General features: G+C 41.6%; 50 protein-coding genes and 1 pseudogene (1 of these 51 running past the window's edge). 9 read left to right on the top strand and 42 right to left on the bottom strand.

The window, feature by feature from the left end:
• The 3 genes from rplC to G399_RS0100245 form a co-directional block, all read right to left on the bottom strand.
• Positions 1-525 carry the 5' portion of a 50S ribosomal protein L3 gene (gene rplC, locus G399_RS0100255; RefSeq protein WP_006012790.1) on the bottom strand. Its footprint begins 114 nt before the window's first position, so only the first 525 of its 639 coding nucleotides appear in the window; its start codon is at positions 523-525; its stop codon lies beyond the left edge, outside the window.
• Positions 526-543: 18 nt separating this feature from the next.
• A complete protein-coding gene (gene rpsJ, locus G399_RS0100250) occupies positions 544-855 on the bottom strand; it encodes a 30S ribosomal protein S10 (RefSeq protein ID WP_006012796.1) in 312 nt (103 codons plus the stop codon).
• A gap of 381 nt (positions 856-1,236) precedes the next feature.
• Positions 1,237-1,887, bottom strand: a complete 651-nt coding sequence (locus G399_RS0100245; protein ID WP_006012797.1) for a glutathione S-transferase — start codon at positions 1,885-1,887, stop codon at positions 1,237-1,239.
• 157 nt (positions 1,888-2,044) lie between these two features.
• Here G399_RS0100245 and G399_RS0100240 point away from each other — a divergent pair, with 157 nt between their 5' ends.
• Positions 2,045-4,327, top strand: coding sequence for a peptidase U32 family protein (locus G399_RS0100240; RefSeq protein ID WP_006012798.1), 2,283 nt, complete (start codon positions 2,045-2,047; stop codon positions 4,325-4,327).
• Between the two features lie 274 nt (positions 4,328-4,601).
• Positions 4,602-6,833 carry a GspE/PulE family protein gene (locus G399_RS0100235; RefSeq protein WP_006012799.1) on the top strand — a complete coding sequence of 744 codons (2,232 nt, stop codon included), beginning with the start codon at positions 4,602-4,604 and terminating at the stop codon, positions 6,831-6,833.
• A gap of 13 nt (positions 6,834-6,846) precedes the next feature.
• Here the strand turns inward: G399_RS0100235 and G399_RS0100230 are convergent, their stop codons facing one another.
• Together G399_RS0100230 and G399_RS19865 are read right to left on the bottom strand one after the other, a co-directional pair.
• Positions 6,847-8,574: a helix-turn-helix domain-containing protein gene (locus G399_RS0100230; RefSeq protein WP_006012800.1), complete on the bottom strand. Its 1,728-nt coding sequence runs from the start codon at positions 8,572-8,574 to the stop codon at positions 6,847-6,849.
• Between the two features lie 120 nt (positions 8,575-8,694).
• Positions 8,695-9,267 carry an HAD family hydrolase gene (locus G399_RS19865; protein WP_034895647.1) on the bottom strand — a complete coding sequence of 191 codons (573 nt, stop codon included), beginning with the start codon at positions 9,265-9,267 and terminating at the stop codon, positions 8,695-8,697.
• Positions 9,268-9,591: 324 nt separating this feature from the next.
• On the opposite strand from G399_RS19865, the gene G399_RS0100220 reads away from it, so the two are divergent.
• Both G399_RS0100220 and G399_RS0100215 read left to right on the top strand, forming a co-directional pair.
• Complete coding sequence (locus tag G399_RS0100220; protein ID WP_006012802.1) at positions 9,592-9,888, top strand: YebG family protein; 297 nt, start codon at positions 9,592-9,594, stop codon at positions 9,886-9,888.
• 118 nt (positions 9,889-10,006) lie between these two features.
• Positions 10,007-10,759 (top strand): MBL fold metallo-hydrolase, encoded by a 753-nt coding sequence (locus G399_RS0100215; protein ID WP_006012803.1) that lies wholly within the window; start codon positions 10,007-10,009, stop codon positions 10,757-10,759.
• Between the two features lie 43 nt (positions 10,760-10,802).
• Here G399_RS0100215 and tldD read toward each other — a convergent pair whose 3' ends face one another.
• The 25 genes from tldD to G399_RS0100085 all read right to left on the bottom strand — a co-directional run bounded on the left by tldD (position 10,803) and on the right by G399_RS0100085 (position 40,465).
• On the bottom strand, positions 10,803-12,248 hold the full coding sequence (gene tldD / locus G399_RS0100210; RefSeq protein ID WP_006012804.1) for a metalloprotease TldD: 1,446 nt from the start codon (positions 12,246-12,248) through the stop codon (positions 10,803-10,805).
• Positions 12,245-13,078 carry a carbon-nitrogen hydrolase family protein gene (locus tag G399_RS0100205; RefSeq protein WP_006012805.1) on the bottom strand — a complete coding sequence of 278 codons (834 nt, stop codon included), beginning with the start codon at positions 13,076-13,078 and terminating at the stop codon, positions 12,245-12,247. The genes tldD and G399_RS0100205 overlap by 4 nt, the downstream gene beginning before the upstream one ends.
• Positions 13,078-16,935 carry a YhdP family protein gene (locus tag G399_RS0100200; RefSeq protein WP_006012807.1) on the bottom strand — a complete coding sequence of 1,286 codons (3,858 nt, stop codon included), beginning with the start codon at positions 16,933-16,935 and terminating at the stop codon, positions 13,078-13,080. The genes G399_RS0100205 and G399_RS0100200 overlap by 1 nt, the downstream gene beginning before the upstream one ends.
• The gene (rng, locus tag G399_RS0100195; protein WP_006012808.1) at positions 16,932-18,398 is read right to left on the bottom strand and encodes a ribonuclease G; all 1,467 of its coding nucleotides are present in this window, start codon (positions 18,396-18,398) and stop codon (positions 16,932-16,934) included. Before rng ends, G399_RS0100200 begins: the two co-directional genes overlap by 4 nt.
• The gene (locus tag G399_RS0100190; protein WP_006012809.1) at positions 18,395-18,979 is read right to left on the bottom strand and encodes a Maf family protein; all 585 of its coding nucleotides are present in this window, start codon (positions 18,977-18,979) and stop codon (positions 18,395-18,397) included. The genes rng and G399_RS0100190 overlap by 4 nt, the downstream gene beginning before the upstream one ends.
• A 1-nt stretch (position 18,980) precedes the next feature.
• On the bottom strand, positions 18,981-19,457 hold the full coding sequence (mreD, locus tag G399_RS0100185) for a rod shape-determining protein MreD (RefSeq protein ID WP_006012810.1): 477 nt from the start codon (positions 19,455-19,457) through the stop codon (positions 18,981-18,983).
• Entirely contained in the window at positions 19,454-20,353 is a 900-nt protein-coding gene (mreC, locus tag G399_RS0100180; protein WP_006012811.1) for a rod shape-determining protein MreC, read from the bottom strand. Before mreC ends, mreD begins: the two co-directional genes overlap by 4 nt.
• A gap of 27 nt (positions 20,354-20,380) precedes the next feature.
• Positions 20,381-21,424 carry a rod shape-determining protein gene (locus G399_RS0100175; protein ID WP_006012812.1) on the bottom strand — a complete coding sequence of 348 codons (1,044 nt, stop codon included), beginning with the start codon at positions 21,422-21,424 and terminating at the stop codon, positions 20,381-20,383.
• A 198-nt stretch (positions 21,425-21,622) separates the two neighbouring features.
• Positions 21,623-26,434 (bottom strand): DUF6701 domain-containing protein, encoded by a 4,812-nt coding sequence (locus tag G399_RS22420; RefSeq protein WP_006012814.1) that lies wholly within the window; start codon positions 26,432-26,434, stop codon positions 21,623-21,625.
• A gap of 194 nt (positions 26,435-26,628) precedes the next feature.
• The gene (locus G399_RS19855; protein ID WP_006012817.1) at positions 26,629-27,129 is read right to left on the bottom strand and encodes a hypothetical protein; all 501 of its coding nucleotides are present in this window, start codon (positions 27,127-27,129) and stop codon (positions 26,629-26,631) included.
• Positions 27,110-27,982, bottom strand: coding sequence for a prepilin-type N-terminal cleavage/methylation domain-containing protein (locus tag G399_RS0100155; RefSeq protein WP_006012818.1), 873 nt, complete (start codon positions 27,980-27,982; stop codon positions 27,110-27,112). The genes G399_RS19855 and G399_RS0100155 overlap by 20 nt, the downstream gene beginning before the upstream one ends.
• On the bottom strand, positions 27,982-28,623 hold the full coding sequence (locus G399_RS0100150; protein WP_006012819.1) for a type IV pilus modification PilV family protein: 642 nt from the start codon (positions 28,621-28,623) through the stop codon (positions 27,982-27,984). Before G399_RS0100150 ends, G399_RS0100155 begins: the two co-directional genes overlap by 1 nt.
• Positions 28,613-29,170 carry a pilus assembly FimT family protein gene (locus G399_RS0100145; RefSeq protein WP_006012820.1) on the bottom strand — a complete coding sequence of 186 codons (558 nt, stop codon included), beginning with the start codon at positions 29,168-29,170 and terminating at the stop codon, positions 28,613-28,615. Before G399_RS0100145 ends, G399_RS0100150 begins: the two co-directional genes overlap by 11 nt.
• Positions 29,171-29,194: 24 nt before the next feature.
• Positions 29,195-29,707, bottom strand: a complete 513-nt coding sequence (locus G399_RS22710) for a prepilin-type N-terminal cleavage/methylation domain-containing protein (RefSeq protein ID WP_006012822.1) — start codon at positions 29,705-29,707, stop codon at positions 29,195-29,197.
• A gap of 79 nt (positions 29,708-29,786) precedes the next feature.
• Positions 29,787-30,392: a pilus assembly FimT family protein gene (locus tag G399_RS0100135; protein ID WP_006012824.1), complete on the bottom strand. Its 606-nt coding sequence runs from the start codon at positions 30,390-30,392 to the stop codon at positions 29,787-29,789.
• Positions 30,393-30,423: 31 nt separating this feature from the next.
• The gene (locus G399_RS0100130) at positions 30,424-30,921 is read right to left on the bottom strand and encodes a hypothetical protein (RefSeq protein ID WP_006012826.1); all 498 of its coding nucleotides are present in this window, start codon (positions 30,919-30,921) and stop codon (positions 30,424-30,426) included.
• Entirely contained in the window at positions 30,921-32,147 is a 1,227-nt protein-coding gene (locus G399_RS0100125) for a type II secretion system F family protein (RefSeq protein ID WP_006012828.1), read from the bottom strand. The genes G399_RS0100130 and G399_RS0100125 overlap by 1 nt, the downstream gene beginning before the upstream one ends.
• Positions 32,147-33,979 (bottom strand): GspE/PulE family protein, encoded by a 1,833-nt coding sequence (locus tag G399_RS0100120; RefSeq protein ID WP_006012829.1) that lies wholly within the window; start codon positions 33,977-33,979, stop codon positions 32,147-32,149. Before G399_RS0100120 ends, G399_RS0100125 begins: the two co-directional genes overlap by 1 nt.
• Positions 33,980-33,982: 3 nt before the next feature.
• Positions 33,983-35,197: a tetratricopeptide repeat protein gene (locus G399_RS0100115; protein ID WP_006012830.1), complete on the bottom strand. Its 1,215-nt coding sequence runs from the start codon at positions 35,195-35,197 to the stop codon at positions 33,983-33,985.
• A complete protein-coding gene (locus G399_RS0100110; RefSeq protein ID WP_006012831.1) occupies positions 35,194-36,138 on the bottom strand; it encodes an ExeA family protein in 945 nt (314 codons plus the stop codon). Before G399_RS0100110 ends, G399_RS0100115 begins: the two co-directional genes overlap by 4 nt.
• Before the next feature lie 2 nt (positions 36,139-36,140).
• Positions 36,141-37,811, bottom strand: coding sequence for a pilus (MSHA type) biogenesis protein MshL (gene mshL, locus G399_RS0100105; RefSeq protein ID WP_006012832.1), 1,671 nt, complete (start codon positions 37,809-37,811; stop codon positions 36,141-36,143).
• Positions 37,804-38,196: a hypothetical protein gene (locus G399_RS0100100; RefSeq protein ID WP_006012834.1), complete on the bottom strand. Its 393-nt coding sequence runs from the start codon at positions 38,194-38,196 to the stop codon at positions 37,804-37,806. Before G399_RS0100100 ends, mshL begins: the two co-directional genes overlap by 8 nt.
• Positions 38,186-38,869, bottom strand: a complete 684-nt coding sequence (locus G399_RS0100095) for a hypothetical protein (protein ID WP_006012836.1) — start codon at positions 38,867-38,869, stop codon at positions 38,186-38,188. The genes G399_RS0100100 and G399_RS0100095 overlap by 11 nt, the downstream gene beginning before the upstream one ends.
• A complete protein-coding gene (locus tag G399_RS0100090) occupies positions 38,862-39,476 on the bottom strand; it encodes a PilN domain-containing protein (RefSeq protein WP_006012838.1) in 615 nt (204 codons plus the stop codon). The genes G399_RS0100095 and G399_RS0100090 overlap by 8 nt, the downstream gene beginning before the upstream one ends.
• The gene (locus G399_RS0100085; RefSeq protein WP_006012839.1) at positions 39,473-40,465 is read right to left on the bottom strand and encodes a hypothetical protein; all 993 of its coding nucleotides are present in this window, start codon (positions 40,463-40,465) and stop codon (positions 39,473-39,475) included. The genes G399_RS0100090 and G399_RS0100085 overlap by 4 nt, the downstream gene beginning before the upstream one ends.
• 450 nt (positions 40,466-40,915) lie before the next feature.
• On the opposite strand from G399_RS0100085, the gene G399_RS21865 reads away from it, so the two are divergent.
• Positions 40,916-41,074 carry a hypothetical protein gene (locus G399_RS21865; protein WP_006012841.1) on the top strand — a complete coding sequence of 53 codons (159 nt, stop codon included), beginning with the start codon at positions 40,916-40,918 and terminating at the stop codon, positions 41,072-41,074.
• Between the two features lie 253 nt (positions 41,075-41,327).
• On the opposite strand, the gene G399_RS0100075 is transcribed toward G399_RS21865, so the two are convergent.
• The 7 genes from G399_RS0100075 to G399_RS0100045 form a co-directional block, all read right to left on the bottom strand.
• Complete coding sequence (locus G399_RS0100075) at positions 41,328-42,116, bottom strand: aspartate racemase/maleate isomerase family protein (protein ID WP_006012842.1); 789 nt, start codon at positions 42,114-42,116, stop codon at positions 41,328-41,330.
• Positions 42,117-42,204: 88 nt separating this feature from the next.
• Positions 42,205-43,710: a BCCT family transporter gene (locus G399_RS0100070; protein ID WP_006012844.1), complete on the bottom strand. Its 1,506-nt coding sequence runs from the start codon at positions 43,708-43,710 to the stop codon at positions 42,205-42,207.
• An 18-nt stretch (positions 43,711-43,728) separates the two neighbouring features.
• Positions 43,729-45,342, bottom strand: a complete 1,614-nt coding sequence (locus G399_RS0100065) for a carboxylesterase/lipase family protein (protein ID WP_006012846.1) — start codon at positions 45,340-45,342, stop codon at positions 43,729-43,731.
• 28 nt (positions 45,343-45,370) lie between these two features.
• The gene (locus G399_RS0100060; RefSeq protein WP_006012848.1) at positions 45,371-46,360 is read right to left on the bottom strand and encodes an NADPH:quinone reductase; all 990 of its coding nucleotides are present in this window, start codon (positions 46,358-46,360) and stop codon (positions 45,371-45,373) included.
• A 91-nt stretch (positions 46,361-46,451) separates the two neighbouring features.
• Positions 46,452-47,249, bottom strand: a complete 798-nt coding sequence (locus G399_RS0100055) for an SDR family oxidoreductase (protein ID WP_006012850.1) — start codon at positions 47,247-47,249, stop codon at positions 46,452-46,454.
• A 102-nt stretch (positions 47,250-47,351) separates the two neighbouring features.
• On the bottom strand, positions 47,352-49,787 hold the full coding sequence (locus G399_RS0100050; RefSeq protein WP_006012851.1) for a TonB-dependent receptor: 2,436 nt from the start codon (positions 49,785-49,787) through the stop codon (positions 47,352-47,354).
• A 414-nt stretch (positions 49,788-50,201) separates the two neighbouring features.
• Positions 50,202-52,205 carry a tetratricopeptide repeat-containing sulfotransferase family protein gene (locus tag G399_RS0100045; RefSeq protein ID WP_006012852.1) on the bottom strand — a complete coding sequence of 668 codons (2,004 nt, stop codon included), beginning with the start codon at positions 52,203-52,205 and terminating at the stop codon, positions 50,202-50,204.
• Positions 52,206-52,328: 123 nt separating this feature from the next.
• Between G399_RS0100045 and gcvA the strand changes: the two genes are divergently transcribed.
• The 3 genes from gcvA (at position 52,329) to G399_RS0100030 (ending at position 54,934) form a co-directional block, all read left to right on the top strand.
• Complete coding sequence (gcvA, locus tag G399_RS0100040) at positions 52,329-53,270, top strand: transcriptional regulator GcvA (RefSeq protein WP_006012853.1); 942 nt, start codon at positions 52,329-52,331, stop codon at positions 53,268-53,270.
• A gap of 304 nt (positions 53,271-53,574) precedes the next feature.
• Positions 53,575-54,492 (top strand): beta-keto acid cleavage family enzyme, encoded by a 918-nt coding sequence (locus G399_RS0100035; protein WP_006012854.1) that lies wholly within the window; start codon positions 53,575-53,577, stop codon positions 54,490-54,492.
• Positions 54,493-54,511: 19 nt separating this feature from the next.
• Positions 54,512-54,934: an acyl-CoA thioesterase gene (locus tag G399_RS0100030; protein ID WP_006012855.1), complete on the top strand. Its 423-nt coding sequence runs from the start codon at positions 54,512-54,514 to the stop codon at positions 54,932-54,934.
• Between the two features lie 90 nt (positions 54,935-55,024).
• Here the strand turns inward: G399_RS0100030 and G399_RS0100025 are convergent, their stop codons facing one another.
• On the bottom strand, positions 55,025-55,570 hold the full coding sequence (locus tag G399_RS0100025) for a glycine-rich domain-containing protein (RefSeq protein ID WP_006012857.1): 546 nt from the start codon (positions 55,568-55,570) through the stop codon (positions 55,025-55,027).
• 91 nt (positions 55,571-55,661) lie between these two features.
• Complete coding sequence (locus G399_RS0100020; protein ID WP_006012859.1) at positions 55,662-55,856, bottom strand: hypothetical protein; 195 nt, start codon at positions 55,854-55,856, stop codon at positions 55,662-55,664.
• Positions 55,857-56,146: 290 nt separating this feature from the next.
• Between G399_RS0100020 and G399_RS21860 the strand changes: the two genes are divergently transcribed.
• The gene (locus G399_RS21860; RefSeq protein ID WP_006012861.1) at positions 56,147-56,290 is read left to right on the top strand and encodes a hypothetical protein; all 144 of its coding nucleotides are present in this window, start codon (positions 56,147-56,149) and stop codon (positions 56,288-56,290) included.
• A gap of 106 nt (positions 56,291-56,396) precedes the next feature.
• Here the strand turns inward: G399_RS21860 and G399_RS21425 are convergent.
• From G399_RS21425 to G399_RS0100005, 3 genes and pseudogenes are all read right to left on the bottom strand, one after another.
• Positions 56,397-56,594, bottom strand: a pseudogene (locus tag G399_RS21425) (ABC transporter substrate-binding protein); the annotation flags it as partial.
• Positions 56,595-56,766: 172 nt separating this feature from the next.
• Positions 56,767-56,904 (bottom strand): acyloxyacyl hydrolase, encoded by a 138-nt coding sequence (locus tag G399_RS22880; RefSeq protein WP_244877382.1) that lies wholly within the window; start codon positions 56,902-56,904, stop codon positions 56,767-56,769.
• 288 nt (positions 56,905-57,192) lie between these two features.
• Positions 57,193-57,671 (bottom strand): sensor histidine kinase (locus tag G399_RS0100005; protein WP_026843311.1); only part of this gene is annotated, 479 nt, incomplete at its 5' end.

Here is a 57,671-nt window from a genome sequence, read left to right as displayed (position 1 = left end):
AGTGGTGATGCGCTTGTTACCAAGCTGACCTGCCATCTTCTTGCCTTTAAATACTTTACCAGGTGATTGGTTCTGACCAATTGACCCTGGAGCACGGTGAGATAGTGAGTTACCGTGTGTCATGCGTTGATGACTAAAATTCCAACGCTTAATTACACCGGCAAAACCTTTACCTTTAGATGTACCTGCTACATCGACTTTCTTCGTGTCATTGAAGATCTCAACAGTGATTTCACTGCCTACTTCAATATCACCACCTTCACTTTCGTTTAGGCGGAATTCCCACAAGCCGCGGCCTGCTTCCACGCCAGCTTTTGCAAAATGTCCTGCAGAAGCTTTATTGACGCGGTTGGCTTTTTTAGTGCCAGCGGTAACTTGTAGTGCACGATAACCGTCAGTTTCCTCAGTACGTAACTGAGTAACACGGTTAGGGGTCGCTTCAATAACAGTTACAGGGATAGATACGCCATCTTCTGTGAAGATACGAGTCATGCCCACTTTACGACCGATAAGACCAATCGACATTGTTATTACCCTCTCTTGTTAGCCCAGGCTGATTTGAACATCAACGCCGGCAGCCAAGTCCAATCTCATCAATGCATCAACTGTTTTATCAGTCGGTTCAATGATATCTACTAAACGTTTGTGTGTGCGGATTTCGTACTGATCTCGTGCGTCTTTATTAACGTGCGGAGAAGTTAGAACCGTGTAGCGCTCTTTGCGTGTTGGTAAAGGAATAGGACCCGATACTTGTGCGCCAGTGCGTTTCGCGGTTTCTACAATCTCTGCTGTAGACTGATCGATCAACTTGTGATCAAACGCTTTTAAGCGAATACGAATTCTTTGATTTGGCATCGATAAAGCTCCAATCGAAAGAACAAAATAAATCACCTTTTCACTCCTACTGCCTTCTTAAAAAGCGCGGATGAAAAGATGTGCGTAAACCATTGACCTCCAATTGAGGTCCTGTTCATATGTTAGCGTGTTGCTTGCTGTTAGTTTACCCGAGTAAATTAATACTAGTGTAATCAGTTTGCTTGCTACGTGGCGTATAACTAAAGAAGCATAAGCTTATAGACCTAGTTATTCGACCCGCTAAACAATGTCTTTTATAAGGAACTTTAAAAGCGCCTGTGGAGACAGTGGGCGCAAATCATACAGAAATTGAGCAGGAAGGCAAGAACTTAATGTGAATAATGTAATACATAACAACTTTACCCTCACATTAAGCAATAACTACTCGCCACAAAATACAACTATCTCATTACCCTCTTGCCATATCGGGTATGGCGTCATCACTTTATTGAACATGCCACTTTGCAAATACCTATTTAGCCAACGTTTAAGGTTTAGATAAGAAGACTGCACATACCATTGGCGCTCAACTTTGGCAAATTGACGGATAAATGGGAATATTGCGATGTCAGCTATACTTTCATGTTCACCAAAAATATAATCATGTTCGGATAAGCGTTGTTCTAAGTCTTGAATATACGCTTCACAGGCTTGTCTGCATTCTACTAAATTGGGTTCATGATAACGCTTGGCCGCTTTGTAGCGCTCTATGCAAGGCTTAAATTCACGGTCATACACCGCTATAAAGGCTAACAGGTCAGGCAGCTTGCCTGCACTTTCAAGCAATAAATTCGCTGGGTCGCTCTTACCCAGACTCCACAGCATAACGTCTAGGCTTTCATCTATGACTTGTTTGCGCGATACCACTAAAATAGGAACAGTTCCCTTTGCAGAGGCTATAAGCATAGCGGCTGGTTTATTTGTCAATTTAACATCACGCAACTCAACCGCTTGTTGCGACTTAAAGATCGCCAGTCTTGCCCGCATTGCGAACGGACAGTGTCTGAGGGAATACAGAATTGGTAAGGTCATTCAAATAGTCACCCTATATGGTTGGTTTTTTGTACATATAGCGAGTTAAAAGCTAGATTCTTATTATCTGTACACTTTATCGGTATAAAGACGGTAAATATACAGGTAAGATCCTATTAAAGTTAATTCAGCGTAATAGTAGTTATAAGTAATGAAGATGAGTTCAAACATTGAGTTGTTAGCACCGGGTGGCGATATTGAAGCAATTAAAGCGGCCATTATAGCAGGTGCTGATGCGGTCTATTGTGGTTTAGATAGCTTTAATGCACGCAACCGTGCATCAAATATCTCATTTGATGAGCTCGTGGGTGTTATTCGTTTAGCTCATCAGTATGACTGTGAAATATTTTTGACCTTAAATATTGTTATTTTGGAGCGCGAATTCAAAACAATGGCTAAGTTGCTAAGTAAATTGGCTAACACCACTTTAGATGCTGTAATTGTCCAAGATATTGGCATGTTTTATCTCATTAGAAAATATTTTCCAACGCTTAATATTCATGCCTCAACACAAATGACCACACACAATATCGGTCAAATTCCTTTTCTAAAAAAATTAGGCGCAACTCGGGTTAATTTATCCAGAGAATTAAACTTGCGTGAAATAACTGAAATGGCGGCGTCAGGGTCGCAGCACGATATATTAACTGAGGTGTTTGTTCACGGTTCTCTGTGCGTCGCATTCTCGGGTCTATGTTATTCAAGTTCAGCAAGTGTAGGCAATTCAGGAAATCGTGGGCGTTGCAGTCAAGCATGTCGAGAAGAATATGAAACCACAGCAACTGGCAATAATTTTCCACTAAACATTAAAGACAATTCAGCCTTTTTTGACCTACCCGCATTAATTGATGCAGGTGTTCATTCATTTAAGATTGAAGGGCGAATAAAGGGCGCAAGTTATGTACATACGGTGGTGGATAGTTTCCGTAAACAAATCGATGGTTATTTGCAGACCGGCGAGTTAACCCAAGATGGTGAACGACTGTATAAAGTATTTAACCGGGATTTGACCAATGCTTTCTTGCGCGGCGACTTAAATCAATCGATGTTTATTGAAAACCCTCGAGATAACTCAAGCAATCACATAATTGCGGCTAAAAATGCGATTTCGGTTGTACAAATTTACGATGCAAAACAAGAACTGCAACATGAAAAAGATGAAATTAACGCAACCGTTTTTGACAAGATAAAACATTTGAGCGTCGAAAAAGCATCCTTGAATTTGCATTTTAGTGGCGAAGTTGGAAGCCCATTAAGTATAACAGCGACGATTGAAGAAGATGGGTTATTGCCTGGTTCACCAAGTAAGACAAGAACTATAACAGTGTTGTCAAACCAACCCTTAATTAATAGTAAAGAGCCTAACATCGACATGGTCACGCTGAATAAGCGTTTCAAAAGTTTTAACAACGCAAGTTACAAGCTAACGACAATTGATGCAGGCGCCGTTAAGCCAAACCTGAGTTTAGTGTTTAGTTCACTTACGGCACTTAAAAACGAATTAGCCCTTATATTAAATGACAGCAAAGAAGTGCTACCAGAAGTAACTCTACCAAGGCTTGAGAAAAACCCAAAAGCAGACATCGATACGTCGCCTAAACTGTCTTTATTGATTTGTGATAAAAGCGACGTGCATTTAGCCGATAGTACCGACGCTGACATTTATTTTAAATTACCTGATGCGTATAAACGCGGCTGCACCGAATATATTGATTTTTTGCAAAAGAATCCGCGTTTAATTCCATGGTTTCCACCGGTCTTAATTGGCAAAGACTACGATGTCGCCCTTACTATTTTAGAGCAAGTAAAACCCGAGCTCATTGTGACTAATAATACCGGCATTGCATACCGCGCTTTTGAACTCGGTATCGAGTGGATTGCCGGCCCATTTTTAAATACAACAAACTCCTATGCATTATTAGCTATGCAAGAAACCTTTAATTGCAGTGGTGCGTTCATTTCTAACGAAATTAACAGACAACAAATTCAAACCATCGCACGCCCTAAAAATTTCAAAATGATGTATAGCATTTATCATCCCATTTTATTGATGACCAGCCGCCAATGTTTTTTCCAACAAAGTGTGGGGTGTGAAAAGCCGCGTATTGATAATGGTTGTATGCTGTCTTGTGACAAATCGACTAGCATAACTAACCTTAAAGGCGACTCATTTTCCATCGATAAACAAAAAGCAGGTTATCCGAGTATCTATAATCAAGATCAGTTTATGAATATGGAAATTATTAACGATTTAGGCTACCTGTTTGATAGTTTTATGATTGATTTAACCAATATAGGCGCCGGTGACAAAATGTCTCCCGACAAGGAGCAGCTGATTGCTCAGTTCGAACAGCTGCTTAACGGCAACACAACAGTAGAAGCGAACTTAAACACGCTGGTGCCACAATCAACCAATGTGCAATATCACAATGGCTTATAGGGCACAGTGATTTAACATCATGTATGCCGGAATCCCGCCTCCTGACCTGACATAAGTAAACTGTCCGACTAGTCGTCTACAATTCATACATTATATTAATTATAGTAAGAGTTAATTGCTCAAAAGTGCAGCTAATTTGCTGCAAATTAAGAAAAAATCACGATTTTTTGCAACGTTGCCGATAGCTTAGCTATACGTATGTATTCAAATTTAGTCTGGGTCTACAGGCGGTATCACTCTATTATAATCGCATATCGAGGAAAAAAGATTTTATATGATTGAAAGTACGGCGCATCAACCAGCCATAGATAACCTGCAAGCTCAGTTGGACGCGCATCCAACACTGATGGCTGCTTACGCACAAGTTGAGCCTATTATATTGCAGATTTTTGGCGCGCAACGGATGAGTTTGTTTCAACGCAGACGGCAACATCAAGATCTGGTAGCTCGATTTAAAACCGGAAAAGAAACCAAACAAATTAAAGTACCGATAAGCCCACTCTCCATTGCCGGTTATGTCGCATTGGCGCAACGCCCACTGGTGATAGACGATCCTTATAACGCTGAGCAGCTGGCTTCAGTGCATCCAAGACTTAGGTTTGCAGGACAATTCGACAAATCAGGTACTTTCAAAACCCGTAATATATTGTGTGTCCCCGTTATTAATGCCGATGTATTGATGGGTGTCATGCAAATTATTAACAAAAATGATTCACCATTCAACGATAAAGACGTGGAAATTGCGGTTAAGGTTGCACAAATACTCGGTGATAAATTCCGATACGAATTAGGTGGCACTAAACATCAATTCGAATATTTAATACATAGAGGACTCACGTCGCAAAAAATTATCGACGAACTATCAGAGAATCAAGCCACCACTAAACAAGTTATTCAACGCCTTATATCAGAACAGCGCATCGCTGAAGATGAGATTGGCAACGCTATATCGGTGCATTATCAAGTCCCTTTTATCGGGTATATGCCTGATAAGTATCATTTGTATCAGAGCGATAGCAGACTCAATCTATCTTATTTGAAGCGCAACCATGTAGCCGTTGTATCGGATGCTAATGACAGTCCTATTGTGTTGATGGCTGAGCCTAATAACGCCACGCTTTTAATGGAAATAGAAAGCGCGTTAGGCATTGATAGTTATGAAATTGCGGTTGGCCTTCCAACTCATATTTTGCAGTACCTAGGCGCTAATATAGGCGGGTCTGGACCCGGTGAACTAGACGAAATTCTGGATGAAATTGGTACAAGCGGTGAAGAAATTGAAGATCTGGGAGATGATCTTGCTGATGACGCCCCCGCCGTTGTTCGATTGGTTAGTCGTGTATTACATGATGCCAAAAGATTGAACGCGTCTGATATTCATGTTGATCCTGAGAAAGGTGCACCTACTCGCGTAAGAATGCGTGTTGATGGTGTCATACGTGATATCAATCAAGTTCCTGCTTCTCACCATAACGCGGTAATTGCGCGGATAAAAATCATGGCGAGTATGAATATCGCAGAAAAGCGCGTGCCACAAGATGGTAAGTTAACCTTTAAGATGTCTGGTCAGCCTGTCGAGGTGCGTGTTGCCACAATCCCCACCATTGCTGGTGAAGGTGTCGTTATGCGTATATTGGCGACAGGCGGTGCAATGCCTATTGGCAAGATGAATTTGTCGCCGCGCAATATGGACATGTTAGAAGTCATGATTAAAAATCCACACGGCATCCTTCTTGTGGTGGGACCCACAGGCTCTGGAAAAACCACCACGTTGCACGCTGTGTTGGGTTATCTGAATACACCTGATAAAAAGATTTGGACTGCTGAAGATCCAGTGGAAATTACTCAGCCTGGATTACAGCAAGTGCAAGTAGCACCCAAAATTGGCTTTACCTTTGCAAATGCGTTGAGAGCATTCTTGCGTGCCGACCCAGACATAATACTGATTGGTGAGATGCGAGATAAAGAGACTGCGCATGCTGGTATTGAAGCGTCATTAACGGGTCACTTAGTATTATCAACTCTGCATACTAACTCCGCACCTGAAACTATTACGCGTTTACTCGATTTAGGCTTGGATCCAGTTAATTTTGCTGACGCTTGTGTCGGTATATTAGCGCAGCGTTTAATTAGAACAATATGCCCTGATTGTAAAGAAACGTATACCGCCAGTGATGATGACAAAGCATTTATTCGACGCCAATATGGTGAAAGCTATTTAGATGAATTAGAAATAGATTTTGATGCTGACATCGAGCTCACTCGTGGAGCAGGTTGTGATACTTGTGGCGGCACGGGTTATAAAGGCAGAACGGGGGTTCACGAATTACTTGGCATGTCGAATGAACTAAGAGGGATGGTTTACAAAGAAGCGTCAGTTCCGGAAATGAAAGCACAAGCAGCAAAGGATGGCATGAGAACGCTAATCCAAGATGCCATTCTTAAACTATTGAAAGGCGATACTGATATTGCCCAAGTGCAAATATTAGGCGGCGGTGTTCATTAATGTAAACCGTCACTTATGCAAATTGCGCCACCAGTCTTGATGGCGCAAAACCATATTCTGCTTTAAAACAAGTACTAAAGTAAGAGGCTGAACTAAAACCCACCTCAAACGAAGCTTCATTGATTGTATAGCCTTTATTTAGTAGATTTTTCGCTTTCTCTAATCGATATTTTTTTAAATGCTCTTTAAAGTTATGTGAGTAATATTCACTTAACCTTCTATTCAAAGTCCGTAAACATACATTCATATGGTGGGCCGCAATTTCACGCGTAAACTGATCATTAGCAAAATTGTCGGCCATCATTTCATTGAAACGAATAATGAAACTTCTATCTTTGTCGTTATCAAAAGCAGCTGCTTGAGGTACATCAAGTTGCTGACGATGATATTCAGATAGCTTTTCTCCTACTTTTTCTGCAACTCGCTGCTGCTGCTCGATTAAACCAGCAACCGTTAATTGCAATTCCGTTGGCCTTAATGGTTTTTCTATAACACAACTAGCGCCAAGCCTCAGGGCCGACAATCTGAAGCTTTGAGCCGCAATACCGCAACTAATGACTATGGGTATATTTTCGGATTTTGGATTTTTTCGAATGAGTTTAATCAGTTCTAACGAGTCCATATCAGGTAAAATTTGATCCAGTAAAATAACTGACGGCTGCAAGTTGTGTATTAGTTGCATCGACTCCAAAGGTGTTATGCAGGCAAAACAGTGATAGTTTGATTGTAATGCTCGGTGCATTACCATCTGACTGGTGTCATTTTGATCGATAATCAGCACTTTTGGCTTGCCACGCTCGACAGGCTCTAGACCGGCTATTTGATGAGACTCTTGAACCACTGCAAACTCTCGTTCATCTGATGCTATAGCACTGGATGTTGCTGGTAAAGAGATATAAATCACAGTTGTATAATTGAGCGCACTGACCAGTTTTACTGAACCGCCAAGCTGGGTAACGAGTCGGTAAATACTGGCTAAATTTAAGTCGCCTTCATTATCTTCAGCTCGTTTAGCATTATGGAAACGCGGATTAGTGCGCACAGACAAATGAATATTATGAATTTCTTGGCTACTTATTCCCTCGCCCCAAGCCGTCACGCTAAAATTGAAACTAGTAACACACGCATCACAACGGAGGCTCAATGTGGTGTTTGGATATGCCGCTTTTGAGGCGTGTAGTATCAAACCTCTGACTATTTTATCGAGCGTGCCTTTGGGTATATTGAGCATACTATGGCCCTGTTGTAAAAGGTCCAACTGCTGACCTTTCGCAGCAAGGATCGCATTCAGCATCATTTCGTTGTCTGCAAATACCAATTTAGTACTAACCGCACTATCAATGCCGTCTCTTTTCTGATTTCGTAACGTAAAGTAGGCGAGTCGCTCAGCTAATTCTGATACTTTGCGCCAGTTGTGTTTCTTAGATCCTCTTCGTTCACTGTCTTCGTTCGCGTAAAACAGTGCGCTGTTTTGTTGTTCAAACTCTTCTGTAATGACCGACTGAATAGTTGCACCAATATTAGTCACGCTAATTTGCTGAAAATTAAGCGTCTCCAATATTTCTTTCTTTCGAATGTTAAGCGTGTTGAATTCTAGGACTAGGTGTTGGTATTTTGAAAACAGCTTTTTATAGAAAAGGTAGAAAATAATAACCAATAACAAAAGAATAAGGCAACATATAATAAAGCCAAGAATTAAGTAGCTATACCCATTTGAGGAATTAATTTGTTCATTAAGCATACGGCCTTTCCTGTACTAAATAAGCGCTTGTTCCTTAATACATATTGCTAACTTAGCACGCTATAAACAACTGATCAAAAGAAGAGTATATCTGAAAGCAGCTCTCAGGAACCTGAAACGTTAGGCCTTAGGTTTTTCGATATAGGACAAACACGTTTTGTAGTCACTAATACCTGCTTGGTATTTGTATAACCAAGCCTGCATATCTGCATTATGAGCGGCTTGAATGTCATAGATGTAATCACCCAAATAAGCAATTTCATGGGTTTCTATTTGCCAACGATCAGCAATGCTAAGTAACGCCGTCGGGTCTGGTTTAGCGGGAGCGTCTTCGCGAGTAAACACAATGTCGATGCCGATATTATTCCTATTCAGTTTGAGCTCAGTTGCTTGTCTGCAATTACGAGTCACAATTGCCAGAGGCAAAGCATGTAATCTTGCGACCTCAACAAAAGCCTCAGCGCCAGGTAACCAAACTGAGGTCTGTGCGTCATGTAACTCATGGTCAAGAACAACTCTATTTGCTTCGCTTTGTTGTTTAGAACAAGACAAATTGCTAATAAAAGTAAGAATATCGTCTTTTATAGGACAGCCTATATCACGCTTAATTGCAGCAAAATCCAAGCTTGTTTGCACTAGAGTATCGTCCAAATCAAAAATAATGCCTTTAACCTGAGTAAACTGAAATTTGATATGCGACTCCTATCGCTATTTTTAAAAAAGCATAGATTTATTTGCTAGACTAGGCTGTATAATCTCGTATGCAGAAAAACCATTACGAATAAGTTAACGTTATTAATAGTATAAGCACATAATAAATACACGTCACAAATAAACATGATCAGCACTTGTTCTGTATAAACCGCGTAAAAGTTCAAATGTATTAACATCTATTTATATAAGGCATGGCTCACCTATATCGAGGCTAGTAATGCACTCAATAAACTGTTTATTTATACAGTGATTATATGTATAGTGAACACTTAGTTTTATTTATTAAAAATCATGGAGGCCATTATGGCAGTTATCACTCAGTATGTGGTTCAGCATAAAGGAGTTGAGAAATTGGTGACAACAGACAAGAAAGAGGCTGATAAGTACGACAAAATGTTAGAGGTCGCCGACAACCTTAGTGCTTATTTGGCAGCTAAAGGCATTGTTCTGGATGAAGCAATTTCTGAAGAATTAGGCATCTTGTTATCTAAAAATAAAGAGTCGGTCATGAAGATAATGAAAGGGGGTGAAGTTGATGGTATTCTGGAAGTCGAATCAGCCGAAGTAGTGGAATTATCTTCAGCAAAGAAAAAGAAATAGCGTAGTCATAAAACACTGCCTGCACTAATAAGTCACCATCACCAAAAAAAATTAGTGAGTCGATATCTAAAAGAGTAACGTGACGCTGGTCTGAGCAGTTTGTCGAGTGTTGGTTTTAATGAAAATTCATGTGTTAAAAGGGTTTATACAAAACATCTTTTTAGTTGAGTATCCGGATAAGTGCATGTTGCTGGACGGTTGCTCTAAAGCGGATTTTACTACATTACAGACGTTTTTCACGCAAGTCCTGAAACGTCCACTGACTGACCTAAAAGTTGTCATTGTTACTCACATGCACCCTGATCATGCTGGCTGCGCGCATTATTTGAGAAAAATAACGGGTTGCAAGATTGTCAGCTGTCAGTGCGAGAAACAATGGTATCGAGGTGTTAAAGGCCGATTTGCTCATGCTATCGATATTATGCTCGCACTTTGGGTAGCAGGTAAAATGAAAAGACCAAGAAAAAATATTTGGTATCCTGCACATTTACATCCAGACGTAACATTGGGTGATAGCCAAACAGTTCCGGGCTTTGATGATTGGCAAGTGTTCGAAACGCCGGGGCACACAGATAGAGATCTATCGATTATGCATACACCAAGCAAGCGTATTTATGTCGCCGACCTCATTGTTAAAGTCAAAAATAAGCTCTCCCCTCCTTTTCCAGTTTACATACCCGCGCTTTATAAACAGTCGCTATTGAAGCTACAAGCATTACAGCCAAATTCAGTTATGATGGCGCATGTAGGCGAATTGACGCTTACCGAACATGATTATGCAGATTTACTTAATAAGGCACCAACACATCCAGAGACAAATAAAGTGGCAATAATCAGAATAATTAAGGGAAAGTTACTGGGAAAGAAATAGGGACTAAGGAGTAAATCCTAGCCCCTGTTACGAAATGAGTGCCTTAGACTGTTCCACCTACGGTAAGTTTATCCACTTTCAGAGTCGGTTGACCAACACCAACAGGCAGTGATTGACCATCTTTACCACAAACACCAATACCCATATCCAATGATAAATCATTTCCTATCATGGAAATTTGCTGCATGACTTCAGGTCCATTACCAATCAACGTAGCGCCTTTTATTGGTGTAGTTACCTTCCCATTTTCAATTAGGTAAGCTTCAGAAGTAGAGAACACGAATTTTCCAGAGGTAATATCGACCTGACCACCACCAAAGTTAGGAGCATAAATACCCCTCTCAACTGAAGCAATAATATCTTCAGGACTATGCTGCCCAGCGAGCATATAAGTATTTGTCATACGTGGCATTGGCAAATGTGCATAGCTTTCACGCCGTCCATTGCCAGTGGGACTTAACCCCATTAAGGACGCGTTATGCTTGTCTTGCATGTAGCCCTTTAACACGCCATCCTCAATAAGCACATTGCGCTGAGTCGGTACGCCTTCATCATCAACTGATAATGATCCGCGACGGTCTACCATTGTGCCATCATCAACTACAGTGACGCCTTTAGCGGCCACCTGCTGTCCAATACGACCACTAAATGTTGACGCACCTTTACGATTAAAATCCCCTTCAAGTCCATGACCAACTGCTTCATGTAAAAGCACACCCGGCCAACCACTGCCGAGAACAACCGGCATTTGTCCTGCGGGTGCTGGAACAGCAGCTAAGTTGACTTCAGCCATATGTATTGCTTCATCAGCAAGCTGTTCATATAACGGTTTATTGTCCTTAACGATACTTTCAAAGTAATCATAGGTGCGACGTCCGCCCGCACCTGCACTTCCACGCTCTCGTTTACCCTCTTTTTCAAGTAACACAGAGCAGTTTAAGCGAATAAGTGGGCGAATATCAGTTGCAAAAGTACCATCCGTAGCTGCAACTAATACTTCTTCATAGACACCGCTTAAACTGACAACCACTTGAGTTGCATGCGGAGCGGTTTTTCTAATGTAGCGATCTACGGTTTGTAAAAGCGTAATTTTGGCACTGTCTTGCATGCTCAAAATTGGATTTTTTTCAGTGTATAATGCCTTATGGCCCACGGCACTAAATCCATCGACCTTGTGTATACCGCCAGCAGGCGCTATTCCTCTGGCAGCCTTGCAAGCATCGGCTAAAGCACGACTTGAAATTTCATCAGAGTAAGCAAATCCAGTTTTTTCACCCGATATTACACGAACGCCAACGCCTCTCTCTATATTGTAACTGCCGTCTTTAACAATCCCATCTTCCAAGACCCAGCTTTCATGCTGGCTTGACTGAAAGTATAAATCAGCAAAGTTGGTTTGATGAGAAAACACGTCTTCTAATAAAGAAGAGAGCCTATTTTTGTCAATCCCTGAGGCCGTAAGAAGATTATGTTCTACAGATTGGCTCAAAATTGTTTCCTATTATGTTTATGTTGTTGTATCGGCATTTCTTTGCGAATGTTAGCCAATAATGCATTGTCATATTTAGCTGCAATCCAGCCTTCACCAGCAGGTAGATTAGCAAGTAATTCTCCCCATGGAGAATAAAGACAACTATTTCCATAGGTTTCGCGTCCATTATTATGAACGCCAGTTTGAGCAGATGCTACTACATAACACTGATTTTCGATACTCCTCGCTTGCAGCAAAGCGTGCCAGTGAGCCTCACCGGTGCGGCGCGTAAATGCACTGGGAACGACTAATATGTCAAGCTGCGGCATCTTTTGAATTAGCTCGGGGAAGCGCAAATCATAACAAACTATCTGCCCTACAGTGCCCCAAGGGCTATCGAAGGTAATGATGTTTTCACCAGGTAAAGTCGTTGCAGACTCCTTGTAGTAAGCTATATTGTCATTAACAATGACATCAAATAAATGAATCTTGTCATAACGGCTAACTACCACGCCTTCATTGTTATAAACCAAACTCGCCGCATAGAATTTCTCGGCCTCAGCGCTCACAACGTGATTTTTTAAAGGTTTTATTGGCAAGGTACCGGCTACAATCCACTTATTATAGCGCTTTGCTAACGTCGACACCGCAGACTGTATTGGCCCATCATCAAAAGTTTCGGCAATATCAATTTGTTTCTTATCGTGCGCCCCGAAGAAGGCAAAACACTCGGGTAAAACGACCAACTGTTGCTTGTCGTGTAGCTGTACTAATTGTCGTTCGATCGATTCTAAATTATGTTCGATACTCGGAGTCGAGGTTATTTGAATGGCAACAAGGTCAGTCATCACTCAGCACCATCTTTTACTTCCATCATTAGTGTATCTTCCTTGGTTGGAGGAATAAAATTATTATCCAGTTCAGGCAACGGGTCTCTTCTTGCTGGTAGCGCAACCTCAGTACTTTCTCGTCCAGTTTCGATTAGTACGGGAGCTTCTAAAGTGCCGGTAATACTATAATTGATGTTGGAAATCACTTTAGCCGATGTCAACACTTGATCGAGCGCCAACGCAGCCAGTGCGGTAGGTGGATTGACCATAAAATAGACCAACACTGGCAGGTTACCGGTTACATTTGGAGTAAAACTCACATTGTAATTAAGCTCCTTAGCGACTAAATCCGTGTAGCCATAAATTTCCATCTCACCGGCTCCACCATCTATCTTGGTATCTCGAGTGTCCGCTTTACCCTCTGTAATTTGCACGCTGCCTTGCATATCATCGTAGAAAAAACCTTTGGCAAACACATCTCTGAAATCTAAACTTAATTTTCGAACAAGTGAATCTAAACTCAGTAGTGTGAATATGCGTGAACCTTTGTCACTAACTTCGGTTATATAACCATCTGATAGCTGCCATTGCATTTCACCATCTAAATGGTCAAATGCAAAGTCGAATGGGGACGCTTTCCACGTAAACGCAAAATCCATTGCTGCTTCACTGTCCTTGATCCCAGAGTCAAATTGGAAATCTTTCAAAAACGCACCAAAATCTCCGCTTTTTAAATCACCATTAATGAAGGTGTAGTGATCATCGTTACGCTTGTACCACTGACCGTTTGCACGAATATTGCCGTTCTTGCCATTGATTTGAATATCTTCTATTCTCAAACCATCATTGTTAGGGAAACTTTCAAACTTAATTTCGCCTAAATGATTACCAAATACTTGGCATTCGTTGCAATTGATTCTAATGCGGGGCAATGATTGCGGCTCTATATCTGGGCGAGGCTGATTGTCCTGCTCCACCCATGTATCAAACCGAACGAAGTCAGCATCTATTTCAATTCCTTCCTCTATCCAACGATTATGAAATGTTATTTGTGCTTTGGCTTCATCGGACAAAACATCAAGTATCCAGTCGTTGTTCGTAGTTTTTACTGCCACGTTGACATCGGTAAGCGCTTGACCTGCGAAAATCAAATTTTCGGTTTCAATAAAAATACGTTGCGGTGCGGCCAATATTGGTTTTCGGGCTGATGAATTATCATCAGAAACACCGGCGAGTAGAGCTGAAATACTTTGATACCATGTAGCCAAGTATATTTTTGGTAACTTTGCACTAACACTAAAACCGACACCTCTACCAACAAAATCAGTTTCACCAATAGCTAAATGCGCTCGACTAAACTGCATTTCTTTATGCGGTAGAATACCGTCAAAGCGGATCTGTTCACCAAAGGCAAGTTTTATGGTTGAGGCTTGTGGATTGCCGTTAGCTTCAAGCTTAATTGTTTTGTTATCTCCTTGTTTTTTGTCAAAGGGCCCTGGCAAGATAGAGCTGACTTCATCTAATTTAGTAAACAATGTGGCCATATAAGAAAAGTCTTCTTTTCCTATGGCAACATTAATTGACGAGCTCCATGTCGAACTTCCTTTCACATAGTCGCCCAATTCGTTACTTACAAACGGGAGTAGCGGTTTCAGGTCCCAATTTCCATCAACCGATACATCAAAACGATATTCGTTATTGCTATTAGCACCGTTGAAATCAGCAATAATGGCTTGCCCAAGCAAATTCGCCTCTAGACCAGAAAAAAGCACGTTATCATTGTCAAATGTTATGCGCCCATCGACATTCTCTAAGTCTAATAACAAACTTGGAATTTGCACAAAATTGTTAGGCAAGGTCACAATACCGCTGGCTGATGTCTGCTGCGGAGCATCAAGAGGAATGTATAACGATAGTTTTGTGGTTAAATCGTTACTTACGATAATATCCGTACTTAATATTTTCCCTAGGCCCTCCGACAAGCTGCTCTTTGCTAGTAATCGCGAGACATCATCGCCGGAGCCAGTCGCCGTCGCTTCAATAATAAGATCAGCGCCAGCGACAAATAATGGAATGTAGCCTTTCAACTCTGTTACTTCCAAGCTTGCAATAGTCGCCGCCGTACTTTGCATTGATAAACCCAAGTTTTCAAAAGCTAAATCAATATCTAAGCCATCGACGCTAGGCCAACTACTGCTAAACGAAAAGTCTGCATCTTGTATCGCTACATTCGCTTGAAAGATACCTTGATTTTGCTTAAACGGAAATTGACTAAACTTGCCATGCCAAAGTAGTTGGGCACCTACTATTTTGCCCTGAGCATAGAAGGCCTCATTGAGATACCGACTAACACCTTCACCAAGATAGGGTTCTAATGGCAAAAATCGACGAATATGTGATACATCTAATTCACCAATATCCGTAGCCAGAGATAAAAAACCATTATTAACTTGGTATTCAAAAGTAGGCTTAATAGAAGTTTCAGGCAGCACAATGGCACCCGATGTTGAAGAGACAATCCAAGTATCATCGGTTTGATAAAATTGAATTGGCAAATCAATACTCTGAATATTTAAGGTTTGCGTAAAAATTTTGTCAGCCTTAATCTCAATGTTGTTACCCAACACGTGAATAGCGCCAATATTTTTTTGCCATGAAAATTCAGCATCTAGACTTGAAAGTCCCGGCACTTGTTGACTAGAACCCCACTGAATGTCGTTCATATTAAAATGTGCAGAAACACCAGTAGGTCTTTTTTGAATAGCTAAGTCTGAAATTGTACTTGTTGGTTTAAGCTCTTTTAACTGCTGGAGTAAGTTGCTATTAAACAAGCCAACGATTGGTAGTAGCGGGGTTATGGCGAAGCTATCTGTAGCTTGAACTTGCAGTTCGCCCTGTTTGGAAATAGACCCTTTCCAATTCGTCATTATGGTTTTGTCATACACGGAGACAGTGAGATCATTGACGTTAAATAGCCATTTATTATCCACAGGCTGAGCGACAAATACGCCGGATTCTATGCCGCTAGTTAGGTCTACTTCATCTTGCTTCCAAATAAATCTAGTTGGTTTTATATTGCCGTACACTTTCGTAATTGTTTTACGATTGATATCAGCCCAAAACTCAAAGTTGGCTCTGCCTTCAAGCAACTCACTCTCTAGAGCAGAAAACTCGTTGATCCAAGGAGATACATCTAATTCATCTGCTTTCGCATAAATAGTACCATCGAAGTTATCGGCTCGACCTTTTAGATCAATCACAAAAACCGCGGAATTAGTTGCAATCTCAGACACCGTAATAAGTCCAGAACCTTGGTGGCGTTCTCCTTTATTTATCCAAGACAAATTTGCGATATTAAAGGATTGGCGGTTATTTTCCCCGCTAATTGTTACCTCACTATTGACCAAGGAGAAGGTTTGTAACTGCTCAAGAAAAAGCCCCTCCAAAGCATCAAGAATTGGAAAGTCGTTGCCTGAGGTCTGAATTTGTTGTAAATCAATATCTAATGACAAACCATCTAAACTGAAGCTTTTTGACGAGACTTGACGCGTTAGCAGCGAATCCCAAAAATCGATTTCGACATAAATATCTCGGATATTCAATTGAATGGGTGAATTTTCACTCTGTTCGAGGGTAACACCTTCGAGCACAAGCGCAGGACCCACACCCTGCCATGAAGCTGAAATTGATTCAATTTGCAGACCTACGCCATATTCTGTTTGTGCGTAATCCTCAAAAATTTGTTTTTTGTCGTTTAGTAACGGCAAAGAATAGCGCAGCAGACTCATCAAAAGGGCGAATAAAACTAGCGTAATCGCGATGAGTGTCCATATTTTTCGGACAATATAAGTTGCTATACTTGACAGTTTATTCACATCATTACCACATCAAATTTGTCTTGATGATACAACAACTCCGTTTGTATTTTAATTTGCTTGCACACGAACACTTCCAATTCAGCCAACATATGGGATTCCTCACCTAAAAGTGCGTCAGCAACAATGGATGATGCATAAACGACGAATTTATCGGCTTCATAAGCGCGATTCACTCTGACAATTTCACGCATAATTTCAAAACAAATGGTTTCAACCGTTTTGATGCTGCCGCGGCCTTTGCAGGCAGGACATTCGCCACACAAGATATGTTCAAGGCTTTCTCGGGTGCGCTTGCGAGTCATTTCGATTAAACCCAAGGCAGTGAAGCCATGAATATTCGACTTTGCTCGGTCTTTACTCATTGCACCCTCTAGACTGTGTAGGACACGTCTTTTGTGATCTTGTTCCATCATGTCGATAAAGTCGATGAGTATCATGCCACCTAAGTTGCGCAAACGCAGTTGCCTAGCAATGGATAATGTGGCTTCGATATTGGTGTTAAAGATGGTTTCTTCTAAATTACGATGACCAACAAAAGCGCCCGTGTTGATATCTATGGTTGTCATAGCTTCGGTTTGATCGATAATAAGATAACCGCCTGATTTAAGATCAACTCTCCGTTCCAGTATACGTTGAGCCTCATTTTCAACATCATATAAATCGAAAATGGGACGCTCACCTGTATAGTATTCAAGCTTATTACTGAGTTCTGGAACATAGTCTTTGGTGAACTGCTGTAATTCGGTAAAAGATAACTTTGAATCAATTCGGATGCGATCTAATTCTGTACCAACAAAATCTCTTAATACACGTCGTGCCAATGGTAAATCTTCATACAACACGTGAGTTTTTTTAAGTTTAAGACGTGATTGAATTTTTGCCCATAAACGACGTAAAAAATCGGCATCTTGATGCAGTTCATTTTCAGAAACACCTTCCGCTGCCGTACGTAAAATAAAGCCGCCATTTTCATCACACAATGATTCAACTAAGCTCTTTAAGCGCTCACGTTCTGACGCATCCTCGATACGTTGTGAAATTCCTACATGCGTCACATTAGGCATGAATACCAAATAGCGTGAAGGTAATGTAATGTCTGTTGTTAAGCGTGCACCTTTGGTGCCAAGAGGATCTTTGACAACCTGAACAACAATGTCTTGGCCATCTCTGACTAATTCTCTTATGTCTTTCTTTTCTATCACAGTTTCAGATACTTCAACCGCAATTTCATCATGTACTGCAATGTCCGAGGCATGTAAAAATGCAGCTTTATCCAAGCCAATATCAACAAAAGCGGCTTGCATCCCAGGCAAAACTCGACTGACTTTGCCGCGATAAATATTCCCTACTAAGCCTCTTTTCGTGTGCCTTTCGATGTGAATTTCTTGCAGAATACCATTCTCGATTAAAGCCACTCTGGATTCTGATGGCGTCACATTAATTAACAGTTCTGCGCTCATTCATGTATTCCCATTTGTGCTAACATTGATTCTGTTTCAACTAGAGGTAGCCCAACAACGTTGCTGTAGCTGCCATTAATTTGTTTGACGAATTTTCCGCCTATACCCTGAATAGCGTAACTACCAGCCTTGTCGTGGGGTTCACCCGTTCGCCAATAGGCGCTTATTTGCTTATCAGATAGACTAGTAAATTCGACTTCAGTTCTCACCACTGTCGATATTTTTTTGTTTGCGCCAAACATCGCAACACCGGTCATAACAATATGGCGCTGCTCAGATAACTTTTTCAAGATTGTCATACTATCATTTTGGCTTAGCGGTTTACCAAAAATTTCAGCGCCAAACGTAACAATAGTATCAGCCCCGATAACTATAGAATCTGGATTTTTAAGCCATATTGCATGCGCTTTTGAATTAGCGAGTCGGCTAACAAGGGCCTCTGGCATCTCGCCTGAATGCGGCGTTTCATCGATGTCAGCCACTTGGATTTCAAAATCACTAAGGAGATATGATAGAAGCTCATGGCGACGGCTTGAAGCCGACGCTAGGATGACTTTAGGTAAGTTATGCAATTTAGGCATATTAGGTGACTCGGAATAATCTGCGGTAACGTCTTAAAAACCAAAACAACCAAGGCCATAAAAATACAGATGTGATAACCGGCCACAAAAACTCGAATCTAAACTGCACGCCAGTTAACCAATATTGTAGCCAGTAAACAAGCATATGATAGAGCATCGACAAGATAAAAATCATGATGGCCTGTTGCACCACACTGTAGTTTCTAAAACGTTGATAGTTGGCAGCAACTAAATACACTGGAATGACCATTGCAAAACTATGCACGCCCAAAGAAGTGCCGTAAAGCACATCCAAAACCACCCCACAAATAGCGGTTGCGCCGACACCAACTCTGTTGGGTAATGCCATCGTCCAATAACATAAAAGTAATAACAACCAATCCGGACGATAAACGTCAATAGACGCAGGCATGGGCATAATTTGCAGAATAAACGCCACAATAATGCTTGCTGGGATCAGAGTCTGATTTAACTTCACTGCTTTTCCTCTAAGTCTTCAGGTGGTATCGCATCAGTTAATATCGTATTTGGCGCAATCGCGCCTGCTGGAGCAGTTTCTTGAGGCCAAAGAAGCAACAGGTATTTTATACGGTCTAATTTTGCAAATGGTGTTGCCGTGACTTCTGCAAAAGGTCTACTTTCATTGCGTATAATTTTAGTTATTGTGCCAACCGGATAACCTTCAGGGAAAACCTCTCCGAGTCCAGATGAGACGAGTATATCGCCTTCTTCAATATCTGCGCTATGAGGCACGTGCTGCAGCTGCAGAGAATCTAGGCTACCATCACCTACGGCAATGAATCGCACATTGTTACGCTCAATTCTAACGGGAATAGCGTGCGTAACGTCAGATATTAATAACACCCTGCTATTAGTAGTACCAACTTCAGATATTTGACCAACAATACCGCTATCATCTAATACTGACTGGCTTAAGAAAACACCATCTAAGGCCCCTTTATTTATCACAATTTGATGACTGTAGGGGCTGGTATCGACGGCCATAAGTTCAGTGATCATTTTGTGCATGCTGTCGCGCACTGGCGCATCGAGCAGTTTACGCAAGTTTTTATTTTCTTGTTCTAATATGCGAAAGCGCTGAAGTTGCTCGCTCATCAAGGTAACTTGGTTGGTTAGTTTTTCATTATTTTTTAACAGTGTTTGGCGCGAACTAAAACGATCTGCGCTCCAGCTCAGCATTGCACCTGGCAAGTTCGCAATGTATTGCAGCGGACTTACCATTGAATTCAGATAAGTCCTTGCAGTGGCAAAGTTAGCCACTTTGGTATCTACAATCATAGCGCCAAGAGATAGCACTAAAATAATAGCTAAGCGAACAAATAAACTTGGGCCACGAGCAAAAACTTCATTCATATTAAAATAAAAGGCTAACGCCAGCCCTTATTCATAACTAAATAAGTCGCCACCATGTAAATCAATCATGTCGAATGCTTTACCACCACCACGAGCAACACATGTAAGAGGGTCATCAGCAATAACGACGGGGATACCCGTTTCTTCCATTAATAAACGATCGAGGTCTTTTAACAATGCACCACCACCTGTGAGGACCATGCCTCGTTCGGAAATATCCGATGCCAGTTCAGGTGGAGACTGCTCTAAGGCAACCATGACTGCACTGACTATGCCTGACAATGGTTCTTGAAGGGCTTCTAAAATTTCGTTGCTGTTAAGAATAAAGCCACGAGGAACACCTTCTGCAAGATTACGACCGCGAACTTCAATCTCTCTTACTTCTTCGCCAGGATAGGCAGTACCAATCTCGTGCTTAATTCGCTCTGCGGTAGCTTCGCCAATGAGCGAGCCAAAATTTCTGCGGATGTAGTTAATGATAGCTTCGTCAAATTTATCACCACCAATTCTGACTGATGAAGAATACACCACACCATTCAAAGAAATGATAGCCACTTCGGTTGTACCACCGCCAATATCAACGACCATTGAACCGGTTGCTTCAGATACAGGTAAACCAGCACCAATAGCCGCTGCCATTGGCTCGTCAATTAAGTAAACTTCACGAGCACCAGCACCCAATGCCGATTCGCGAATTGCACGGCGCTCAACTTGTGTTGAACCGCACGGCACACAAACCAAAACACGAGGACTTGGTCTGAGGAAGTTATTGTCATGGACCTGCTTGATAAAATGCTGAAGCATTTTTTCAGTCACGTAAAAATCGGCAATAACGCCGTCTTTCATGGGTCGAATAGCCTTGATGTTTCCCGGCGTTCGGCCTAGCATTTGCTTTGCTTCGTGGCCTACTGCAGCCACACTTTTTGGACCACCTGCTCGCTCTTGGCGTATAGCCACTACTGATGGTTCGTTGAGGACAATACCTTGATCCTTTATGTAGATAAGCGTGTTCGCGGTACCTAAATCGATCGAAAGGTCGTTTGAGAACATGCCTCGAAGCTTTTTAAACATGGAATGCCTTTGCGTTATTTTTGTTATTTTTTGGGCCCACGAATTCAGTTGAAAAAAAGAACTGGTGGGCAGTTAGAACAGGATTATAGGGCTAATTCAGTGATTTTACCAACGCCTTGTGATAAGGGCAAGTAATGCCTACAAAATTTAATCGTTAAAGACTTCTAATCGTTAAAGACTTCTAATCGTTAAAGACTTCTAATCGTTAAAGACTTCGCGCCAGTGTATTGTGCGATCGTTGCCACGGAAAATACCAAACGTGGCGACAGCTGAAGGGCTGTTATCATAAGCACCGTCGTTGGCCCAATCATATTTAAACCAATCATAGGCGTCGTATGAGACACCTATCTGACCTTGATTTCCAGCACCCGGAGCTTGCAATTCAATGGTCTGAGTTTTACCGCTAAGGAAACGTCCAGCTCCGCCAAGTGCATCGGTCAGCGCAGGATCTAAGCTAATATGGGTAAGTGATATTTTACCTGCATCGTAACCAGCGCAATTGTCATCAGGAGTAGCAACAAACGTAGTACCATCAAAATGCTCAATTTGCATCGGTTGCGGGAAATTTGAGGTTTCCGGTCCAAAGCTATTTTCCAACAGCAAACGACCAAATCGAATTTCAACACCTGTGGGTGACGCATCAACTGTGGTTGTTACGCCTACATTGTCAGAATCCGTAATGGTCGCGACAGAAAAATCGATATCCGACGTAAATGGAGCGATTAATGCGTTAGCAGATCGGTTGTAGAAAAAGTGGTCAGCATCTGATAATTGGTAGTGCAGCACTCCTTTGGGTAATGCAGCACCACTAGATAACGCGGTCAAGTTAGTTTGACTCAAGGTACCTGTATTCATAGTGGCCGTTAAGGGAAGTTTGTTACTGTCAACGCCTACCGCGATTTCGTCAAAGGTCGGGGTAGTCAAGTTAATATTTAAAGCGCCGAGCTTCATGTAATCATTGCTGCTACCCTGACTGTCCTGGTAATAGTTTTGGGTAATATTACCTTGCTTGTTGTAAGCCGTAATTGCCAAGATGGGATTACTTAAGTATGAAATTGCACCCATACTATTGCTAGCTTCGTCCATTTGACCGCTATAGGCCGCATATGCTGTTGACGCATTGCATGTCGCTATAAAATAACCATCATCTGCGACTGTTTGCGCAAAGCGCTCAGGGACAAAGCGACCAATGTTAATTGCCACAGCTGGAATAACAATACTTGCATTGCCATAATCGCTGTCTTGAGCGTCGAGGTTAAGTAAGCCTACTTCTGAATATTGCGCTGCATTATAAGTGGACACTCCGGAGGAAAAGCTGGTCAACGTCACATCTTGAAATGCTGGGCTGGCGCTAGTTGCCATAGTGCTCGCTACTCGATAGCTTAGATTACCGTTTACGCTACTGGTTAATGTAGGTCCCGTGCGAGTAAGCATTAACTGTATTTGTCCGGGTGAATAGTTTAGCGTAATGACGGCAGGAGTAGCGGCGTTATAAGCCGTCACGGTTAGATCAAAGTTCTCTCCTGCGGCATACGTAGTTGTTGCTGTTGCTGTTGCACCATCTAAGTTCGTTGCCCCTGATTTTGCGCTAACAACAAGCTCTGCTGGACTGACCCAAAACGAATTACTGGTGCCGGTCAATGTCACGCCGCCGACATTATAGTTAGCATGTAAACGAATTTGTCCTGCGTCGTGATATATCGGTGTTGGTATTATTGCAATGCTGTCGGCACCAAAGTTCAATGTGGTATTAGTGGTACTTGAGTGTTTCGCAACCGTATTGCCATCAATAGTAAAATTGAGACCGCTGGTGCCGCCTGGTTGAACATTCTGCTGCGATAAATCCACATTCTTATTACCACTAAATAAGCCAGTACAAACACCGTCAGTATCCTGCACAGCCTGAATTTTTAGGCTATCGCCAAATACGGCACCTGATGTTTGATTAGGTAAGGTCGTGCTATTACCTGCACCTGACAAAAACCTGAAGCCTGCATCAGTAAATTCTATATCACAAGAATTACCGTTAGGTTCTTCACACGCAAGTGCGTTAGAGGCTGTAATTGAGGTATTAGTTAATGACAAGGTCAAGGTTTCAACATCGGTATTATTAAAAGTAACGGTGGTGCTGCCGGTGAAGGTTGGAGAACTTTTAACCGCGCCGTCAGCAAGAAAGTCAAGGGTGACTGGCTGGGCACTTAACGTTGAACAACTTGCATCGGCGCAAGCTTTAATCGTTACCGTTTCAGCATCACAAGTTAATCCTTGGCCATCATGAATAATTTCATAGTGGTGGACAGCAGGTTCAGCACAAGCGTGAGTTTCAGCCATGATGGTCTCTACTTGAGAAGTACTCAACGCAGTTTCATACACCCTGAATTCGTCTAGTTGACCATTAAAATGGTAATCCGTCGAATGAGAAACGCCGCCAACCATCATTTGTGCATTGACATAAGCGTTATTATTGTTCGGCGATCCAAAACGTTGGCTTAAAGTCTGCTCTATACCATTAATATGCATGCGGTTGCTGGTAACACTACCATTAGTGAATTCTACTGCAACGTGATGCCACCCATTCTCCAGACCTGCACTTGAAATGCCGTAAATATCGTTATTAAAAGTATTGAACCCCACACTACCGTTATTAAACCATATGTCGTGATAATTCCAACTGATAGGCATTGAATTCCCCGTCCCATTCCAATTCATCCAGAATGTAACTGTGGTTTTAACACCTTCGGTAGTGGTATCTAATGGCAATCCTGTTGCTTGAATAGAACCATTGTTTTGGTTCGAATAACCGCAGGTGCCCGGATTACCGGTTAGTGCTGGCGAAGCGGTTTCAGGTACAGAATTACTGATAACCTGGGCATTATAACCATTACCCGTGTTGTCAATAACCTCACCTGAACTGCCATCCCAGCTGAGTTCTTCGAAACGATATTCTAAGACTGGGGTTGGGGCTACGCATGCCCCGAATGTCACAGCACCGCCAATAGCACCATCACGCAGAATTTCATAACCTGAAGGCGCGACATTAGTTCGGATATTATTTGCAATAGAAATTTCTAAAAAGTCATCCCCACCACGTTCAAAGAATATAGCCGCTATGTCAAATAAAGAGTCTTGCGTTAAGGTGAAAGACCCACCCGTATTTGAATTGCCAGCTCTATTTTCAAACCTTAACTCATTATTCGCGCCGCTATTTGAGCTGCCAAATTTATTGAATGAAACAACGTCACCGGAGAGTGTATTCATGATAAAACTAAAACCGTCATCACTCTCAACATAAATAGTATAATCACCTGCAGGCAAACTGAGCGTTCCTGATGTATGCACTAAAAAATTTGAATCAGCAACTCCTGCACTAGCCCCAGGGTAAGGTAATGTGCCTGCAAAATCGTGAGCACTGCCACCAAAGTCGATGCGATCAACGTTGCTTGAACCACTAGCAGCAACATTATATGCGCCACCGTCTATTAAACCAGATGCCGGTGAACCTGCGTTCAGCCAAGCCGCATGGATATTTAGCGCTTCCGTTGTTGTGTTTATCCTAGAGTTATTACCAGCATTGTCAATTCCAATGCCAACAGCATTTAGCAAGCCAGAATCACAGGCAAGTGGCGGTGGTGGTGGTGGTGGACAGCTTCGGGCACTGCCATCGTAGTTATTACCCGCGTCCTGATTAGTGAAAATGGTTTGGATCTGAGCGGATGTCAACACTGAGTCAAACACTAGGGCCTCGTCAATTAATCCATCAGCAGATGATTGACCTACACCGTAAGATCTACTTCGCTTGGCACCAAAATAGAGCGTTGCCAAACCGGTAAATGGTGTCTTGCCTCCATATCTGTTGTTCCGGGAGACATTCTGTTCTACACCATCGACGAAAATTTTGGCCGTGATGTTAGCAACGTCCCATACAAACGTCAGGTGTTTCCAAACCCCAGGCCCTACCGAGAAAGCATTAACAGTTGTATTCTGGAAATCTCGATCTCTGCCATCTTCAAAAAAAAATTTGACTCTACCGTCAGGCGCAATGGATGCAACGAAGTATTTATCACCAGAACTGGCATCAAATAGTATTTTATCCACCCCTGAATTCCAAGCACTATTACCTTGATACCAAAGGCTAATAGTCCCACTGGAGCCGATAGTTGTATCCAGATCGACCCCACTGTCAACAGCCTCGACTATTGATGCACTATTATTAGCGGGGATATTAGCAGCATTACATATTTTTCCGGCTGCTGTTGAAATCCCTCCAATCGCGATGCCATCGAAATCGTTACCCGAATTATCAGTAACTTCATCGCTGATACCACCCCAACTCAATTCGTCAAAGCGGTATTCTGCAATGGGAGGCTGTGGTTCAACCAAATAATTAACAACCAATAAAGGTGCATCGCCAGAATCGCCATCGTGTGATGTAGCTGTTCGCTCACAGCTACTTGACGTGCAACCAGACCCAGGCTCAATAATAACCGCTATGTCATTATTGGCCGCCCAGCCTGTTCGGTTTACAATTTCTTGAATAATGACGCTTATATCAGAGGTTTGTTGAAGTTCGTTCTCATTATTCCATGCTGCAGGAGACCAATTTACAGAAGCCGACGTTTTTGTTCTATCACTAATGTTGTCATCACTATTTGAAAATACATTAGGGCTCTCATTATCTTCACCGAATATAACAAGATTAGTGGTCCCACTATTGGCATCATCTGTTACAAATTGAATGTGGGCCGAGGTGATTGTTGCTCCCTGTGGAATATTAATACTCTCAAAACGCATACCAACAATTTGCAGACCACCGGCATAATCATCATGACCAAATTCAAGGTCACTGCTGTCGCGGTACATGTCGCCGTTACTGATCAGTTCTTCGGCGTCGTTATTTCCGCTACTCACCCTAACTTGTTCAGTCCCGCTGAAGGCGGTTGATGGGAATATGGATAAAACCCACAGTAAGTAAACAATCACATTGCGTGAATTTCTGTGTTGAAGATTCATTCTTTGTGCGCCCTCATTATATCGGCAGATAAACTGCTTAGGGTTGTCGCTTCGGTACTCGCATAAGTTGACAGTACTGTTCCAAAAACCTTGCGGCAATCTGCGACAATTGCGTTCGTCAAGGTCAAGCTCAACAAACTCGCAGAGACTGCTTTTAGGTTTTGTAAATTCTTTTTAAGTATTCTTTTCATCATCTAATTCTCTTGCATAGCGTCGACTGACAAAGTTCGACTCACCACGACGCCATCAAGCCCGCAACTTCCTGTGCTTGAAAAACGATAATAACGATAGTCTTCGCCGTTAAAATTGATATCTGTTGTGGTACATCGCGCACTAAACTCACAGGCCTGAAATCCAGAAATTGATCCAAAGGTAGCGGAGTTTGCAATAACTTGATTGCATTGTTGTGGGCCTGTTCCTAGAGGAAAGGAGGCCATAGCTAATTCTTGAATACCTACCTGCGCTGCGTTTTTTGCACGCACGCCATACACTTCATACAGGACTGAGTTGGACGACGTACTGATCATATTAACTAGCGTGCCAGCTAATAGCGCCAAAACGATAATGGCAAACAAGGCCATCACAATCATACTGCCACGCTGATGCTCAGCCCCACGGCACCTGTTTTTTCGATAGCGTAGTAACTGCATAGCATGTGTATTTTTTGTACTTTTACTAAGGCACATTGGGAACATGTATCTCCTGAGTAAACGTCATATTTTCGCCGTCTCGGGTAAAAATAAACTGAGTTTGTGTGTATGCATTTCGGCGCAGGGAAGCATCGACAATTCTGAACGGATTTTTACTATTAGTATTGGCTGCATTAGGGTTTGCACTTAATTGATTGGCTAGGTTTTCTGCCATTAACACACCCCCACTAATAAAGGTTGTTTGGGTTGCCGAAATAGCTGACTCATGGCGATAAATCGCATTATTTCTTACGCAGTAATTTACCGCTGAATTGGCAATATAAATACGTTTTGCAGGGCTAGCTTGGGAAAATGCGCCATCCAGTGTCAGTTGGACCACGCTGTCAGTATCATCGTTGGTTGCGCAATCGCCATCACCGTCGTCGCTGCAGGCGTTAATTAGCTGACGTCGATTGCTCGTATTTGAATACACGTCATTCGAGCTTGTTGGATAAACCAACGCATAGTCACTTCCTGCAACGGGTGTAAACACATTACCATCAATGTCTTGCATTTCGATAATATCGATTTCACGATCACTACTTGGCGTCAGTGGTAGCGTTAGGTAAAATGAGCTCCACCGGATTGGCACGAACTGTAAACAATGAACCCCAGCGTTGCCCGTGAGTCGAACTGAATTTGGCACTGCCGCCGAGATTTCGCGATTAATTCGTTCAACCGCAAAACTGCCTTCTCGCAGTAATTGTTCGCGCTCGCTAGCGTCAATAAAAATTTGCGTAGATGAGCGAATAAAACGGGCCATACCGACTGACACAATCGATAATACAACCAACACCACGACTAATTCAACTAAGGTAAATCCCCCTTTATTGCTAAGCTTTGCTGTTGGAGTAATCATTAAAAATTACCCTTGAAGCTTGTCATTCTGATTCGCTCACCACCGGGCGTTGTAATAGTGACTGCCACCAGTTTCTTGTTGGCAACATATGCTGGGTCCTCTAAAACGCCATCTTGGTCGAGATCTGCGTCGTTAATGCCGTCGTGGTTCTGATCGTAGAACACGCTAACTTCAGCACTAAAGCCGGCATAAATGTTGACACCATCTACATTGGTAGTTAAGCCCAGTGAATTTAAAATTAATACCCCGGTAACATCAAGTCCATGGTAATCATCAACGTCATTGAATGAGCCACGGTCCTCGCCCGCGTCAGGTCCAAGATCATCGCTGCTGGTGCAAGGCACTGCCGGTTCTAATACGCTTTCATTGCATCGCAGCATGCCACCAACCTGATTTGAGTGTTGGTCAAAGGATTTGGCTAAAATTTCATTACTCAACGATTGCCCTAACGACGCAGCTCGTACTTGCCAAATAGGATCAATACCCTTTTTCACTTGCGGTTGTAAAAAACTAACCACCAAAACCATGGCGATTGAAAAAATAACAATACCCACAATCAGTTCGATCAAGGTAAAACCTCGCTGTGCTCCGATAGATACAGAGCGCGCAAGCTGAGTTTGATTGGCTAAATTAACACGCATGAATAAAGCCTTCCGACTCAATACAAACTTGTGCAGCGGCCACGCCAGTAAAAGTGACCGTGCATCCGGCACTGCAATTAGATGCGGTTGTTAGTGGCGAACCAAAGGAATCAAAATCAATAGCACCAATAGATGTTGAGCCATCAAAGGCAGTCATTAATACGTTTGCTTCTAGTATTTCAGTAGCAGAGGTTCTTAAATATTCTGGGGAGCTATAATCAATCGAACTAGCGCAAGTACCCAATTCGTTACCTGATGCATAATTGCTTGAGGCCGGACCGAAGGCGACTTGGCTACTTGTGTTAGTAAAATTTATTCTATGACAAAACAAAGGACGTGAATCCTGCATGGCTCTAATTTGCATATTGCGCAACACGGATATAAGCCGGTTCTGATAAGTATACTCAGAATAGCCGCCAGCACCGCTGAACTTAGGTACAGCATAGACAGCTAAAATACCAAGAATAATCATCACGACAATAAGCTCAAGAAGGGTAAACCCGCCTTGAGCTTTTGAGTATTTAGGAACCGATAAGTGCCATATCATTGTAATAGTGCTCAAAAAAAGGTCTTAACAACCTGTAGCAACAACCGTGATGATTGGTGATGCATTTTCTAGCGCATTGGTATATCGAACATAACACTCACCTGTTTCCACTCCAGCGTTGCCAAGCGCCACAATGAAGTTCCCCTCTGGTGTGTCAGCATTAGTTATATTAAATTTTGCAGAATCTAAATCAACGAACTCTACTACGTTTGCATTACCGGTAACCGTTACCGCATTTGGGTAGCCATACACTGTTGATATTGTGACTGCATCACCAGAACTATCTACTCTTAGAGGAACCATTGCCGGCGCGGCTTCAGTGCCCTTCAATAGACCATTAATTGCAGCCTTCGCATATACAAGTTGTGACCCACCTTGCAAAGATGCTCTGATACCGTTAAGTGTTGATTCTTTCGCATCAGCCTGCAAGTCAATAAAACGCGGCGCTGCAGTTACAGCCAGTATACCTAGGATCACGATAACGATGATTAGTTCGATTAATGTGAAGCCTTTTTGCTTGCTCATTTGGTTTTTCATAATAATTCCTTCGAATTGGATGTTTTTATTAAATTTAAAAGTTAAAACGTTATAACAATATGGAGCAATACCTATTCACTTAGTTATTACTAAATACAATCACCTGACCAATCCTTGGATCATAAACAAAGCCGTTTCCTATACCCGTGGTAGTGGGCTCATTAGTGTTGTTCTTTACGGTTTGAGTGAGATAGTAATGACAAACATCGTTACCACCCGAACCGGCATTTTCATTCACATTCGTGAAGTATCGAAAATCTTTTACTGCCTGCGTACTCCAAGTTGACGTAATCGTTGGTGCACTCTGCATAATTAGGTTGAAGATACTTTCACAGTCCAAGCGACTCATGCTGTCGTCTTCCGAACTTGTATCATTATTTAATTGGCCCGTTGGATAACCGGTATCACTATCGACACCAATTAAAAGCCCTTCAATGGTCACAAAACTCAAATTGTTACCGTTGTTGTCCTGCGGTCGACCTTCGATTTCCCACTGTGCGCGAACCAAACCAACGCTTGTCGCAAAACCACCGGCAACGCCCTCAACAGTGGCATCTTCAGCATCTTTGGGCACATCCAAGAAGCGCGGTATTGCCGTTGCTGCTAGAAGCCCAAGAATAACAACAACAATAACCAGTTCTATTAGCGTAAAGCCTTGTTGTTTCATATTGTTAACCGTTGCCATGATGTCTCCTACCATTTAATTCAATTGGATCTTAAAACAGATTTCCTGTGCCAAGATGATATTCAAAATTTTGACCCTTTCGACTATAACGACATATATCGACTAGTTCGCTTGAGTCATTAACGCTCTGTAGTACTATCAACTCAACTTTGATACCTAACTGTTTCTCAACATTGACATCAAGTTCTAAGGCCCCAACTTCGACTACTACTGAGCCTGCAAATATATTTAAAAAAGCACTGCAAGCTTCATTTGATTGCGCCAAGTTAGGCCAACCTTTGTTATTAATTTCAATACGCTCAACGCGTTTAACATTTGACGTTGCATACAAAATCGAATTCGGTCTACCTTCAAACTGCCACTGCCAATGCATTTGTGCTATGCCTTTCTCCATGGCTGTTTGTACATTTTCAAAACCAACATTTTCCCATGCATCGCTATTGCCGCCCAACAGACTTTTATATAGGCCCGTGGCTAACACCATAATGACGATTAACACCCACACGAAGCGAAACAGTGTGCTTGACATTATTTACCTTGCACTACGCTCATCATGTCCCACATAGGTGTGAATATGCCTAACGCCAATACCAACACCATAGCTGCCACAATGGCTATCAAAATAGGTTCTATCTTTGAGGTTAGACTCTTTAAGTCATATTCAACCTCGCGCTCATAAAACTCAGCGACTTCCTTCAACAACTCGTCAACACGACCCGTTTCTTCACCTACATTAATCATTTGCATAACCAATGGCGTAAACAAACCACTGGCTTGGGCGACACGAGACAAATTTTCACCTTTTTCAATGCGCTGACGCATACCAATGATGGCTTTTCTCATGTAACTATTACTGACTGCATCAGCAACTAAATTCAATGCTGTCGTTAATGGCACCCCCGCTTTTAGCATCATAGAAAAACTGCGAGCGAAGCGACCTAACAAAGAACGTTCTATGATAGAACCTACCAATGGAACCTCTAGTATTAACTTATCCCATTTGTAACGCCCTTGTTTAGTATCAAGATAACCCCTTGTTATGAAAAAACATACCATACTAAGGATAATCAAGACCCACCACTTGGTAACAAAGAAGTTAGACATTCCTATTAAAAACAAAGTCATAGCAGGCAGTTCGGCATCAAACTTTTCGAACATACCTGCAAACACAGGAATAACGAAAATATTCATAACAATGAGGGCTGCAAACAGGGCAAATACGACAAACATGGGATAACGTGTTGCTGCTTTTATTTGTTTACGGGTTTCTTGTTCTCTCTGCAGGTATTGTGCAAGTTGCATAAAAGCGTCATCCAAACGACCTGTATTTTCGCCTACGTGCACAACACTGACGAAAAGTTGATTGAAAATTTTTGGATGCTGAGCAAGTGCAGAAGATAAATTTCGGCCACGTTCTAATTGTTCAATAACAGCGTTAAGTGCATGGCTCATGCGTTTTGAGTTTGTATTCGCTAATCCCGCAACTGATCGAATAATAGGTATACCGGCTTTTGCCAATGAATACATTTGCCGAGCAAAGATAACTAAATCGTCAATACTGATTTGCGGTACAAATAAGCCAAAATCAGTGGATCCTTGCTTTTTATCCAACTTACTAGACATCGCCTTAATATCAACAGGGATAATATTCCTTGTCATCAGCATTTTTGCGGCGGTTGCGGCGTCACTTGCGTCGATCGTTCCATCAACCAGCACACCGCCTTGCTCCCGTCCCTTGTAAGCAAAGAAGGCCATTAGTTATCATCCTCGAGTGACAAGCCTGAGGGACCAAAATCGGTTTGCAGACTATCAGACAGCTTCGATGGTGCGGGTTCAGGTTGTGGTATTAATGCCGCAGGAATGTCATCCTCTGCCGCGTGTTCGGTATCGTCTTCATCCTGCATATCACCGACCATTTCGACTAGTTTTAAGACCTCATCAATACTCGTAATCCCCTCTTTGGCGTAAAGTAATGCCGAATGGGCCAATGGTTTATAGTCAGGACTAAGACGCGCGGCATCTGAGAAAGCACTTGTATCGTTATTTTTTAAGGCACTCATCATGGCTTCAGTCATTTCGAGTAATTCAAATACACCAACACGTCCACGATAACCACTTTGGTTGCATTTTTGACAGCCTGCGCCTTTTTTGAATGTGATATTAGAGATGTCTTCGTTGAGCGTCTTAAGCCAAAAATGGGCTTCCTTAGAGACTTCTTCATCCACACTGCAGTTATCACATATACGCCGCACGAGTCGTTGCGCGATAATTGCCCGCAGTGAACTGGCGACTAAATAACCAGGAGCACCCATGTCGAGTAAACGAATAGCACTACTAATGCTGTCATTAGTATGCAAAGTAGAGAGTACTAAGTGACCGGTTAATGCGCCGCGAAGACCAATTTCGACAGTTTCTTTGTCACGCATTTCACCCACCATAATAATATCGGGATCTTGGCGAAGGGTGGTTCTAAGAACGCGCGAAAAAGTTAAGTCAATTTTGGGATTAACTTGTACTTGGTTAATCCGTGGTAATCGGTATTCAACCGGGTCTTCAACTGTGATAATTTTTGAGTGTGGCTTATTCAGCTCAGACAATGAGCCATATAATGTGGTGGTTTTACCTGAACCTGTTGGGCCAGTGACCAGGATCATGCCGTGCGGTCGTTGTAATAGCTTTCTATATCGTTTAACGATACTCGGCGGCATACCAGTTTGACTAAGAGTTAAAATGCCCTCTGATTGGTCAAGTAAACGCATTACCACCGACTCGCCGTTTTGCACCGGCATGGTCGATAAACGGACATCAATAACGCGACCTTTTATTTTTATCTGTGCGCGACCATCTTGCGGTAAACGCTTCTCTGAGATATCCAGACCCGACATCAGCTTTAATCGCAGCACCAATGCTGCTGCGATGTTACGCTCGGGAATAACTGTTTCTTGCAACTGACCATCAACACGTTGGCGGATACGCAGTTGATTTTCTTCTGGTTCAATATGTATATCCGATGCCTTAGCTAGGACAGCATCTTCAAATATAGAATGCAGCAGTTTGGCAACGGCGGTATCTTGTTCGCCATCAACACCAATATTAAGTTCAAAGTCTTGTGAGTCGTCATACTCTTCGGCTAATTCCTGTGCGAATGAGGCAATTTCTTCGGTTTTGCGGTAAAAGTTTTCGTAAGCCGCAAATAATTGAGTTTCACTAACAACGGCTATTTCAATTGGTTTAGGTAGGCGGTTAGTAAGGTCATCCACTGCGTTTATATCGCCCGGATCACTCATGCCCACAAGTAACTTATCGCCTTTATCGTCGAGCACCAGCGCACGGTATCGACGCGCTTGAATTTCTGGAAGTAACTTAACTGCCTCGGGGTCGACACGATAATCATCTATATTGATCAATGGGACATTTAAATGCGTTGATAACAACTCAAGTAATTGCCCTTCACTTACCATTTTCAGGGAGATCAGGGTTGCCCCTAACTTACGACCCGATTGGCGCTGTTCTGACAGCGCTATTTTCAATTGTTCATCATTAATTAAGTTATTTTGGACTAACAAGTCACCTAAGCGAATTTTCATATTTTATGACCCCACCAAAGCTGCTAAGCGTCCATCAACAAAGCTAACAACCTGCGTTGATAACTGATTCGATAATTTGACTTTTTTGTAAGTAAGAACGGCTTGTTCATGCATTTTTTGCTTGTCTTGACTAATTGCCAAGCCCAGCATCCAACGTGCATTGTCTGGCTGGCGTTGCAGTAAAACGGCATAATCCTGTAAAGACGTTGCGTAATCTTTTTGTTTTTCAGCAAGTGCAGCACGAAAGCTTAGTAGCTCGTCGTCTGCAATCATATTTTTAGGGTGTTCAATAAGTAATGTTAATGCTTGCGTATTTCTATTTTCACGAAACAGCAAGCGCGCCTGCATTAGCCGCATACTGCTATCATTGGGTATCAACTTAATACCTTGATCTAATAAAAAGGCCGCTCTTGTTGGATTGCCTTGGGCGAACTCAAGACTGGCCAAGCGTTTTCGAGCACTGGCATTTCTTGGCTCCAACGCAATTAAGCTATTTAGGTCCTTAATTGCTGTTGCGGTATCACCGTTCTTTAATGACAACTGAATGCGTTGCTCCAATATACGGTGAGTTGAGGCACTCTTATTGCTTGAAGTCACGTTAAACACCGGCTTTTCGATGGCGGCCTTAGCCACTTCAGTTGTGGCTTTGAGCTTAACTTGAACGGCAGTGTTGGTATCGGTTATTTGGACTTTTACTTGCTGCTCTGGTTGCTGTATTACTGGAACTGCTAATACCGCTTGTTGCTCGGCTTGCTGAATGACTGCCGCTTTTGCCGTGACACGCTGTACCTGTTGTTCTAGCTCTCGGTTAATCTCGGCCAATTTGGCTTCTGCAATTGCGGTAGCGGCGGCCGCTCGCTTTGCGCTTTCTAAACTAATTAGCGTGGCCTTATCAAGTTCACTTAAAACGATTTGCCTTTGCGTGCTCTCCGGTATTTCTTGTAATAATTGGTCAGCCTCGTCACGTGGCGTCTCATTGACTGGCAAAGTAATTAAGTTGGACGCAGCACTGACCATTGAATCAAACTTTTCGTCAATATTCTGCTTTGGCAATAAAAGCCACGTCATTGCGCCAGTGACGATGACAAGCACCAAAGTACCAACATAAAACTTTCGTGACCTTGCCCTCTGGGTTTCCATCGGAACATAATCAGCTTCGTAAACTGATTTACTGCCCCTTTGTTCAAGATCCTTAAGCATTTTGTTTACAACACTCATTTAATCCACCCTAAACCCAAATTGACTAAATTAAAATTCTCGGGGGTATTTGTGAGCACCAATAACACAACCGAGGCTGCAATAAAAAGTGAGGTTGGCAACCAAGCCCATGGTCGTTTTTTGCGAGTAAGACAGGCTGCCTCAGTATCACCAATAGCCGCTTTCACGTGCTTCAATGTGACTTTTTGCACGCCTTCGCCATAAGCTAACATGAGTGATTTATGACACAACACATTGACTATTCTCGGTGTACCGCCGCTGGCTTTATGTAATAGCCTGCAACAGGCTTCATCAAACAAGCCTTCTACCCTATACCCGGCGACAGCCATTCTGTGGCGAACATATTGATAAAGCTGATCAGCATCCATCAATTTTAATTTATAAGAAAAGGTGATGCGCTGCAGTAATTGGCGTAGTTTAGGTTGCTTTAGTTTGTCATCCAATTCAGGTTGTCCAAACAAAACAACTTGCAACAGTTTTTGTGATTCTGTCTCTAAGTTCGTCATTAGACGAAGCGCTTCAATACTTTCATCCGGTAACGCTTGTGCTTCGTCAATAATGAGGACTGCATTTTTTTGTTGCTTATGAATTTCAACAAGACGCCGCTGAATCAATTGCGTGAACTCTTGTTGGTCAGTTCCCTCCGGTAATTCGACGTTTAGCTCCGCCGCTACCGAACGACGTAATTCAGCCGGTGACAAATATGGGTTTGGAATATAGGCAGTAACGAATCCATCAGGAAGTTCGTTTAAAAGCTTTCTGCAGATAAGTGTTTTACCCGCACCTACTTCGCCAGTCACTTTGATGAACCCTTCGCCACTTTTAAGTGCCGTAGATAATACGTCAATTGCTTCTTTATGACTCGGTAGCCCAAAGTAATAACTCGTATTTGGGGTGAGCGTAAAAGGCAATTCTCTGATACCAAAGTGATATAAATACATGATTATTCCACGTACAACCAATCGGCCATTTGTGCGCGACTGGTTTCAATTTGCTGACGCATAGTGTTTTTACCAACGACGGTTGGCTTCAGCAAAATAATAAGTTCTTTTTTGGTTTCTTTTTCACGTTTGCTTTTGAATAAGTTACCCAAAATCGGGATATCACCTAGCAACGGTGTTTGTGAGTTTTCTGTTGTAATAATCGACTGCATCAAACCCCCAATAACCACAATCTCACCCGACATTGCACGAATAATAGTGTCTGATTCGCGAATGGTGCTCTGAGCTAAGGGCAAAATATATTGCTCTTCGTTCAGTGTAATCACTTTTTCTTGCTCTTGAGTTTCAATAACAGACGGATGAATATGCAATAGAATACTGCCATTGGCATCAATCTGAGGTGTTACATCAAGTGCAATACCGCTGAAGAAAGGCGTTAAACCAATATCAGGCGTAATCGACGTTGAACTTGACGTAATCGTATTAGAGGTAGACACGTCGGTTACAAAGTACTCGTCGTTACCTACTTTTATAACGGCTTTTTGATTATTAATTGCTGTCACGCGTGGGCTTGAAAGTACTTGCACCTTGCCTTGCGTATCTAACAAGTTAAGCACGCCACTGAAGTCTTTATTTAAGAAAGACAAGCTGGTGAGACCACCTAATGACGCTGATACGTCATTCGCAAAATTCCCAGCTGAAGTAGAAAAATTAAGATCTGTGCTGCCAGCACTCGAGAGTACTTGCGTCCAGTTGATACCTTGTTGATATTCATCGTCCAATATCACTTCCAAGATGCGCGCCTCAATAATAACTTGGCGTTGTAAGCTTTCCTCCGAGACACTTAAGAAATTACCAATGGTCTTTAATTCACTCGGTAGAGCTCGCACGGTAACTAAACCCGCTTGTGGAGAGACGAGCACGGAGCGACCATTTTCGTTGCCCAGCATTTCTTTCAAACTGGTTTCGAGAGTTTGCCAAAAATTGGTCTCTGTGCGTGTGGTAATCGAAGTGCCATTAGAACCATTGCTTCTTCCAGCATTGTTACCATTTTGATTATTGCTTACCTGAGAATTTCCGCTGAAATTGTTCAAGCCACCAGTGTTGTTGCTGTTGTTGTTATTACTGGCATTTTCAGAGACTCCACCAGAAATAATACTGGTTTGAGTGCTGCCGTCGCGCTGCATCAACAAATAATTAACTGAGAACGTTTCGGTGCGAATACCCGCTGGAAAGACCTTATAAATATTCCCAATGCGGTCGATGTGAAAGCCATATAGGTCAGAAACAAGCTCAAAAATGGTCTCAAGATCAACTTGTTTTAAGTCAAGCGAAATAAGACCATTTACGTCGGGGTGCATAGCAACCGAGAAAGGAGTGTCTTTTACTAAGCCTGAAAAGAAACTAACCGCATCAATTTGTCTGGCATTAATGTCGTATTTATCCGCCGAAAATAAAGTATCGTTCGGCTTCGCCATCTCGCCAGCAAGCAAGTAATTAGATACCGCAGCCTCCAATTCAGGCGCGGGTTGAGGTTCCAGCTCTCGCATTTGAGCATCTAGCTCGTTGGCCAGTGACTTTTCAACGTGACTGCTAACAGGTGCTTGACAGCCTGCCAGTGAAATAGTGATAAAACAAAGACTTAATGCTTTGCAGATTCGTAAATTATTCATTATTTGTCTGCTTCTTAAAATCGCTTTTTTTATTTACCAAAAACCGTAGAGGCATTGCCTCCGGTTCATTCTCATTCTTCAAAAATACGCCGGAATTGGTGATCTCAGTCACGCGCCACGCGCCCACTTTTTGACCTTTTTCTAAAAAATTATTATTAACCACGGCGTAAAATATTTGATTCTTTTTGAATACCGCAGTGACATTAATTGACGTATCGACCTTTGACTCATCAGTATTGACCAAACGGTCGCTTTTACCTGGCGGACGCATCGGATCACTTAATGTTTTTGCATGCACCGTTATGGCCACGCTAAATTGTGCAATCAACAGCGTGATTAACAGTGCAATGCCACCACAAAGCCGACTCAATTTATTAATTAACATTGATGTAAGCCTCACTTCTACTTAAAGTAAATAACTCAATATCAACTTGCGCTTGTGGATACTTATTCACTTCAAACAGAATTTCGCGCCAGTGCAATTTCCAGCCCATTTGCTCCGCAGAGATTAAAAAGTCACGTGTATCAAAAAACGAACCTTCAAATCTAATTTTTAATCCGTGTTTAAATAATTCAGGACCAATGGCATTCTCAATTATATTTTGAGGATTAATATCATTTTCATCATCGTTAAAAATATTGCTAGGCGGTATAGAGGACATACTCATTAATCGCAGCTTTTTCGCTTTAGCTAATAATTGCTCAAGTACCAAAGGCATTGCGTAAGGGGGTACTAGTTGCTCTAATTCGTTAGCAAACAGTTTTTCCAATATCACAATTTGTTCATTAACGCCGCTAATTTGATTTCTTGTTTCCATGTCTGGATCAAGGCTGAGCTGTGCCTTTACTATGTCGACATTGTTAGATACATCAACTAAGCCAAGCTTTTTGGTGTTTATTTCATTGCGGGTCTCAATTGTCTGCATAATGGCCGGTTCAATTAACCCTAAAATTAAAACAAAACAAATTACAAAAGGAACCGCATAAAACAATAGTTTTTGCTCGCGCTCCGAAATAGCATTGAAACGTGCCTCGAGGTTATCCGTAAAATTACTCATTGGTTTCCCCTTGCGTTGCCTGTTTCTGCGAAACTTTACTTTCAATCTTAAAGCTCAATTGCTGGTCTGCTCTAAACACAGTGGCAGCACGAAAATCACGATTGTTAAAGAAGTCAGTTTTGCCAATAGCTTTAAGCCAGATAGGCAGTGCATCAGGCTGGTTAATATTGCCCTCTATTACAATATCGGTATCGTTAACTTTAAATGTTGTCAGCCATACATTATTATTGTTTACCTCTGCAAACGAGGTTAACGCACTCGATAAGGGTTTATCCTGCAATTTACTCAAACTTCTGAGCTTGTCGGCGAGGTGTTTTGCGGTCGACAGTCTCAATTTTTGTTTACTTAACTTAGCCAACAAAACAGGATTTTTTTGACGTAACGTCAACTGCTCGGTTAGTTCCTTAAGTTCTTTGTTCTTCGCTTCAATACTACTTTGCACTTTTGACAATTCTTGCAAACGTGTTTGTTGTCCCTGCCAAAAACCAAAATATGTGCTGCCCATGGTGAGCAAAGCGATAACCCCAAAAATCATTGTATTGGTAGCAGAGATCCATACAAACTGAGGTTTAAATTCGTCCCGATAAAGGTTAATACGGGTATTCATAACGACACCTCTACACTTTTTGTGCTCGCCGTTTTGGTATCATCTTGCTTAGGCTGTTTTTGCTCGGCTATTAATGATTGCTTTACGTATGCAGCACCGAGACAAGAGAAACTAGCCATTTTGAAATTGAAGCCTGATCCACACATTATTTCAGGTTCAAAAGCATTGACTGGTAAGCCCATGCTTTCTTGGATCTGACTTGCAAGTTGTTCAGCTAAGGTGGTGTCTAATTTAAGCAGTACTTTTCGCACCGGTGGTTGTCTTAATTGACTCTCAAAGTAATCCATAGAGCGTTGTATTTGCACACAAAGAGATTCAGTAATACCCATTGAAAGCTCTTTTTCGCTGTAACTGCCTAAGTTCTCGAATCCCTTAAGACGACGTGTAAAGTACAACTGATCATTCTTAACAATATTTAAAACAATTTCTTCACCATGCTCTTGCACTAAACTAATGACCGCGTCATCTGACGTTGGTGTCAGTTCAACCGTCGCCGTTTCTTCAATTAAAATACTTTTCAAGGTTAAATCTGCGTCGTAAATACCCTTGCTAATATTGTTGATGTCTTTGTGCGGTATCGCGACGACGCTGAGTTTTGACTGCCCCGCAACCTGCGCAGGTGGGGTTAAGTAGTCATAAACGTATTCGGTATTTGGCGGCAGTAAGTCTTTTAATGGCCACCCAAGCGCTGCATAAACTTCACTTTCAGGTACCTTGGGTTTCTCAACTTGTAACAACTGATACCAGTGTGACGTTAGCGACACATAGCAATCTGTATTCGCTAGCTTGTGGCGTTGAACATAGTCTGCCAACTGCCCTTGCCAATTTGAGTGGCTAAAGCTTGCGTCCAATACCCACTGCAATTCATCGTCCTGCTTTTGCAAAGCGCACAAAAGCACACTTTCGCCAGAAAAAGCGATGCCGATAGAAAAGTACGATGACTTCCCTCTTAGTTTTGACTTTATAAGTTGTCGCCAACTCAAACGCATAAATTACTCGTGCCTATTAGTTATTTTCAGTATCATAAAAGTCATCAATAAAATGCTTCGCTGTCGATAAGTATGATGTTAAATACGAATGTTGTATTTCATCTTCTCTAGGGTTTATCGACACCGAAAAAATTCTCTTAACTTTTAACCTGTTTTAATCACGATCTGAGTGTATGTGATCGGTTTTAGTCTTTACGTATGTAATTATGAGCAGCGCGTTGCCAGACGCATACGTATCAATACATATACAATTCGCTCTAATATTGCGCAAAGACCCATTGCAATTGACTTCGAATACAACATTTACGGGTGTTTTATGCTCAATTTTGAATTATCTAATGCGACAAAAATCATCTTTGTTAAGCGTTGAATAAAAAAATAAGCAAGGAAATAAGTTTTTATCGTCCGATTTTATTGATTAACGGCGTTTGATCTATCAACAAAAACTCGGTGAATAAACAATTTATCGATGCTGCTGGATTTTTTGAAGCGGCTATTTTATTTGAAGGTAATCCTTGGGATATTTTGGAAAAAGACGCAAAAGTCCGCTCAACGCTTCCTATTTCATACATTTTGACCTTACTCGTAGCTAGGACACAAGGTCGTTAATATTCATTGCTAAGCATACTCAGCACGTCAAAGAAACTAACGGTCGCGAGCCTTAAAACATAGACAAAAGTAGTAATATGAAGCCTTGGTCTGACTTTTTTTTACCCGCGAAACAAGTCGCAAATGACGCGGTCTAGGCAAGTATTCACGCATATAAGCAATACAAAACTTAATATGCTGAGTAAACACCCTAAAGGTCAAAGCAACAACAATGTGATGTTTAATGCATTATAAGAAAGCTAGGTAGGAAGATTTAGCTTGGTTTAGTGGTTCGCAATAACCGTCCAAGGTGTTTATCTCTAATCTCAATATTTAGCGCTTTTGCAGTGGCCCAATGCAAGGCAACATCAGCAGATACTACTGGTACACCAAATTCTTGTTCTAGCCCCTCTATAATGTTTAAGAACCTAAGCCCCGCGCCCCCGACTATAACCATTTCAGCATTCGGTGCCGACGCTCGGGCTAGGCGAATACTTTGTTTTATTTCTTTTTCACTAAAATGATAATGGCGAGCGTTAACTTCTTGTTGTGAAGCAAATAACCCTTGCTCAGTGAAGGTTTGACAGCCTTCAATAACTAAATCGACGGATTGTAAAAATGTTAAAAAACGGGATTTCCATTGTTCATCGTAATAAGGACAAGCCAAAATTACACGCTTACACGCTAAGTCTTGTATAGCATCAAGTACAGCGACACCATTGAGTATAACTTTGCATCCACAAGCATCCGTTAAACGCTGTTGCAATGACCGAGCTCCTGCAGCGGTATAGTCGTTAAAATAAGCAAAAGCGGGGCCTACCTGAATGATTAGATCACTACCCGCTTCTTTCAATAACTGAGCTGCAGTTTCAATATGGGGTTCTACTTGCTCTATTTGTTCAAAGCTATAATCAAAACCTACCGGGGGCATAATCGTTTGAGCTATATCAATCGATTGGTTGCACAAACTGGAAAATTCTCTAGCGGTTGGATCAATCCAGCCAGGGGCAGCAATAATGCCTAATTTAGGAATAGTAAAAGAGGGTGATGACAAGGTTTTCATAACAAATACGCCGAGATAGGGAAGAGTATTAGCTCCAGCGGACCTGGAGCTATTTGTAGAAATTAATGTTGCTTAACCTTGATTCTGCTTAAGTCGTTCCATAGTCCTTTTTTAATGAGCTCAAGAACGAGTAAGTCATTATCATATATACAAATAAAATAGGTAACGACACAACTAATACAGCAGTTTGCGCTACTTTGAGACCGCCTACATACATTAAGCAAATAGGCAGTAACGCCAATGTTAATGCCCAAAATGTTCTGTGAAGGCGATGAGGATCCTCTCCCACAGGCAGTTCAGCCGTTGCACTGCTAGCAAGAACATAAGAAGCTGCATCATAAGTTGTTGCGACAAAAATAATACAAACAATACAGAACAAGCCAATAACAATATTAGACAGGGGTAACTGCTCAAATACGGTAATAATTGCTTCGGGTATACCACTTTCATTCATCAGCGTTATCACATCTAAATTACCTGAGAGCTGTTGATACAAAGAGAAATTACCAAAAATCATATAAAACAGTGAGCCACCGATAGTACCGAAAGTAAGCATACCAACGATAACTTCTTTCATGGTTCTTCCTTTTGATATACGCGTAACAAAAATACCCACAAATGGACCAAAGGCCACCCACCAAGCCCAATAAAAAACAGTCCAGTTTTCAACAAAGTTAGATTCTGTAAAAGGGTCTGCCCAAGTATTCATTTGGATGAAGTTTTGTAAAACCGTACCTAGACCACTTATACTCGCTTTGAATATAAATACGGTTGGGCCTGCAAACAGGAGGAATGCCAGCAAAAAGAACGATAACCAAACATTCGCTGAACTCAATCGTTTCATGCCTTTTTCCAAGCCAAAATAAACACTTGTTGCAAAAATTGCGACACAGGTGCAGACCACGAGGACCTCAAGCGTAAAATTTGACTCCATACCAATTAATCGCGCAATACCTTCAGCAATCAAAGGCGTTGAGAAGCCTAAAGATGAGCCTGCGCCGCCAATCAGTGCTATGCGAAAAAGAAAATCGATAAAGCGGCCTGCAAGAGAATTTTCTTTGCCTCCTAATACGTGATGACAACTGATACTAAACTTTAGCATTGGGATTTTTTTAACATAATAAGGGTAAGCAATCGCTAAAGTAGGCAAACAATAAAAGGCCCATGCGCTAATCCCCCAATGAAACAATCCATAAGACGATGCCCACTTAGCTGCTTCTATTGACATCGGTTCAGCGCCAAACGGAGGAGTTTGATAGTAAAAAGCCCACTCAATGGTTGCCCAATATAGCAATCCAGCGCCCACGCCAGCACAAAATAACATGCCACTCCAAGCAAAATTATTATATTCAGGTTTATCAGCTGCATCGCCGAATTTTATACTTCCATATTTACCAAAAGCTAACCAAAGTAGCAGAGGTAATATTGTCGATGCAAGAAAGACATACAGAAAACCAAAGTTGCTGCCTATGTACTCGTAGGCTTGTTGCATAACTGTTGAGGATACCTCTGGTGCAATCATTAAAGGTACCGTCATTAACAACATCACAGCGATAGTTGCGACAAAACCTGTTTTATCAATTCGTTGCTTCAAGTTAATGCTCCTCTATTATTATAGTTTTTTTGAGTTTTGTTTTAAGAAGGGCAATATTTTCTGACATATTGAGAAATCAGGTGCAGCAATAACAGATATTTGCTCCGATAAAGCTAACACTTTTGGATCATTTTCATCAAATTGAGGCCAGATAGGCAGATCAGTCGATTTTTCATCATTAGGATCTCCATTCTTAGCAAAATTAGTCCAATACCTTATCATCGCCGTGGTTAGTATTGCGTCGTATTCGTTGGTTGTTAGCCAATCATCATGAGTATTAAATACATAGGGAATTTCTGCGCCATGATAGGCCTGCAGTTTTTCTCCACCGGTGCCTGTTCGAACCCGTTTAAAGCGATAAATATAAGCACGTTTAGCTGATTTAGCTATTTGCTGCGCATAGGCATAGCCCGGGCAAACCATGTCCATTAAGGTCGACGCTTGATCATGTCCCCGCGCAATACTTGGCTCTTGTTGTGCTCGTTTTTTTAATATGCCTTGAATTTCCTTGGGGTAGGAATTTATCATTTGTGCGAGTTTTTCAGGGGAATTATCTAAATACATTAACCATTCATCTTGATTGCTACCGATAAGCAGATCAACTTTTAACTTTTGCTTAAAAAGCAAATTCAACGCCTCATCAGGGAGCACATGTCCATCCACAGCGGCACCATAATAATATTCAGAGAAATCTTGTTTTGCTTTATTAAAAAGGACTTTCGCGGAGGTATTTTTTAGCGTCGACAGTGAGCTGTCCGTCATATCCAGAGAAGTTGCTAAGTCATGACCGAATGTTTGCTGGCTTTTTAAATCGGCATTATTCCACAACTGGAATCCACCGCTTTGACTGATTGCACGCTGAAATAGTCCGTCAGCGAGCGGTGATAAAATTAAATTACCAATATTAGCGGCACCAGCTGATTCGCCAAAGAGCGTTATATTTGAACTGTCACCACCAAATTGCGCTATGTTCTTATTGATCCAATTCAGTGCTTCGATTTGGTCTAACAAGCCAAAATTTGCAGGCGCTGTGCTTTGTGTTAATTCAGGGTGTGAGAAAAAACCAAACACACCTAAACGATAGGCGATACTAACAACTATAACTTGTCCCTGTTGCGCAAGTTGAGCGCCGATATAATTTGCTTCGTATGACCAGCCAGCCTTATTACTGCCACCATGGATCCAAACCATCACTGGTAATTTCTTATCTTGATGCAACGATGGCGTCCAAACATTTAAGTACAGGCAATCTTCACTAAAGTTTGGATCGGTGAATATATCAGGGGAGGCACCAAAAGCTTTACCCACTTTTTGATACCATTGAGTATTGTAGTTGTCTTGAAAGCAAGCGTCGGCAAAATCAGTTGCCAACTGTTTTCCTGGCCTTGGTTGGTGTTTTTCTGGTGCTTGCCAACGACGCTGATTTACTGGCGACGCAGCATATGGAATGCCCTTAAAAGCGGCTACCTTTCTGGTTGGGTCAGCATACTGACCAATTAATATTTCATTGCCCGCGGTTACTTCAAGCGATATGGTCTCACTTGCATGGCATGCAATAGTAAAGGGTAGAGACATAAATAGGCCCCAACGAAGAAAACAAATAAATCTTTTAGAGAGTAGCGATGTATTCATGATGAGTTGGGTCCTTTAAAACTATAATTTACGCTTCTATATTAACGACAACACTTCCGCGTAATCCACTTTCCTCTATTAACTCATGACTTTTGGCCATTTGTTGAAAAGGAAGTACGTGAGTCACTCTGTGTTTCAAGTGTCCCGCAGATAATGCCTTATAAATATCATCGATAGCCTGTTGTTTAGCTGACTCTGGCATTGCATACACTATGGTCATGCGTATAGTTAGATCCATAAACATCATTTGGAGAAAAGGTAATTTTGGTTCTTTGATTTGGGTATTTCCGTAAGTGGCGATGACACCACCAGTACGAATACACTTAAGTACTTCGGGTAAGTTAAAGCCAAACTCAACATCAATAACGCGATCAACTTTTTCACCATCATTAACTTCTTGGACTTTATCACCCCAGTTAACGTCACGATGGTTAACCACTAAATCAGCTCCAACTGCAATACAACTTGCTTCATCTATTGGGTTACTTGCCGTTGTAATGACTTTAGCTCCAGCAAGTTTAGCCCACTGAATAGCATAGTAACCAACACGACCAGCGCCGCCGGTGACCAACACTGTTTGGCCTTTAACAGAGCCATCGGATGAAACAACCCGATGGGCCGTCATTGCGGGAATACCTAAACAAGCGCCTATCTCAAACGATGTATTGCTCGGTAACGTCGCTGCTCGAGAAGCATCAATTGCGACGTATTCAGCTGCCGTTCCTAAAAGGCGAGCATACTGCGCCTGATAAACCCAAACTCGTTCGCCTATTCTACTTTCAGGAACCCCTCTGCCCACCGCTTCGATAATACCTGCGCCATCACTATGTGGAATGACATGGCCGTTATCTAATAGATTAGGAAAAGCGCCTATGCGCTTTTTAACATCTGAGGGATTAATCCCAGTGGTTTTTAATTTTACTAATACCTCACCATCACCAGCAACAGGCTTTGGTTGTTCACCTATAATTATTGTATCTGCGGGTGTACCGAATTTTTCAAACCAAGCTGCTTTCATTATTTTTTCCAATTTTTAATTTCATTGAATCGCGTTACGCTGGGCTGTATTTAATTAATGATTATCTATTAACTACAGCTGCGCCTATTATTTAAAATTTGCTAGATAAATTTTCGGTATGACCGTCAATTCCAATAGCCTGTCCTGAGAGACTAGCTCCTAGGTCAGAGCTTAAAAATATAACCATATTAGCAATATCATCCGGACTGACAAAAAGCCGCAGTGAACTTTGCTCTGCATATATCTCTCTCACCACATCTGGCGTAACTCCACGTTTTTCGGCATCAAGACGAATAACATTGTCAATCCTATCTCCTTTGACACTGCCTGGGCATAAAGCATTGACTCGAATATTATGTGGGCCTAACTCCATCGCCCATGTTTTTGTTAAACCAATAAGTGCCCATTTAGATGCAGCATAAGGCGAACGCATTGGAAAACCAAAAAAACCAGCATTAGAAGAGATATTAATAATACTGCCCGATCCATTTGCTTTCAATAAGGGCACTGCGAACTTGGTGCAATGAAATTGTCCGTTCAAATCAACATTAATGGTGCGCGCCCAATCGTCGGGGTCTATATCTTCAACAAGCGCTGTAGGGCCAGCGATCCCCGCATTATTTACTAACACGTCCAGATGTTGATAGTGAACCATTAAATCAGCAAACATTTGCTTAACTTGATCAACATTTGCAACATCAGCTACCGAGGCTGTGGCGCTAGGATTTGCTTCAAGAAAGTCAGCGATGACTTTTTTATCAATGTCGCATACATGTACTTTACAACCATATCCCAGAAACTTTTCGGCTATTTTACGGCCAATGCCGTTGGCTCCAGCTGTCACAAGCACGACATGCTCTGGGCCCAATCCGTTATTAACAACAGTCATTAGAATGTCCTCATATTACAAAGATGAATATTTAAAAATTAGAAGAGAGAGGTGCGTGCCGTGCTGGATTTAGTAAACCAGCGAAGACACGCGAGAAGATATTTATTCAAATAACATGTGATACCTAATCCCGAGATTTCTAGGGCGATTAACTGTTACAGTGCTATCCCAACTTGCGCTGCCTCGGGACAACTCAGCACGTTCATCGGTCAAGTTATCAACGTACAAGTTGACTCCCCAGTTGCCCATATTTATTCCCGCGGATAAATTAACAATACTATAGCTGTTATTAATATCACGTAGGTCTAGGTTTAAATCACTGGTTTTATACTTGTAGATATCACTGTATGTCTCGCCGACATAGGAATAAACGACTTGCGCAAAGCTTCTATAATCACCGATCGCAAAGTTATAACGACTGGTCAGATTCCCTTTAAAATCAGGCACGTTGGGAAGTTCAGTACCGTCAGGTGATAAATTACTGCCAACTAATAAATCAGCGGACAACTCAGCTTGATTAAAATTAAATGCGGCTGATACAGTCCAGTCTGGTGTTAGTAGGTAGGTGAGATCAGATTCAATACCCACAATTGTTGATTCACTGGCGTTGATTGTTAAACCAACAGGAGAGCCATACGATGAATCAAAGCGGGTGAACTGCATATCATCCCATTGCATATGGTAAACAGCGCCGTTCCAACGAAGATTATTCTCCAACCACATGGTTTTCCAGCCTAGCTCTGTATTTGTCACAATATCAGGTTTGTAGATACGGGGCACCAAAGCCGTTTCGTCTCGGTTTATGCCACCGGGGCGATAACCTTCTGACCACGTAAGATAGACCATTTTTTTATCATCAAGTTTATAGCTTAGATTGAATTTAAAAATACTATCACTGTCATCATCTTTGCTATCAACGTTAATGATAGGAGAGCCAGGAGCAATCAGTCCGTAACCAGACACGCCCGCTAATGTACTTTCATTTTTAAACCACCGAGCACCGAATGTTGTGGTGAGTTGGTCGGTAAATGAATAGCTCACTTCACCAAACACTGCCGACTGCTTATCTGCCCGTTTTTGATCGGTTAAATACCATAGGTTGGCTTCACCAAACTGTCTAAAGTCGGCTCCTTGGGCCATGCCGTTCATTTCCCACTCTTGGCGGTAATCATGACTGGCATCTTCATAATATAAACCAACAATGTACTGCAGTGGGTCATTATCTGTTGATTGCAAACGCAGTTCATGAGTATCGCGTTTATATTTATTATCATCATTGTAAAAAATGGCCATACTTGAACAGTCTGCATCTGCTGTCCCATAATATTCACAGCCATAATATTGGATCCAACTACTAGAAAAGTAGTCTGCATAGTCTGAGTAATCATTAAAGTACTGTACGTCTCGCTCCATAAATGAGCCAGCATACACCAAGCTAGAGGAACCCAAATCACCTTCTATTGTCAGTGCTGCTTGATTAAATTCATCGTCCATTGCATCCGGGAAAAAGCGCTGAACCTCTAAGTCATTAACCTCACCACTGGGATTTTCTGAGTCTTGAAACCATACACCTTCAGTCTCCTGCTTTTGAGTCAGGTAACTTGCTGTTGCTGTCCAGTTATCGTTAAGATTTACTTTTAAGGCGACTCTAGCTCCACTGTTGGTTAATTCATTAAAGTTTTCTTTTACTAAATCATCATTATCTTCTTCGACTGTTGAAAAATTTCCACCATCAGTGAACAATCCATAAGTTCTCGTGCCCGCTATATTATCAATATAGCCGCCATCTTTTTTGGTCCAAGCGACTAAACGAATGGCAGCATTGTCACTTACCGGAAGATTAACAAATCCTTCTAATGAGTGGCTAGCATCGCCACTTTTGGTAGTGCCATAACTAACATCAAAACCACCTTCAAAAAAATCCGTTTGGGGTTTGTTGGTAATGATCCTGATCGTGCCCGACTGGGCGCTAGCCCCAAATAATGTGCTCTGTGGTCCGGCAAGTGCTTCCACTCGTTCTATATCATAAATATGTAGATCAAGATTTCGCCCGATAGCGGTTACCGGTTGTTCATCTAAGTAAATAGCAACCCCTGGTTGAGAGCCTGATGCATTTCCACTGCCACCATCTGATGCTCCGCGCATGTAGACTTGTGACAAACCAGGCCCTGATGATTGATAAGAGAGGCTCGGTAACATCAATGCGTAATCATCGAAGTTTTCGATCCCTAATTCATCTAACTTAGTGGAGCCCAATGCGGTAATACTTAAGGGAGTATCTTGAAGATTTTCAACACGCTTGCGTGATGTAACTATTATTGTCTCCATGCCCTGAGACGACTTTTTACTATCAGTTTCGGCTTGAGACGCATCAACTTCTTGTGCATTGGCGCTAGGCATCACTGCCATGCCACTAACTAGCAACGCTGACAATGCAATGCTTTGAACGTTTTTGTCGTTAACAGAATCGCGTATTGCCGCAATTATGGGGTTTAATCGAGTAGATCTCGTTTTATGTTTTAGATGCTTATCAGTCATTGTGTTTACCTTTTATAATATGTATATCGAACAAGTCACAAAGCCCAATAAAATAGAATTTAGACTCGCAATAACATTTTGAATAGTTAACATGCACTTAACAGATTATTAACAAGGATTTAATGATAGCAATATGGGCCTACTGAAAACAAACGATTATATCTCTCCCATGGTTGAATAAAACTAAACTATATAAAATATTTAGACCTAATATAGAATATAAATACTTATCTTTTAATAAATTTAACCACCTGAATTATAAAGATAAATTTAATTTATTGGGTTTATAATTATAATAAATTATAAATTAACTAGTGCATTTTTTTGAATCATACTTAAGCAGAGAACGTACTTACCCCATCCTTTTAACCTGCCTCTTATTTGCCTAAAGAGAAACATATAGCTTACTATTTATCACAATATCGATGACAATTTGCTCTGTAGTGGGGAAAGGAACTCTTCAAAGGGCTTCCATGCATCGAGCCCTTTTGTATTAATAGGTTGTCTAACCTGTTCAGAGCTAGCCGTGTTGACCGCACGAGAGTTATTATAAAATTCTAAGCAGTTCTGCTCAAAAGGTAAGTCGCAAAAATCTAGAATTTGTTTAACCTGATTTTCAAAATCATTAACGACATCTTCATAAGACACAGTGAGCACTTGCTTAGGAAGTACTTTGTGCCAATGATCCATTAAGTGCAGATAATCTTTATAATAGCGGGCAATATTTTCTAAGTCATAACTAAACGCCTGTCCGGCAGAAAACAATTGTTTAAAGCCACTAAAACAAGCAGACATTGGCTGGCGACGTGCATCGATGATTTTTGCATTAGGTAATATCAGTTTAATCAATCCAATATGAGCAAAATTATTAGGCATTTTATCAATGAAAAAAGGGGCATCGCCCCGATGTATCTGAGTTTTCATTATGTATTCGTTACCCAACTCAAGGCGTTGCTGTGCAGAAAGCTTAGCAATAACCTCTGGATATTTTGAGATCTCATTACGTTTTTTACGGTCACTTAATTTTCGAACCATCGCAATAATATCTGGCAACTCCTTGGTGCCGTCCACCATTGAATGACTTGCTAATATTTGCTCTAGCAACGTAGAACCAGAACGCGGAAGTCCAACTATAAATATTGGATCAGCTTTACTGCAACCCTGCTCACGATTATTTTCAAAAATGGGCAATTGGCACGTTGTAATGGTTCGTTCAATGAGTTCGGTCGTTTCGTCGGCATCATAACGTTCAATGCTCTGTTTGAATTGATTACCTAATTTATAATAATGAAATGATTGTTCAAACTCTTTGTTGTCTTCGAGCGCTTTACCTAATGCAAAACATATATTGATTCGATCCAATGAAGGGAGATTTTTTATCTCCATCTGTTTTTTCATCTGTTGTATTTCAGACTGTCCAAAACCAAAGGTCTTTAGATTGGCCAAACTCCAATAAGCTTCCCCGTAACTCGGCTCGCATGCGATCGCATGCCTATACGAAGCGATAGCCGCATCTTGTTCTCCAATTGTTTTAAGCGCGTGTCCTCTGCTAGTGTAAAGATTTGCTTGTTCAGGCAACGCCATAATTAATCCATCATATAGCGCGATGGCTTCTTCAAATTGCCCTAACCTGACCAAAATAGCAGCTTTGAGTATTTGTTGAGGCGGCACGTTGGGCTGGTGCTTTTCTAAGGTTTCTATTTCTAATAGTGCTTGTTGGCTTTTTTCTTGTTTATTCAACACATGCGCGTAATTTAAACGAGCAAGGTGATAGTCTGGTGCTAAACTTAGACAACGAACAAGCAGCTGTTCAGCATCCTCAAATACGCCCAATTTAATTGCTATTTCAGCCAATAACCTTAACCCACTGACATCATCCGGGGATTGCTTTAGATAGCCGCGGCAATGACGCTCGCTTAATGCTAATTTACCGTCGATAAAAGCTTGTAGAGCTTCTCCTAAAAGCGGGTGCTTGGCTGAGAAACGTAAGTAACTATTATAAGCTTTCTCAGAGGCTTTGCTGTCACCTGTCACCAGCAATAATTCAGATAAAAGTCGCCAACTACGGGTTAACTTAGCATCAACTTTTACCGCACAGTTCAATGCTGCTATCGCCGCTTTTATTTTTTTTAAAGCATGCAGTGTCATGCCAAGCTCTTGGTGAGCTAACGCAAAATCAGGGGTTTGCTCAACCAATACCTGTAAGATTTTTTGAGCTTCACTGAGGCGGCCTAAACCCTTGAGCGCGACGCCAACGATAAAAAGTGCGTTGGGTTCATTAGGAAAAGATTTTAGAATTTCTCTACCCTGTTGTTCTGCAGCCGAAAAAGCGTTGTGTTGTAACATTTCCTGCGCATGCTGCACCGCAACACGAATATCACGGGTGCTATGGCTATTGTGGTCTTCGAATTGAGTCATCAGCTGCCTCTTTTTTAACATTATATTGACATGCCCAATTGGCTCTGACAAACTAATTTTACTTGTTCATGGTAGAAATTAATTCAACCATAATTGGGCTTAGAAGATTGAGAGGGTATTCATTTGCGCAAAAAGATCCCACCTTTAAATTCTTTAAAAAGTTTTGAAGCAGCAGCAAGACATTGTTCTTTTAGAAATGCAGCGGATGAACTTTTTGTATCAGTCTCGGCAATTAGCCATCAAATAAAGCAACTAGAACATGTACTTAATGTTGAATTGTTTATTCGCAAAACACGCTCCGTCGAACTCACCAAAATTGGTAAACAGTATTACCCTATCCTTCGCGATGCCTTTGATAAAATTGCTGAGGGAACCAGCTTAATTTTAAAACCAACACAATCAGATGTATTAACGATTCAATTATATTCAACATTAGCTATTCGCTGGATAATACCAAGGCTGCCCGACTTTCAAAGCAAGTATCCCGATATCAGCGTAAGATTACATACCTCACAGTTCGATGTTGATTTTACTAAAAGTGATGTTGATGCCTGTGTCAAGATCGGTAGTCGTGCTGCCAATGGCTTGCATTACTCATATTTGTTTTCTAGCGATGTATTTCCTGTATGTAGTCCTAATATACTGACTGGAAAAGACCAACTGTCGCGTCCTGAGCAACTAAACGATTTTACTATACTGCAGGTTTATCCTTCGCATAGAGATTGGTACATTTGGCTGGATGAGGTTGGCTGTACTAGTGTTGACCCAGAGTCAGGTCTACAATTTGATAGCTACGATCATTCAATTTCTACTGCTTTACAAGGCATGGGAGTAGCACTTGGTATGCAACCCTATGTCAACAAAGAGCTGTCCGCAGGGCTGTTGATTGAACCCTTTCCTGAAATGCGTGTTAAACATCACAGCGATTGGTATTTTGTTTATCGTCAGGAGAAATTCGAACAGAAAAAAATTCAACTATTCGAAACTTGGTTAATTGAACAGGTAGAGGCCGACCCTGAGCTTAGTATTTCACGGGACAGAGCAATCAGCGAACAAGCCTCTTAATATCGATTGTCGTTAGCAATGTATCCTAATTAATCGTCTGCATGTAAACCACTCTTAACTGAATTACAGTCTTTCTGAGCTTTAATTAGAATATAGTCAGTATCGCTTGAGCGCAAAGCCCATCTGCAAAAGCTATCTGTTTGGCCTATACATTTAATGTCAGTCAGTGCCTAGAAATTGAAATAAGGTCAAAAATTAGTTAGACTACTAATTAAATTTCAATTAGAGGAAATCGCTAGAGTTGTCGACATATTCATTATTTTCCAAATTTCCAACGAATGTATCCAACTTGGCTTAACGTTAAATGAATCGTAATATAATTATTTCTGCTGCAATTTCAGGCTCAGGCCCGACTGAAAACAAAACGCCTCATCTACCCATTACTCCCAAACAGCTAGCTGATGAGGCAATTGCTGTAGCCAAAGCTGGCGCGGCCATTGCGCACATCCACGTGCGTGACCCAAAAACCGGTGCCCCCTCCCGTGACATTCATCTGTACAAAGAAGTTGTGGACAGAATAAGACAAGAGTCGACAGACGTTATCATTAACCTCACAACAGGAATGGGGGGCGACTTGTTTTTAGGGCCTGACAGTAATCCGACAGAGCTTGGTCAACATACTGATTTGGTTGGGCAGGTAAAACGTCAAGAGCATGTAGAGTTACTTTTACCTGAAATATGTTCGCTTGACTGCGGCTCATTTAATTATGATGTGAACAATTATGTATATGTTTCAACCACCGACATGCTTCGCACCGGTGCCGAGCGATTACAAAAGCTGGGTGTAAAACCAGAGCTTGAAGTATTCGATCTAGGGCATATTTGGTTTGCCAAACAGATGATAGCTGAAGACATACTTGACGCACCACCACTTTTCCAGCTGTGTATGGGCGTAAAATGGGGGGCAGAAGGCAATACTGCGAATATGAAAGCCATGGTTGATAATTTGCCTACAGGTGCGAACTGGGCGGCATTTGGCTTGGGCTCAAATGAAATGCCGATGGCGGCGCAAGCCGCTCTGTTAGGAGGCAATATTAGGGTCGGATTAGAAGACAATATTTATCTCGAAAAAGGTGTTTTAGCGACCAACGTACAACTGGTTGAGCGCGCTCGAAAGATTGTTGAATTGATGGGTGCTAGCATTCAGTCACCTGCGCAAGCTAGAGAGAGCCTAGGTCTTAAAAAGCACAATACACTGGTTGAGCTCGCTCGCGCAGTGTAAACAAGGAGATTAACAGCTAATGGCTATAGATTATAAAGGCGTTTGCCATCCTTGGCTCTGTGACTCAATGGGTCACATGACTACCCGACATTATATGGCGATGTTCGATGACGCCAGCTACCACTTTCTAAATCGAGTGTTTGCATGGTCGGGTACAGATAGTCAAAACAATAATATTGGATGGGCTGACGTAAAGCACACCATTGAATATTTATTAGAAGTAAGAAGTGGCCAACTGCTGGATGTCACAGGGGTGCTGACAAGAGTCGGTGGTAAGTCGATTACTGTTTCTTATGAAATGCGTGAAAGCGGAAGTAACAAAGTGGTGGCGACACTCAGCAGTATCTCAGTACTTTTTGACACCGATGCTCGTGCTGCCATCTCCCTCTCTGATGATATGAGGATTAGGGCCAACGATAGTATCAAACAAGCAACTAATTAATATTATGCTGTACCCGTTGCTGCAAACTCGATAGTGAATTCAGTTTCACTGCCGAGCGTACACATAAACTCTTGCCTTTTTTATCTGTATCTACCTCTTACGTATTGCCAAAATTTGCTCACGACTAAACGTATTTGGATATGTGTGATACCAACGTGTAAAAACGTCGCGACCAAGCAACTCGTAAATGGTCTCCAACTGCCTTTTCTTGCGGATAAAGTAATGTTCTTGACTATTGTCAGATTGCGGAACGTTAGCTTTTAATAATGTCGGCATATGATGCAAATACTCGCCAAAAAAAGTGGTACAGAACTTCGTATAGTAGGGTGTATACAATATAAATGTATGCCAAACTTCATCCACGATTAAAATAGGATCATCTATATCCCTATAACCTTCTGATGCGTGGTTATTGCAATACCAGAGCCAAAGAAGACCGTCTTCAAATAGTTGCGATGCTGTTTCTGGACTTATTTCTAATGCAGACATTAATCCATCAATTATATGTTGATTTTTATATGCCAAAATAACGTCTAAAGACGGCTGCATTATGGCGGTTTTATTTTGAACTAAGTCATCAAGATAGACGGCTTTTTCGCCTAATGAGCTTGAGTTGTCAAATTTTAAACATGACATGTTGCAGCCCTACCTTACTTTGTTAGCGCTTTTATTAGCTTTTCATTAGCGCTTTTAATAACGTTAACGGTATCTTCAAAATTACGACAGATTAAAGCTCGTCGAACTCAACCTTGATTGTTATTGTCTTGGGCACCCATTTACCACACCAATCGCAAAGACCACTTTTGCAGCCGCAGGTTTCTACCCACCGTTCACAACCACCACCTGAAACAGCGTTCAATAACGCCGAATCTATTAGTTCATTCTTAGACAAATTATCCAGTAAATCTTTCTTGATGTTCATTTTTATATCCTTATAAATTAACGTTAATTTGCCCTTTTAGGCGAAAAATTGGCTAACGCAACCAGCTTATTAGCCGGCATTGTTTAAGCACTGCATGTTCGCTTAAGGTCAAACTCGGTTGCAATGTAACTCCTGTTACTAATCAAAGATAACAAAGGGGTAAACAGTCAACAATTGTATCTTAGGACGGTTTTGATTAGGTCTCTGTAATCGTTTTAGAAACTAAACATTTAGTTTTATGGATGCACTTAAGCTTAGACCTAATGGATTTTATTTACTGTCTTTAGCCAATGCAGTACAAAAAACAGGCAGATCATTATGGATGGCCTATTAAGTTAGCGGCTGGCTTCTCTGGCAATGTATTCATTCAGATGGCGCATCATGCAACTAGTGTCATGCAAGCGCCTGCGTTACTCGGCTATGGTGTCATCTAAAGTCAATCTTTGGCTTTCATTTAATGTATCTCCTGTGGCTTTCATTTAATGTATCTCCTGTGGCAAACATTTGAGTGAATAATATCTTTTTATGTATAGCGTGCATTTATATGCAACGAGTCTTTATACGTAGCGTGCTTTTATGCAAAAAGTGCCAGCATGTCCTCGTCTGTCCACCATAACTTGCCAATACAACAGCAAAATTAGCCACTAAATACTGCTTAAACTCACTCACAAATTCTGGGGTTTTATCTTTAGGAACGGTTTTAAATTGATTTCCCAACACTTTGAATGCAGCAAACTGATGATCAACAGTGCTGTTTTACTGAGGTTTTTTATTACTTTCGAAAATTTTGTATTCATGATTAAGCGCTCCTTACGAGCTGTAAAATGATTAAATAAAAGAGAAACTAAAATATTGTCTATGAATAGTCTGTAGCAGTAACAATAGCCGACTCCAACGGAGTTAATTAAGACTAAAACTCTCTTGCATACGACGGATTCAGAAAATCTAAACTAGGATTATTATTATTAAGACCATTATTTGAATAATGCATGTGGCGGATCGTCACGGACTTTTCTAGTCGGTCTTCAAACTGATAGTGAGATCCAATATCCTTGCCAGCAAATCTTGTATCAGTGATACCCCTATACCAAATTCAAATTCAAATTCAAATTCAAATTCAAATTTAAGAGGGTATAAGCCGCAAAGAGTGCTTATTTGCTTCGAAAAAACGGGTGATAGCGCAATGGCATCATTGGTTTCATGTTGATTGCCCTGTCCGAACTCTCATAAATTTAAGCTAAGCTCCCAGTACAGATCAAGACTGCAACATGACGTTTTATTCTACCTATACCCGTTTTTTGCCATCACTTTTCTTTGTGCTCAATTCTGTTGTATTTTAGAACTGAATGGTGATCTCAGCACCTTTTAAGCTGATGCTACGTTTAATTGTTAACTTTGCATTGTGCGCTTTACAAATTTCATTAACTATGGCTAGACCGAGACCTGAACCATCGTTATTTGATTGATTATTCCGCCAAAATGCTTGTAAAGCGAGAGTCTGATTTTTTTTATCTATGCCCGGACCATTATCTGAAAAGCTTATCCAGTTATCGCCGACTTCAACACGGATCAATCCATTTACGGCACCATGCTTAATTGCATTTTCAATGATATTTTTACACGCAATCGTCAGTGCACTGTGGTCACCATAAATAACCGAGTCATTATTACCTGTTACTATCAGTTCGAGATCTTTATCTTCACGCAGTACCAGGGGACCTAAAAGCTGGCAGGCATCGGTCACGGGTTTGACGATAAGTATCGGCTTAAGTAAATAGGTATTCGAGTTTTGCGCCCGGGACAAATCAAGAAGTT

Source organism: Brumicola pallidula DSM 14239 = ACAM 615 (assembly GCF_000428905.1).
In the GTDB taxonomy this organism is placed as follows: Bacteria; Pseudomonadota; Gammaproteobacteria; order Enterobacterales; family Alteromonadaceae; genus Glaciecola; species Glaciecola pallidula.
This window is presented reverse-complemented; position numbering and strand designations above follow the sequence as displayed.

Coding starts and splice junctions, on each gene's coding strand:
- G399_RS0100235 (WP_006012799.1), top strand. CDS start 4,602: ATGATTGAAAGTACGGCGCATCAACCAGCCATAGATAACCTGCAAGCT.
- G399_RS0100050 (WP_006012851.1), bottom strand. CDS start 49,787: ATGACTGATAAGCATCTAAAACATAAAACGAGATCTACTCGATTAAAC.
- rng (WP_006012808.1), bottom strand. CDS start 18,398: ATGAGCGCAGAACTGTTAATTAATGTGACGCCATCAGAATCCAGAGTG.
- G399_RS22710 (WP_006012822.1), bottom strand. CDS start 29,707: ATGAAAAACCAAATGAGCAAGCAAAAAGGCTTCACATTAATCGAACTA.
- G399_RS0100045 (WP_006012852.1), bottom strand. CDS start 52,205: ATGACTCAATTCGAAGACCACAATAGCCATAGCACCCGTGATATTCGT.
- G399_RS0100190 (WP_006012809.1), bottom strand. CDS start 18,979: ATGCCTAAATTGCATAACTTACCTAAAGTCATCCTAGCGTCGGCTTCA.
- G399_RS0100145 (WP_006012820.1), bottom strand. CDS start 29,170: ATGATATGGCACTTATCGGTTCCTAAATACTCAAAAGCTCAAGGCGGG.
- G399_RS0100030 (WP_006012855.1), top strand. CDS start 54,512: ATGGCTATAGATTATAAAGGCGTTTGCCATCCTTGGCTCTGTGACTCA.
- G399_RS0100125 (WP_006012828.1), bottom strand. CDS start 32,147: ATGGCCTTCTTTGCTTACAAGGGACGGGAGCAAGGCGGTGTGCTGGTT.
- G399_RS0100095 (WP_006012836.1), bottom strand. CDS start 38,869: ATGAGTAATTTTACGGATAACCTCGAGGCACGTTTCAATGCTATTTCG.
- G399_RS0100035 (WP_006012854.1), top strand. CDS start 53,575: ATGAATCGTAATATAATTATTTCTGCTGCAATTTCAGGCTCAGGCCCG.
- G399_RS0100155 (WP_006012818.1), bottom strand. CDS start 27,982: ATGATTACTCCAACAGCAAAGCTTAGCAATAAAGGGGGATTTACCTTA.
- G399_RS21860 (WP_006012861.1), top strand. CDS start 56,147: ATGCAGTACAAAAAACAGGCAGATCATTATGGATGGCCTATTAAGTTA.
- G399_RS19855 (WP_006012817.1), bottom strand. CDS start 27,129: ATGTTCCCAATGTGCCTTAGTAAAAGTACAAAAAATACACATGCTATG.
- G399_RS0100205 (WP_006012805.1), bottom strand. CDS start 13,078: ATGACTGACCTTGTTGCCATTCAAATAACCTCGACTCCGAGTATCGAA.
- G399_RS0100230 (WP_006012800.1), bottom strand. CDS start 8,574: ATGCTTAATGAACAAATTAATTCCTCAAATGGGTATAGCTACTTAATT.
- G399_RS0100245 (WP_006012797.1), bottom strand. CDS start 1,887: ATGACCTTACCAATTCTGTATTCCCTCAGACACTGTCCGTTCGCAATG.
- G399_RS0100120 (WP_006012829.1), bottom strand. CDS start 33,979: ATGAAAATTCGCTTAGGTGACTTGTTAGTCCAAAATAACTTAATTAAT.
- G399_RS0100020 (WP_006012859.1), bottom strand. CDS start 55,856: ATGAACATCAAGAAAGATTTACTGGATAATTTGTCTAAGAATGAACTA.
- rpsJ (WP_006012796.1), bottom strand. CDS start 855: ATGCCAAATCAAAGAATTCGTATTCGCTTAAAAGCGTTTGATCACAAG.
- mreC (WP_006012811.1), bottom strand. CDS start 20,353: ATGAATGAAGTTTTTGCTCGTGGCCCAAGTTTATTTGTTCGCTTAGCT.
- G399_RS0100065 (WP_006012846.1), bottom strand. CDS start 45,342: ATGAATACATCGCTACTCTCTAAAAGATTTATTTGTTTTCTTCGTTGG.
- G399_RS0100085 (WP_006012839.1), bottom strand. CDS start 40,465: ATGCGTTTGAGTTGGCGACAACTTATAAAGTCAAAACTAAGAGGGAAG.
- G399_RS22420 (WP_006012814.1), bottom strand. CDS start 26,434: ATGAATCTTCAACACAGAAATTCACGCAATGTGATTGTTTACTTACTG.
- G399_RS0100025 (WP_006012857.1), bottom strand. CDS start 55,570: ATGTCATGTTTAAAATTTGACAACTCAAGCTCATTAGGCGAAAAAGCC.
- G399_RS0100240 (WP_006012798.1), top strand. CDS start 2,045: ATGAGTTCAAACATTGAGTTGTTAGCACCGGGTGGCGATATTGAAGCA.
- G399_RS0100110 (WP_006012831.1), bottom strand. CDS start 36,138: ATGTATTTATATCACTTTGGTATCAGAGAATTGCCTTTTACGCTCACC.
- G399_RS0100215 (WP_006012803.1), top strand. CDS start 10,007: ATGAAAATTCATGTGTTAAAAGGGTTTATACAAAACATCTTTTTAGTT.
- G399_RS0100060 (WP_006012848.1), bottom strand. CDS start 46,360: ATGAAAGCAGCTTGGTTTGAAAAATTCGGTACACCCGCAGATACAATA.
- G399_RS0100220 (WP_006012802.1), top strand. CDS start 9,592: ATGGCAGTTATCACTCAGTATGTGGTTCAGCATAAAGGAGTTGAGAAA.
- G399_RS0100075 (WP_006012842.1), bottom strand. CDS start 42,116: ATGAAAACCTTGTCATCACCCTCTTTTACTATTCCTAAATTAGGCATT.
- mshL (WP_006012832.1), bottom strand. CDS start 37,811: ATGAATAATTTACGAATCTGCAAAGCATTAAGTCTTTGTTTTATCACT.
- G399_RS0100115 (WP_006012830.1), bottom strand. CDS start 35,197: ATGAGTGTTGTAAACAAAATGCTTAAGGATCTTGAACAAAGGGGCAGT.
- G399_RS0100135 (WP_006012824.1), bottom strand. CDS start 30,392: ATGGCAACGGTTAACAATATGAAACAACAAGGCTTTACGCTAATAGAA.
- G399_RS0100175 (WP_006012812.1), bottom strand. CDS start 21,424: ATGTTTAAAAAGCTTCGAGGCATGTTCTCAAACGACCTTTCGATCGAT.
- G399_RS0100100 (WP_006012834.1), bottom strand. CDS start 38,196: ATGTTAATTAATAAATTGAGTCGGCTTTGTGGTGGCATTGCACTGTTA.
- G399_RS0100150 (WP_006012819.1), bottom strand. CDS start 28,623: ATGCGTGTTAATTTAGCCAATCAAACTCAGCTTGCGCGCTCTGTATCT.
- G399_RS0100130 (WP_006012826.1), bottom strand. CDS start 30,921: ATGTCAAGCACACTGTTTCGCTTCGTGTGGGTGTTAATCGTCATTATG.
- G399_RS0100055 (WP_006012850.1), bottom strand. CDS start 47,249: ATGACTGTTGTTAATAACGGATTGGGCCCAGAGCATGTCGTGCTTGTG.
- G399_RS0100090 (WP_006012838.1), bottom strand. CDS start 39,476: ATGAATACCCGTATTAACCTTTATCGGGACGAATTTAAACCTCAGTTT.